This is a genomic window from Pseudoalteromonas sp. TB64, assembly GCF_000498095.1.
In the GTDB taxonomy this organism is placed as follows: domain Bacteria; phylum Pseudomonadota; class Gammaproteobacteria; order Enterobacterales; family Alteromonadaceae; genus Pseudoalteromonas.
The window spans coordinates 1-57671 of sequence record NZ_AUTQ01000140.1 but is presented as its reverse complement, the minus strand read 5'-3'; the positions used below and the strand labels follow the sequence as shown (position 1 = coordinate 57671).

Here is a 57671-nt window from a genome sequence, read left to right as displayed (position 1 = left end):
TGAGCTAACTAGTAAGCGTATTGGTTGGAAAGAGAGTTTCCCGAATGAAGGTGCAAGTATCTTAAAGTATAGTATTGAATATGCTTTTGAAGGTGACGGGTATCAAGTATTAAATTATTTAATAGAGTTAAAAGCGGAAAAACATCTAGTAGATACACCACAAATGAGCTTTTCGTTTAGAGGTCAGAAGGCAGGGAAGCTTGGTATTATTTCGGTATTCATCAGAAGAGATTACTATATGCAATTAAAGGATGAAACCAATGCTGAATAAAAACAAATTATTTATGCAGCTAAAACACCCTATGGTAATTATTAGTTTAGTTATAGCTACGACATGGTCAATACACGATGCCTCGGTGAGACTTTTGAAACCAGTACCTAATGCTGCAATTCATGCTATTTCTGATATTGAAAATGGAACACTTCGCCTTACTTTAAAAGAGGAGCAAATAGCAAATATTTTTTCGTTGTTTGAAGACTATAAACCTAATTTGGAAGTTGAAGAGAAAATATCAATAGGGTTAACCAAAGATGAGCAGTTACGTCAGTCAGGTTTATTAACGGAAGTATTCATAAATGACAATAGGCTAACACTTAAAGCAATTATACAGCCAAATAATTCGCAAAAAAAAGTGGCATTAATTGAAGTTTTAAATACAACAAGTAATGAGACAAAGTTGCAGCGATTTGATGATGAAACACAAGTATTTGGCTTTGATCTTCAAATTTTAAATAATACACAGGTTCAGCTTGTGGCAAATCAAAATCTGCAAACGCAAGAAATTATTTTATCCATGTTTAAGAACGTTGAACCAACAATTGAAAGTCAATAAAGGTCTATTATGAATAATGCTCATTTTCCCAGTTTATGCATAATCACAAGCTTATTTTTAGTTGCTTGTACAAGCACACCTGAAGAACAAGATACCGTGTTTAAGCCTGCCGGTTCATATCTTCTTGATAATGATAAAAATGTTACCGTTGAAAATGCTGAATTAATTGAGAGTGCAAAAAAAGAACAATCAGAAAGTCAAGCCGGTCGTTTTAATTACGTCAAAGCTTTTCAAGTGCAGCAACAACGAGCTCAGGTTACTGATGATGTTATTGATCAGTTTAGCGATACTCGAGAGTTAAAAATAGCTTCAGATGGATTAGGTCTAAGTGATTATTTGCACCAAGTACTTGGTGAGCAATTGAAAGTAAGCTATATACTTTCAGATGAAATAAAAAATGACACACAATCAGTTACCCTAAATATTCAACAATCATTAACCGAACGTAAGCTTTTCATACTTACAGAAAAGTTGCTTGATGAGCGTGGTTATACCGTTCGCTTTAACGATAATATTTTTTATATACATAAGAAAGATACCAACGAAGGTCAAAAAGACGTTACGTACGGTTATGGTAATCAATTATCAGATATACCAGAAACATCGGGTGAAATAGTACAAATGATCCCTTATGAGTTTGGTTTACAGTTATCTATGAGTAATACCTTGAGGCAAATGATAGGTGTTAAATCAACGACGGATACAGACAGAAATAGTATTAATGTATTTGGTAAGCGAAATGAAGTAATTAAAGCATTAGAGCTAATTCAATTGCTTGATAGACCAGCATTTGTTAATCGCCGTATTGGTGTTTATGAATCTACTTATGTTAATGGTAAAGACTTATTAGACAAGCTAACTGAGCTTTTAAAGCAAGAAGGTATAAAGTTTGGTAAGGGTCTTGATACATCAAATGCAATATCGGCTGTTAATATTGAAAAACAAGGAAAATTAGTTTTTTTTGCAAGTAGTGACGCTCTAATTGAGCGTGCTGTGTACTGGGCGAAACAAATAGATAAGCCAATTGATAGTGCTGAAAAGCAATACTTTATTTATCAGCCACAATATTCTCGTGCTATTGATATGGGTGAAAGTTTAGAGTCATTAATAGGGGGCGGAACTTCTCGTTTAGGGAACTCGACATCTGCAGCCGCTGAAAATGAAGATTCATCATCTCGTCGAGGTACTCTAAGTGCTAGTTCCGAAGACCTTAAAATGGTAATTGATGAACGCTCTAATGCAGTTATATTTTATACAACAAGCGAAAAGTACCAGCAGTTATTACCACTCGTTAAGCGGTTAGATGTTTTGCCTAAACAAGTAATGTTAGAGGTTGTAATTGCAGAGGTATCACTTACTGATGAGTTTAAACGCGGTGTTGAGTTTAGTTTTAGCGATGGTAGTTATAGAACCTCGACGACTGGTGCGTTTATGGATGGTGGCTTTGGCGGGTTATCGTACTTTTTAAATGGACCCAAAGGCAACTTAGCAATTAGTTTGTTTGAAAGTAATTCATTGGTAAATATTTTATCAAGACCTTCTTTAGTTGTACGTGATGGTGTAAATGCCACAATAACAGTGGGTACCGATATACCTATTATTAGCTCAACAACGATTGATCCACTTGATGTATCCGGGCGTCAAACTACAAATGTAGAGTATCGTAAAACAGGTGTCGAATTAGGTGTAACACCAACAGTTAATGCACAAGGTGTTGTATTAATGGAAATTAAACAAAAAATATCAAATGAAGTAAGAAACGGCTCAACACTTTCGGGTAACCCTAGTGTATTTGAACGTACTATTGATACCGAGGTTGTGGCACAAAATGGGCAAACAATTATTTTAGGTGGCTTAATTAGTGAAAATCGCACGGCACAAGCGTCATCTGTGCCATTTTTCTCGAGCTTACCTATTATAGGTAACTTGTTTAAAGCGGACACCAGAGATGGTGATAAAACCGAGTTAATTGTATTGGTAACGCCACGCGTGATAGAGAGCTCATCTGAATGGGATGACATAAAAGACAAGTTTGAAAACATGTTTGAAAATTTAAAAATACAAAAATAACGTATATAAAAAGAAAATTATATTGTCTTGCATAAAAAGCTGCAACAAATGGCTTTTATTTTCACACTAATATTACTGTAATATTACTGTAATATTAGTGTGGTGTATTTAAAGTGTAAATTTATTGGTAAGTTAACAAAACATGAAATTGATTTTATTTTTATGTTTTATTTACTTAACGCAAAGCTTGATAAGTTTTAAAAAGTTAAGTAATATCACTAGGCTTATATAAGCATATAGGCCTATTTTATTTTTTGTTGTTAAATATTTTAGTTGACCTAAAATTAACAGTTAATAATAAATTGACATTAAAGGGTTAATCTCTATACACTTTAATTGTTCGGTTGTTGCTTAGGTGACGGCCTAAGTATAATAATAATTTGAGGTGGTGATAAGGTTATCTCACCTCGGTTTCATGAAACTTGGAGAATGGAAACAATGTTTAAAAAAACTTTATTAGCACTTGCAATCGCTGGTGTATCTATCACTGCTAACGCAGCTGTAGTTAAAACAACATCAGCAATTGACGCTACTGCAAAAGCAGATGTTGAAACTTTATTAAAAACTCAGTTAGGCGCTGGTAAATCAGGCCTTGGCGCAGATGATTTTTTCTCTGATGGTGTTGATCCAGCTAATGATAACTGTGAAGACCTAGCTCTAGAACTAGGCGCTACTACTGAAGTTGCTACTTTCACTCCAGCAAACGCTGGTATTGATACTGCTACTTTCGGTACTGGTAACGATGGACTTGCTAAAAACTTAGTTCAGTACACTGCAGCCGACGCATGTACAGTATACCTTGCAGCTGAAACGGGTGTTGCAGTAGCTAAAGATGGCGTTGAGTACTCAACTGTTAAAGCTATCGAAATCAAACCAGTAGTTGTTGCTGGTATTGGTGGTTACAAAGACGAAGATACACTTACGTTCCAAATCTCTGGTGCTAAGCTTGATACTGCGTTAACTACAGCGCCTACTATCTCTGTTGGTGCTCTTGGTCAATCTGGTGCTGGTGTAACATTTGACGTACTAGACATCACTGAAAGTCAAGTTCGTTTCACTGTACAAGGTGCAACAAGCCAAACTGATTTTGTTAAAGGCAACGCTGCATTAAAACTTGAAGGTTTATTCCTTGATTCTACAGGTCTAGCTTCATCTACTTCTGTTAATGTTAACTCTTTTGCTACAAACACGTCAGGTACTAAATTTGACGAAGCATCTGCTGCAACAATCGTAACATTAGTACCACAGTACACTGCTGAAGTTACAAACGCGTTTGACGAAAGCATTGATGTTGGTAAAGACCGTCAAGAATTCGCTTTCGGTTCTACAGATACTCTTAACCTAAAAGTAGAAAACAACGTAAGTACAGCTCCAGTTGGTCTTGCGCTTGTTCCTGACGTAGCTACTTTTGTAATCACTGGTGATTTCTCTTGGATGCTTGATGACGACATCGACTTAAATGAAGATGGCGATTTAACAACAACTGAACTTGCAAAAGCGGTTACATATAACGGTTCTGCTTCAGTAACTAAACTTGCACTTAATGCTGACAAAACTCAACTTACAATCACTACTAAAGTAGCTGGTGCTGTTGATACTGCTCCTTCAATCACGTTCACAGTTGCTGGTTTCGACCAAGGTAAACTTGAAAACGTATTGATTCCAGTACAATCGTTTAGCGTTAAAGTTGACGTGTTAAGCGACAAGTCTATTGGTAACAAAACTGCTAACATGGAAGCTTTAGATACATCTGCTGCTGGCCAATGGGAACTTAACGGTTCTGTTGTAGTATTACCATACATCCCGTTTGGTGTTAATACACAACCAGTTATTCGTCATACAAATGCTGGTACTCGCGTAGGCGACGTAACTATGCGTTACATGATCGAAGGCGAAGACGTAACTTGGAAAGCATTACCAGGTGGCTTTATGGCTGACGTTAAACCAGGTGTACGTAACTTACTTACTACAGTAACAGATGCACTTAAAGCTGAAGGTTACAACACAGCTAACGGTAACTTTAAAGCTGCAATTGAAATTGTAACTAACGTACCTTCACGTGACGTTCACGTATTTGCTGGTGCTAAAGTAACAAGTTCAGATTCATCACGTATGACTCTTACTTCTTACAAAACTAATAACTAATATTTAATATTAGATAGTTTTATAAAAGCGGGCCTTGGCTCGCTTTTTTACGTTTAGCGTAAAGGTAATTATATGACCCTCGAATTAATAGAAAACCTAGTTAATAATAAAAAATACAAAAAAGCATTACTATTAATTAAAAAACAAATAAAAAAAGAAGGCGAATCATTAATTTTTTTAACACTAGAAGCTAGATGTTATTTTTACTCAAAGCAATTTAAACAAAGTGCACTTGTTTATAAAAAATTATTAAATTACAGCTTAAATAATGACATGAAGGTAGCTTTTTTAAATAATTTAGCAACAATTCATGGGGTGCTCAAAGAATATAGTTTGGCGCTAGAAAGTTATGGGCAATCTATTAGCTTATGTTCAAGTGCTAAAAATGCATTTGCTCGAGAACAATATTGCATTATTTCTCTACAAATAAACCTACCCAATGACACGCTTACTATGGTTGATCCTTTGCTTAGTATTACGCAATATGCAGACAAAGCTTTGGTATTAAAGCTTGATGCTGCTTTAGCATTGAGCAAAACGGTAATTATTAATAATCTATTGAAAAGTATAGAAATTAAGTTAAATCATTTTAATCAGAAAAATATTTTTCAATTAATTAAAGTTTTGCGTAAGCATACCTATGAAAATGAGTTGAAAGCTATTTTTATAGCGAATGCACAATATTTTAAAGCCGAATCCTGGTATAAAACAGTTGTAGCTGAGGTTGAGCCAATAGCAAAAGAAAATAAAACGGCTGTAACTTTTAATAAGTACGTTGTTGAGGGCACCAATGACCGATTAATTACGCTAATAGAAGAGTTGATTCATAGTAATGAGCTTCAAGGAGCCTTTTTTAGCCCAACAATTAAAATAGTGGCTAATGATTTTGGCTTATCAATAAAAACACGAGAAAATATTGGTATAAATACTCGTCTGATTGAAATTCCAATCGAATGCCTTCCATTACTATGTGATTATAATTTGACGATAAAAAACGAAACTTTGATATGCAAACCAAAAAAACAACAAGCTAATCCTAGTGCAAATAATAGCATGGCGTTAATGGTAGAAATTTATAATGAAACTAATAAATTAGCTGATTGGAAACAAAGCTCACCTTTTTTCAATTTATTAACACAGCCAGATCTTCTAAGTATGTTAATAGATGGCAAGAAATATAATCATAAAATAATGAACTTTTATAAGCTGGCGTTAAATGGAGATTTTGACGATTTACTGCTTAGCAGCTTTATAGGTTCTCGCATATTTTGTTATAAAAAAGAAGAATTAAAAAAGCAAGGTGTAAAAATAGCTGCCCAAACAGAAAATGGATTACTTTCGGTAATTGATTTTATTAACCATAAAGTTGATTCAACATTTTATAAATCAGAAGGTTCAGGTGTTAATATTAATTCACCTGCTGGACAGTCGTCAGACGCTGAGCTTTATGTTCAATACAACTATTTTGATCCCTTAACTACTTTACTCGTTTACGGTTTTGTAGATTTAACAGCACCTAATTTATTTAGTGTCCCCATAGAAATATCACTTATTAATGGTCAAAAAGTGGAGATCTCTGGTAATAATCCGCAAGGTAATAATACGGTTTCAGAGCAAGGGAAGCATTTTTCTAACTATTTGCCTAAGGTTATAGAATTAAACAGTGGTTTTAAGTTAGATAATTTATCAATCCCGGATCAAAATAGTATAGACTTATTAAGAAATATTTTGATTACGGTTGTAAAAAGTATTTTCTCGAAAAGTACTCTTAACGATGAGACTTTACTTGAGGAGGTCTATTCAATTGAGAGGCAAGTACTTCAACTCAATTTAGAGTATTGGAATAACTTAGAACGTGTATTTAAGCTGCAAAAAAACATGTCGGTACTGGCCTCTGAGCAGGTAGGTTCTTTAATTACTTTTTCTAAAATGCATATTAAAAACTATGCTAATCATTTCGGAATTGTACTTTTTTAATTTGTTAAAAGTACACTGCCTAGTGTTCTTTTGAATTTGGTTTATTGGTTTATTGGTTTTATGAAAGGTTTTATACAAAATGTTTTTAGGACGCTAAACACTAAGCGTTATATATCGAATCAAGCTGAAAGCCAGCTTGATATAGCACAACACTATATTACAGCGTTACACCGAGTTAATTTAACTAAGTCTTCGGTAGTCCCCATTATTAACTGCATCGTATCGCTAACTAGCTATGGCACACGTATAGCGTCACTACATATTACATTGCTTAGTTTATTAAACCAGAGCGTGAGACCACAAAAAATAATTGTTTGGCTAGCTCATGATGAGGCGTTAACGGAGGATTTAAATAATTTAAAAAAGTGGATTGAATTTAGGTTTTGTGATGATATAAAATCTTATAAGAAGTTAATACCAACCCTGAGGTTAAATTTGGGTTTGCCAATAATGACATTTGATGACGATGTTATTTACCCTTATAACCATGTAGAGCGTTTATACAAAGAGCATAAAAAAAGCCCCAAGGATGTTGTTTGTCATCGAGCGCACGCCATATTAGTTCACAATAATAGTGTTAAGCCATATCAACAGTGGTCGTTTGACGTGTCTAGATTAGACGCCGGAAGTTTAATATTTCCTGTGGGGATTGGAGGTATACTATATCCGGACGGTTGCTTTAATGATGTTGTGTGTAACGAGTCTTTATTTATGGCTTTATGCCCAACGGCTGATGATATATGGTTTAAATTTATGGCATTAAAAAATGGCTATAAAGCAAAGGTAGTAAACCAGCCTTTACCTTATGAACAATACTTACAAGTTGGGGGATCACAAAAAGTATCTCTATGGCAAAAAAATAAAACACAAAACGATAAACAATTAAACGCGCTGTTGACCCATGATAGTAGTTTGTTTGAGTTGTTACAGTAGAGTTTACCTTAAGCGTACATTATGAAATTTAACAGACTTTTAAAGCGCCTTCCTTTTTGTGTTTATCCTTATAAACCTTATATGCATAAATATAAGTGTATCTTTATACATATCCCTAAAAATGCGGGCTCGAGTATTATGAAAATGCTGGGTGATAGTAAAGGGCGATTTCATGTTGAATCAGGCTATTACAAGCAAGTAAATGATTTTTTTTATAGTAGGTATCACACCTTTGCTATTGTTCGTGAGCCATTAGATAGGTTGTTTTCAGCTTATCAGTACAGTTGTAATGGGGGGAATAAATCCGTAGAAGATTTGGTGTTAGCTAAATTGATCAAAAATAATAGTACCGATTTTTTAAGCTTTATAGATAACATACTCGATATGCACTTTATTATGGAACAGCCATTATTTAAACCTCAATATTTATACGTGTATGAACGAGGTGTAATGAATGTTGATACTATTTTATATTTTGAATCACTGGAAAAAAATTGGTCAAGTTTTGCCGAAATACATAACCTACCAACCCAGCTAATTCAAACTAATCGCTCTTTATTAGGAGAGAAGATACCGATTTTAAAAAATAGACACTATGAAAAAGTAAAGCAGCTTTATTTGCCTGATTACCAGTTATTTAAATATAAGTTTATCAATGACTGCTAAAACGCTTAGTAATTTTATAGTGGGAGCCTTTTTTATTAAGTTATTTACTGCAGCTTTAAGTTTAGCTGTGTATGGCTTATATGCACGTCTACTTGGCGCTGAAGGATTTGGGTTACTGGCATTAACACTAAGTTTAGGGCTATTAATGGGAGGCGTTGCTAAGTTAGGCTTAGAAAATGTAATGTTACGTTTTGGACCACAGTTTAACGCTGAAAACTTATCTAGGCTGTATGGCGTTGGGATAGCTATTGTAATAATAAGTAATTTTGTTATTATTTTATTTTTTGTGTTTTTTCTAGAAGCGCTGGTAAGTTGGTTTAATATTACTGGTTTAGAGGTAATGTTGCCTTTTATAGCTGTTAATGCACTTTTAAATAGCTTATTGGCAGTTAATGTTGCTGTACTTAATGCTTTACTTAAAGCGCGCTTGAGTTTGATTTTTTCAGGTTTAATGAGTAATACTTTAATTTTATTGAATTTACTGATATTTAAGCCAGGCAATCCAGTCGATGTGATATATATTGTTTTGTGGTGCTATGCTTTGACGTTACTTATAACGTATTGCGTATCTTTTTATTACTGCTTACCAAAGTTTAATGGCTTAAAAAAATTACCTATCACTACTTTGTTTAGAGCTAATCAACGGTTTTTTATCATTTCTATATCAGCTATTGTAACGCAACAGCTTGCTAGCGTATTAGTGGCTAAATATGCAGATTTAGCTGAAGTAGGTCTTTTGTCTATTGCGCTTAAAATAGCCATGCTGCTCAGCTATCCATTACTAGCCGTTAATGCAGTATGTGCTCCTCGTTATGCAAAGCTTAGTAGTCAGGCTAACATTTATAAAATAAAAGAGTTAGCAAATAAAACACGATGGGTTTTAACATTGCTTGCAAGTGTTGGCTTATTTTTAATATTTATTTTTATAGAGCCTGTCTTGTTATTGCTAGGGCAAGAGTATGTTGCTGCGGCAATGTACGTTAAAATACTCGCAATTGGTCAATGGATTAATTTGAGCACTGGGTCTGTGGTTGTTATTTTGTTGATGACAGGTCATGAACGCTTGCATAAATATCAAAATTTAGTCATTACTATACTTTTTTTAATACTACTTTGGTTAACAATTCCTATTTATGGTGCTGTAGCTGCTGCGGTATTAACAGCTATAAGTATATCTGCTAAAAATTTACTAAGTTCGTATTATGTAAATAAGCGTGTATTTAAGGTGAATATCAATGATTTCTAAATTTGATAATTGTTTGTTTGTCCATGTCCCTAAAGTAGCAGGGCAAAGTGTTGAAAGTGTATTTTTGAAGCGGGCGGGTTTAAGTTGGCATCAACGAGATGCTTTTTTATTAAAGCAAAATAAACAGTTAAAATTAGGTCCGCCTCGCTTAGCTCATTTAACAGCGAGTGAGTATATTAAGCTTGGTTATGTTACGCAGCATGAGTTTGATGGTCTATATAAGTTCAGCTTTGTACGTAACCCGTGGGAGCGTATTTTATCTGAATATCAATATCGAGCCTATCGTTGCTCATTTAAAGACTTTTTATTAAAACAATTTCCAACTGTAAAAGATGACAATTATTACACTGGGGATGATTTATATCGCCATGTAATTCCTCAAGCTGAATTTGTTTGTGACAAGCAGGGAAAGTTGATGGTTGATTTTATAGGGCGTTTTGAGAAACTAACGAAAGATTTTGCTAAGGTCAGTAATTTTATCGCTGACGAACCTCTTTTACTTCCCCATAAAAATAAAACGAGCTTGAGCTTTAAACGTTTTTTACAACCTAAATCTAAGCACTATAGCGATTACTATTGTGATAAAACAGAGCAATTTGTGGCACGTTATTATGCACAAGATATTGAATTATTTAATTACTCTTTTGACTCCTAATTTCTGTTGTAGGGGTTGTTCGATGAAGCGATAAGTTAAACTAGATATTACACATGTCAGTATTGCTATTCCTATATTTATAAATGGTGCTGCTGGAGTGTCAAATGGCGTTGATGAATGAGTTGGTAGTACGTACTGCCGTAAATTTGTAGCAACAATAATTATGAGGAAATGTGTAAGGTAAATAGAGTAAGAAATCTTTCCTAGGTACTGCATTACTTTAGTTTTTAGTAAATATGAAACGGAACCATTTGATAAAGAAAAGTAATAAACTGTGATTGCGAAGATAAAAAATATAACTAATTGCCCCAGCTTATTTGTTGCTAATAGAGTTATGGCGCTATAAACCGCTATTAATAATGCTAGTTCTATCGTGGTAACTACTCGCTTAGAGTTATCACTAAACGTTTTTTTTCCCCTTATGTGATATACGGTAACGCCAAGGAAGAATCCTCCAATAGCTCGAATAAAACCTAAATCAAATGTTCTTAATAGTGTTGTAGGTTTTAAAATATAGATTGTAGTATAAGCAACCAAAAAAAGAACAATTGCCCAATATAGCAGATGTTGCTTTTTCACACTTTTTGCCACTAAAAAAAATAGTAAATAACTATAAAACTCTGATCCTATGCTCCAAGATGGCGTGTTCCACGACAGGTGATCGTCAAGCCCATGCGCATTTAGAAGTAAAAAATTTAAAATAAATGAATAAAGATCATTATTTATAAATGGGCTAGTGTCACCTAAGTTGAAGTGAATAAAAAGTATATATTTTAAAAAAATAAATACTAACCACACTACAAGTAAAAAAATATGCAATGGATATATACGTGCAAAACGATTTTGCATAAAAGTGAAAGCGTTTACTGTTTTAATTTTATCTTTATAGGCGTGAGTAATGACGAATCCTGATAATATGAAAAAAAAATCTACCAAAACATCGCTGTTAGTTATAAAAGTCGTTTTATCTATGTAATAAAAGGGTGAATGAAAAAATAAAACTAAAAGTGCTGCGATTCCTCGGAATGCATCTAAGTTATAGTATCTTTGTTTTTGCACACTTATCCTTGATTCGTTAATTATTTAGCGTGAAGCATACTGTTATTTTTTCTCATTATTATTTCAATGGAAACTATTTTATCGTTGTGTTTTAGTTTTACTCAATAGGTAGTTCATCATGGTGTGTATTCTCATAATGCTACCTATAATTTGTTGAACTTAAAAGTAAATGTTTATATTAACTCATAAGGTTAAATACATGATTACTCAATAGTAAACGGTAAGATGTCACCAATTTATTTTGACCATTGAGTTGCAGCGGTTTCATTGGAGAATCAATTGGGTTACTTTACCTGACCCTGTGATTTTCTCATAGTATTACGCTTTAAATTTTATCGTTAGCACATATCCTATTAAAGAAAATAATGACTGATTATTAAAACAGTTTGTCCCTTATAGTGCTGTGTGCTCGATCGTATACATATTTTAAGATCAATCCTTTCCTCTGATCGGTTTTAAAGGCATTCATGGTTTCTGCAAGCGCATTATCATACGAATCGCCAGCACTTCTTACCGATGTTTTTATTTCAGACTCTGTCAAGTGTTCATATATCGAATTGATAAATATGCCCTAATGATTCATAAGGTGTTGCATATGCCCTTGCTACTGATATTTACGCTAATGCGTTCAATATTAAATTGGTTTGTGTCGTCATTAAAACCCGCGACCTACAAAGCTGTGAATACTCATGCTTCCGCGTAGCAATAAGTTAAATTGTACATTTAGAAATAACATTTTGATTTTCATAGCTTCAAACTTATAGAGTCTTTGGCAAATATGGAGTGATTTAGCATGCGTTTTAAAAAGAAAGTACGATTTTACTCTTAAATTAGATAAAGTTCGTACTCTTTTCATACACTGAACTGCTTTTGAAGTCACAAAAAAGGTTTGTTCAGGATTAGTTAAGTGGTAAATGAGATATTGGCATGGTTAATTGAAATCAATTGAATTACATCATTTTTCTATTTTGGAGGGGAGTCGTTTATAGATATATTGAAGTAAGCATATTTTTAGTTATTAATGTAAAAAAATATGATTTTAATTTTCAATTTTTATAAACAAAAGCTTTTAAAATTCGAATCGTAAACTTTTGGCTGTTACAAGCGACAATCTGAAGCATTTTAATAATTGTGAGCATGTTAAAGTTAGTCATTATTGTAATTAGGTGTTAAAATTTTTTATCTCCTATGCTTTTAAACTTTTGAAAGTTATTGATTTTATTTGTTTTTTCAATAGTTGTTTTGTACAGTTTTTATTTGTGGCGTAATCAACTATAATACTGTCGCTTATTTATTGGGTTTTATATAATGTGCAGATATTTAATGCTTCAAAAGGAAATAAATAGTGATAACAAATAACTTAGGACTGTTTATATGCTCTTTTTTGAGCCTTTTTGTCTTCAGAAAAGTAGCTATTTATATAAATTTAGTTGATGTGCCTAACTCTCGTAAACACCATGCAGGTTCAGTACCTCTTGTGGGTGGTTTAGCTGTATTTATAGTAGTTTTTTCTTACCTACTTGTATTTCCCGGTACTATTTCATCTTCTATGCTTTATTTAGGCTGTGCTAGCATTTTATTATTTGTTGGGTTGCTTGACGATCTTTACGATATTAGTTTCAGATTACGTTTGTTATTACAGATAGTGATTTCTGGGATAATGATGTTTTTTGGTGGTTTAGTCTTAAATAACATTGGCGCTATATTTGGCGGTAGCCTTGTTGACTTATCTTATTTTGGTTATGTCATGACTGTTATAGCTGTCGTTGGTGCGATAAATGCCTTTAATATGGTTGATGGTATTGATGGTTTGTTAGGAGCTCTCGCGACAATTACATTTAGTTCTTTAGGCATATTATTTTATCTAAATAATCAGCAAGAACTTACTGCTTTTTGTACTGCAATAGTGTTTGCTATAGTACCTTATATATTAATGAATTTAGGAATACCACTAGGTCAACGCTTTAAGGTGTTTATGGGCGATGCTGGGAGTACCGTTATTGGTTTTACGGTGGTTTGGCTATTACTCGAGGGCTCACAATCAGGCAAGCTTAGTGCTTTTAGTCCCGTAACCGCGTTATGGCTAGCTGCAATTCCTATCATGGATGCCGTATCAACAATTATTAGACGAATTAAAAAAGGTCAATCGCCTTTCCAGCCGGATCGAGAGCATCTTCACCATATATTACAAAGGTTAGGGCTAGGCTCTAAAATGACGTTAGCAGTAATTTGCTCTATAGCTAGTTTATTAGCAAGTTTTGGGATTATTGCTCAAATTTATGATGTACCAGATTACATTATGTTCTATGGTTTTATTTTGTGTTTAATAGTATACAACCAGATAATGATGAATATATGGAGGTTTACAGTTGTAATTAGGCGCTTTGTAAGAGTTTTAAAAAGACAATCTAAAAATAAAATAGAATAAATCCACACGCTGATAATAGTACCGCGTAAACCCATCACTTATTTTTGAGTTAACTGTGTTTTATAAATTAATTAAGCAGGCAAGTGTTTTACTTGGTGGTAATCTCTCTGCGTCAGTATTAAATTTCTTTTCTGTTGCAATATCTATAAAAGCGCTTGGTATAGAGTCTTTTGGGGTAGTGACTTTATTACAAGCATACATTTTAGTTTTGAGCCTCTGTTTTAATCCGCAAGCATGGCAAGGCTTAATTAAGTTTTTCAATACACAAAGTGATAAAAAAGAATTAGTGAAATTAACTCTTCGTTATGATCTACTTTGCGCTATAGCTGGCACCATTTTAGCTGTTTTATTTTCTGATTTTTATGTCCAAGCCTTTAATTTAGTCGAATACACTGAATTACTAAAGTGGTCTGCAATATATATATTAATTAATCAGACAAGTGTTTCTATTGGCGTCTTACGTTACCAAGAGCGTTATGGTGCACTTGCCTTGCAAAGTATAATTAGTGCATCGTTCTTTTTTGCTTTTGCATTTTTAGGTCAATGGTATAACTTTGGTATAGAATACTTTGTAATCACTTACCTCATATCTTTGGCTGCGGGGAATCTTTTTATACAATTGAGTTGCTGCCACTATTTGTTTGAGCTTTTTAATACAGACACACAAATAAATAATTTTGAAATTGAATTCAATAAAAAAGCTTACAATAAATTTAATTATGGGGTTCATTTAACTGCTCTAGCCGNATTCCCGTAAAGCAATTAGACAATATATTGGTTGGTGCTGTGGTTTCAGTTGAGGCTGCGGGCGCATACAGAGTAATTAAGCAAATAGCGACGATTTCTACAAAAGTCACAGGTCCTTTAAACCAAGTGCTTTACCCTGAAATTAATAGCCTTCTTGCGGTTAAGGCATTTGAAAAAGTAAAAGCTGCAATGCTAAAATTAATTGTGTTGCTAGCATTCCCTTCTCTTTTTGTGGTGTTACTCGCCTCTATTACAATCGATTATTGGGTTCCTGCTATTTTTACAAATGAGTTACTTAGTTACAAATGGCAAATTATTACATTTTTAATTATCCATGCAGTAGCTACGGTATTTACACCTATTCATCCTGTGTTTCTTGCATTGGGGTATATTAAGAAGTTGTTCTACATCACTTTAGTTTCAAATATTGTACTATGTGTAACAATTGTTCTTTTTGGTTCTAAAGTAGAGTTATGGGGGGTTTTGCTAGCAATTTTTTTGCAGTACCTTCTTACTGTTACATGGAAGCTCCCACTAATTTTGAAAAAGTTAAGACAGGAAGTAAATGAAAGTACTGCACTACATACCTAATTTTTCGGTTACGACAGAGACGTTTATTTACGATCAAGTTCTAGGTATACAAGACTGTGGAATTGAATCTGCAGTATTAACATCGAAAAGGTTGAACTTGGAATCGCGTCCTTTCTCAAAGGTATATTTATCGCCATTTAAGATGGTTTTGAATGAACGTATTACTCAAAGCTTAACATTAAGATTTCAGTTAATGCCTTTTTTAATAGACTATATGTATTGGCAAAAAATATTAAATGAATTCCAACCTGACGTAATTCATTGCCATACTGGTAATGCAGTGAAAACGTGGATGCACGTGAGTGAAAGGCTAGGAGTTACTATTCCTACCGTTGCTTCTATGCATGGATCTGACGTGAATAGTGAGCCGCTAATTAGAAAAAGATATAAAGAAATTTTGTCTAAAGCTGGTCGTAAGACGTTTGTACATTGGACTGTTCCTTCTGATTTTTTGAAAGAAAAAATGACCGTTAACTTATCTATTCCAGCTAATAAAATATCGATAGTTCACAACGCTATTAACCCTATATTTACTAAGCCTTCAGAGGATGTTTCATTTGATCAACTGAAAGTTATTAGTGTCGGTCGATTTATTTCTTGTAAAGGTCAGATTTTTTTAATTCGTGCATTTAAACAAGTACTCAGTGTATATCCTAGCGCAACACTTACGTTAGTTGGTAATGGACCACTTAGGCATAGTCTAATTGAGCTTACTCAGGAGCTAGGTATTTACGAGAGTATTAATTTCATCGAGAATATTCGTCATGAGGATTTACCTCAGTTTTTATCTGAGCACAATGTATATGTACAGCCTTCAATTCGTGATGAAGTGACTTGCCAGGAGGAATCATTTGGGGTTGCTGCACTTGAGGCAATGGCTACAGGATTGTCTGTTATTGTTACAAATTGTGGTGGGCTAAAAGAGTTAGCACATTTTTGCGACACAAAAAGTGTCTCCGTTATCAAGCAAAAAGATGAAGATGATATCGCGGAAGCAATCCAGAATCACTTTATACAAAAGTCGCCTGTATCTACTGAAAAAAGAGCAATAATTAGTGATATTTTTTCAAGTCGTAAAAATGTTAACAGTTTGATTGACATCTATAAGCATACAATAAACCAAAAAAAATAAAATACTACCTAATACCACTCACCTTTAAAGTAAGTGGTATTTCTAGCTAAATAAGTTTATAAGCTCTTTAGTCATAAAAAAGGGCTCTTTTGAGTATTTTTTTGCTTTAAAATTATTTACTTCTTTAATACTAGTACTAAGATGATGTAATTCGTGGCACACAATTGCTAACTCATTTTTTTCTATATAAGAAGTAAGATCAGACTGGTGTTTATCGATTCGTTCATAGTTAGGGACTATTATACATCTTTTTTCCTTTTCGAGTAACTCAAATACAGTACCTGCACCGGCATGAGATATTATAATATTTGCCTCATCAATATAGGTCGAAAAGGTCTCTGAAAACGAAAAGTATGTACCATTCTTTGGTTTGTAAATACCATTATTTATTTGAAAAATAAACTCGTAATGAGGTAGTATTTCAGCAGCAAAATCAGCTGCGCGAATAAGTGATTCAAATGGTGAAGAGCCTACAGTCACTAAAACTTTCATAGGCGCCCACAAAACTTTGCATTTTTATAAAGCTTTTTTTGCTCTTTATTTTGTACCCAAAACTCACAACCTAACTTTGACATAATACGACCAGTGAATGATCGAGTATAAAAACGACAAAATGTTTCTATAAACACCACTTTTTTCCCAAATAATTTTAATATTAAAGAGGGTATTATTGCGATTCCAGGACCCGTTGAGATTATGCCAACAATTTCGTATTTGTAGCATAGCTTAATTGTCAGAGTACAAGAATGAATTATACCGATAGAGGCCATGAAAAATGATTTTAAGCGATTTTTTTTATGTCGAACATCACCTAGTTCATAGTGTAAAATTGATGAGTTAATGGGAGTAGTACCTAAAGTAATAAATTCTAAAGAAGACTTTGAAAGTCGATTGTAAAGTAATTTCATCTCCTGCTTATGGCCTCCTTCGCCATAAATAAGCAAGGTAATCTTTTGTTTTGACATATTTTAATCTTTTATATTAAATTTTGATGTGACACTAAAATACCGTCTTACTTTAACCGTAATACGCCAAATATGTGTCATCTTGAAAAAGTAGATTATGTTTATTGTTACAAAGCTCCAAAATATTATATAGCTTGGTATATAAAGCAACTCTGATGCTATACCGGGAGATGTAAATACAATCGCAATGATACACATAGTAATCAAAGCTTGCCTCGCTGAGAAGTCAAAACGCATAAAAATATGACGTAAATACTCTTGGTCTGGTTTAAATGTTGATTGCTTCTTTCTAATTAGTCTAAAAATTGTAGATGAAGCATTTATAATCGGAACAGTTGCTAGCCATAGATTAGTTAAGGCTTGAAAAGAACGAGATTCCCTCTGATAACCTTCAGTTAAAAACCAAATAACGGTAAATCTAATCACAGTGCTACCAGTATTCCTAATAAAAACTTTAAATCGTTGTCCAAAGGTGTGCCTATATTCATCAAGGCATATAGAATTGTGGCTATAGCAATTGTAATTGAGAATGAAATTAGTCGAATATGATCTGACAACATAAATGAAATTGCCATAGACCTAAAATAATCGTTGCCATCCTACCTAGCAAACCATCGATGCCATCAATCATATTAAAGTATTGATTGCCCCAATAGCCTTAGTAAAGTGGGTAAATACTTAAAAATAAATATGGTAGATTCAAATGAAAAAATAAGTCGCTTAGTTTAACAGTACACCTGACTATTAAACATCATAGCTAATGATATCAAAGCCTGAATTGTTAGTCTTTCGGTAAATCCTATATCTTTCAAATCGTCTAACATACATAAGTATGGTCAATAAGCCTGCACAGCTTAAGTAAATGTACTAATTTTCTAGTATTCCTGGGAAAACATGCAAATAACAATTTTAAATATAGATGATCCCGACTAAAGGCACTGTGCCAATATGTTTTTTCATTCATCTGGGATACCAACTAGATTGATGTATTTTGCTATTATTCTAAAAAATAAGGGTCAATAAAAATAGCGAAAATACACTTAAGTTATTTATGATCATAGTAAACGATATCTAACTTGTGTTGGTTGTATAATTTAATAACTGTAGGTAAAAGGTTAATATTCATTATTATTTATCGTGTTTTCACATGATTTAACTACGCGAGCATAATATGTTAGCTGTTATCCATTAGGTCGTGACATCAATCTACTTATTTCAATAGATTACAATAATATGCGAATTATATTTGTTTCTTTTTGTTATTAAAATAAAATCAGAATTATTTAACGGCTGATTTTAATTTTGAGGTGTATAACGCATATGTAACGATAGCAGCGAGGTGGTCAGCCATCAATTTGGTTGGGTATTGTAACCTAATTCATTTATAGGTCTGTCATTAAGCTCCATTATTGCTTTTTGCAAGGTCAATTTTTATGTTATTTAAAGCCAGTTTATTTTGACCAACACTGTTTTAATAAACTATTTTTTATTCCTGTTTAATCCTCACGGTCATAAATAATACGGGCTTGTGGAATATACACTTTATTTAAAATGTGACACCACTATTTCGTGTGAGTGAGTGCCTACTTAGTACCAGATTAAATAGGCTAAAAGTTTATTAATTAATATTGAGTAGCTTAGCCATTTTGTTTTGACTCACGACTGTGTTTTTTTGGTAATAAAAATGGTGCCGTTATTCATAGACCCGTTGGTTATACTTTCATTGTTACATCTAATGCTGGAGGAAAGCGATAAGAGTATGTTCAGTTGAACTTTCCTTACCGATTCAAGTTGCGCACTTACAATCTGAATCGTATATGTATTAAAAAACGCTACAAAAAAAATAGCGTTTTGATATACTGCCTACCATTTTATTTGGTGTAGGTTGGTTTGGTAGTGTTATGGAAAGTAATGTTGGGGCCATCGAGCAAGATATAAATACCACTTATTTGGGCTTACTCAGGTATAAGTGGCTGATTATAATAGGGACCGTACTGTCTGCATGTTTATCGGTAGTTGTAGCTCTTAACCAGCCTAATACATTTACTGCTCAAGTTTTTTTGTCCCCAGTCGAAAAATCTCAAAGCGGCGGCATATCTAAACTTGCGGGGCAATTCGGTGGTCTAGCTAGTATGGCTGGAATATCTTTGGGTGGTTCTGAGGGCTCTGATGTTGAAGCGGCTTTAGAATTTATGCAGAGCAGGGGATTTCTGCAAACATTTATTACTCAACGAAAGTTAATGCCTGACCTATTGGCTTTGAAGTCGTGGGATCAGGATACTAAAAAGCCAATTTATAATCGAGAAACTTATGACCCTTCAATAAATTCGTGGACTAGGGAGCCTCTTCCAGGTAAAAACGTTATACCTTCTGCTTGGGAGGGATATAATAAGTTGTTGAGTCAAATTAATACTACATATCTAAAAAAGAAAAATCTAATTGAGCTCAAAGTGACGACAGTTTCTCCCGAATTATCAGTTAACGTGACAAATTGGTTAATTGAAGATGTTAATCGATTTTGGAGAGAAAAAGATAAAAAAGAATCCGAAGAAGCTATTGAATATCTGAAAAACCAGGCATTAGAAACTAATGTCAGCGAATTGCGCACAGTATTTTATGAGCTGATTGCAGATCAAACTAGAACTAAGTTACTCTCTTCTGTTGGTGATTATCATTTGTTAAAACCACTATCTCCAGTGGTATATCCAGAGGAGAAGTCGGGACCGTCTAGAGCACTTATATGTATAGGTATTACTTTTTTTGGTGGACTACTTTTTTTGATACTCGCACTATTATTAACGCTTCGCTCTCGAGAAAAGGAAGTATGATAATAGAATCAATTAAGCCATGTGTGTTGCTTACTAGCAACCAATATAAACCAAACATAGGTGGTATTGAAAATTCAATATATCACCTAGGTCAAGAGTACAAGAAATTAGGTTATGATGTAGTTATTGTCGTGAGTGATTTGAACTCAGTTAACGCATCTCTCCCTGAGTACGAGCTGGAAGAAGGTATTATTATCTATAGGTACAAAGCCGAGAAAACATCTGGCTTTGGTCGTGGGGTTAAGCATGTTACTAATGCTATTAAGCTCTATAAAAAAGTATTTAAGAGACATAATCCATGTTTAACAGTCTGCAGGTTTCACTTTAATTTAGTCATTCTAAAAATGGCAGGTTATAAAAATATTGTTTACCTTGTGCCTGGAGTTGTCGAAAATGAAACTAAAGCAAGTTTCCGTCAACAAAATAGACTACTCGACTTAGTTAAAAGTAAAGTTTCTTTATTGCTGCATAAGGTAATGCAATACTTTGCATTTAAATACTGCGATAGACTGTTTGTGTTTAGTGAAAATATGCGTAGACAAATAGCCCGCGTAAATAAAACCAAACCTATATTAATTTGTAAGCCAGGTGTGAGTTTAACTCGATTTACCTTAGCATCCCCTAGCGAAAAACGTAAACTAAGAGAAGCAATCGGCTTGCCATTTCAAGGTCGAGTCTTTTTGTGTATTGGACGCTTCGTAAAGGCAAAAGGATTTGATATCGCGATTAAGGCTCTTAAAGAACTAGATGATAAAAATGTACAACTGTGGTTCTTAGGAGAAGGGGCTGAAGAAATTGAATTACGAGAACTATGCATCAGTCTTGATTTGAACACACAAGTTCAATTTTTAGGAAGACAAAGCTCTCCTGAAATATATTATAGAGCTTCTGATTTTTTTATTATGTCTTCAACTTATGAGCCATTGGGACAAACTATACTTGAAGCTCTTTGTTGTGGTCTACCAATTGTTGGGGCTAAGTCGAGTAGCAGTGTTGTTACAGCAACAAGTGAAATTCTAGATTCCACTAATAATATGTTGATTAATGAACATTCGTCAATATCATTCTCACTTGGGATGAAGGAATGTTTAAATTTGAATGGGGATAGTTATTTAACTTTACAAGCTGAAAATCGTAAATTGGCTGAGTTAAATTATAGTTGGCAAAAATTAGCAGAGGATTTGATATCTAATGACTAAGCTTATGTATCTTTTTTTTTCTGTGATTAATCGATTTGTACACTCTCAAATACTTCAACGTAAAGTAGATACGCTGGCCTATAATATTGTGATAAATAACTATAAATTACAAGGTGCTATAATTGGTAAAAATACTATTATAATCGACACCAAATTTTCTTCCTCAAGCAAGGGGGATCGTTTTTTTATTGGCGAAAATTGTACAATTACAGGTTCTACTTTACTCGGACATGATGCTTCACCAACCCTGCATATTGAAGAGTTGGTTATTCATAAGGAAAGTTTTCGTAAAGGTTCACGTCGCTCTTATCGCTCCCCAATTACTATAGGAAATAATGTATTTATTGGGTGGGGTAGTATCATTCTCCCAGGTGTGGAAATTGGAAATAATTGCGTTATTGGTGCGGGTAGTGTAGTTAGTAAAAGTATCCCCGCAGATATGGTTGCAGCTGGAAATCCCGCTCGCGTGATTAAATCAACTGATGATTATATAAAATCGTATCGTAGGCGGTTAGAAGAAGAACCGGATAATTTTTGATGATTAATCGTTTATTCGTTAGTGGGGAGCAGCCCGCATTTGCACATAAGCTATGCCTTTTTATGATGAGTATATACCTTTTGGCAGATATAGTCTCAGGGTTCACAGTACTACAGTTGGGGGTCGACTTAAAAATATCTTTACTGTACAAGCTGCCATTAACGATGCTTATTTTTGTACTTGTGTTTATTTTGGAACCGAAATACTTTTTAGCACTTTGCTTGATGTTGGCGATTCTTCTCACAGGGCCAATCATACAACTTGCCTCAAAAGCTGATGTATCCTTTTTTATAGCTGATTTCTCTTATGTTTATAAGATGCTAATGCCAATTTCAATTTTTATTTATTTTGGTTTATTGGCTGTCAAGTGGAAAAAGTTTACAGCTATTTGGCTTGAAAGAATTTTACTTAGTAATTTTGTTCTTTTATGTTTAAACCTTTTTCTAGGAGCAATGGGGTTTGGTCGAGCAAGTTATTCATTAAGGGACGGTGAAACCGCAGGGTCAAATGGCTTTATTTATGCGGCTAATGAATTAGGGGGAACGATGATAGTTTTATTTTCGTTTACCTTACATTTGTGTTGGAATTACAAGCCACGATGGTATCTTTTTTTCTCGTTATTTACGGTTTTATGTGGTCTTTTGGTTGCAACAAAAACTGCGATGCTAGCTACACTTATTCTTATTTTTTTAATACCGATTGCAAATGAAAGAGAGCGGTTTTTTAACTTTACGAAACTGAAGTGTATTACTTTTATACCAATGCTAGTATCTATTTCAGTGGTAATATTTCTTATTACTGATTTACTACAAGCACTCGGCTTATATGATAGGTTTTTATGGATATTAACAGATAAGGGCGTTTTGGGCGTTATTTGGTCAGGGCGAGAAGTTTATGTGCGCGACTTATTAGTTGTGTATATAGAAAATCTTGATTTTTGGCAACAGTTTTTCGGAGTAGGGACTGCAGGCGTTGCACAATACTTACCCGTTAAATACTCCGCTGAAGTTGACTTTATAGATACTATCGTATGGTTTGGTTTTCCTGGTTTAGCAATTAGCTTAGGCTTCTATATTTTTACATTATTAAAAGCAGCAAAGCAATTTACCTATTCAGACTCTAAATATAGCCCTTGTGTTTTTGTTGGTGGGATTATCTTATTGTTTTTATCTCAATTAAGTGGTCATATTTGGATGTCTGGGACTTTAGGTATTTCACTAGGTTGTTTTCTATCTTTGCTTTGGGTTGATAAAAGACAAAGGAGGTGAGTTTGAATAATGAAGTTCCTTTGGTTTCTGTGTGGATACCTACTTATAATAGACTCGAATTATTGAAAAGAGCAGTTAAGTCAGTGCAGAATCAGACTTATCCAAATATTGAAATATTTATTGTTGATAACGGCTCTACTGATGGTACTAAAGAGTATTTAAAAAGATTAAAAAAATCGTTCAACAATATACAATATTATTGCTTTGATAAAAATGAAGGGGCCTGTCAGGCAAGAAACTATGCAATTAAACATGCGACAGGACTTTTTGCGACAGGACTTGATGATGACGATGAATTTTTATTAACTCGAATAGAAGAACTTGTTTCTGCATTTGATGAAAAGTATGCTTTTGTATGTAGTAGTTATATTTGGGATTATGGGAAGATCAGAAAGCCATTACTAAATACTGAACTCATTATTGATTTAGATAAACAATTAAACTTTAATCAAGCATCGAATCAAGTGCTTACATATAGACAGCGATTAATCGATGTAGGTATGTTTGATATTTCAGTTGTTTCGTCACAAGACTGGGAACTTTGGACAAGGATGATTATTAAGTTTGGTTCAGCTAAGCGCATAAAAAGACCTTCTTATATTGTACATACTGCCCATGATAAACCAAGAATTACAGATAGCTTAAATAATCGTTCCGTTGGTTTTAATCAGTATTATGAGCGCTATGGACATCTTATGTCTAAAAGTAATAAAAAATGCTATGATTTTTTAGTTCATTATAATGAAGGAAGTAAAACAACCCTATATACAGTGTTGAGCTTTTTTACTCCTGCGATCGCTAATAAGTTACTAAAATCTTGGTTAGCATCTATTTTCCCCGAACTCGCTAAGAAGCGTCTTGAATTGTTTAAAAAGGGTGAACGTGAGTAAAATCTGTTTTATTAGTAATTTATTTCCGTCTAAACGCGATCCTTCTTTTGGTATTTTTGTAGGTAAAAATTACGATCAGCTTATAGAACAAGGCTACCAGATAGTAAGTAAAGTAGTTATTGATTACCGTACGTCTGGTTTTAAAAAATTATTAAATTATATCCGGTTTATATACCAAGGTATTGTAGCTATAGGTAAGTATAATTATGATTTTATATACTTTCATTACCTAACATATTCAACTATATGCATATTGCCTTATTTACTTGTGTGTAAACCAAAGTATGTAGTAAATATACATGGGGATGATCTGGTTGGAGCTACCATCATGCATAAAGTCATGGGGGTGGGATCATCCTTAATACTGAAACATAGCACTGCTGTAATTGTTCCTTCTGAATTTTTTAAAACTACTTTTCTTACTTTATATCCTTGGTATTGTGAACAAAAAATTATTGTATCTCCTTCCGGAGGTGTCAACTTTAGTACATTTAAATCATTAAAAGAGCGAAGTGAAGATCACTTTACTTTAGGTTATGTCTCTCGTGTTGATGAAGGAAAAGGTTGGCCTGAACTATTAGATGCAATAGCCTTAATTAAAAGTAAACAGCCCGAACTTCTAAATAATTTTCAATTAAAAATGTATGGTACTGGTGCTGAAGTTGAGCAGCTAAAAAGTACAATATTGACGTTGAATCTTTGCACTGTAGTTACTTACTTTGGGGCATTAGATCATAAGCAACTAGTTACTAAATACACTGAAATGAATGCATTTATTTTTCCTACACATCGTGAGAGCTTCGGCTTAGTTGCGGTTGAAGCGTTGGCGTGTAGTACGCCTGTATTGGCTTCTAATATTAATCCGGTAAACGAAATTGTTATTGAGGGTGTTAACGGGTTACTCTTTGAAAAACAAAACGCACACTCTATGGCTGAAAAAATAATCGAACTTTTAAAGATGCATAAAGTTGATTATGAGCGTTTGGTTAGTAATGCCCGTAACTCTGTTCAGGGTTATAATTCCAACCATGTTGCAAAAAAGTTAGATGATGATCTATGTAAAGTAATAAAAAAAAAGGTTTAGCTTAAGGTTATTGCAGAACAGTTAAGAAATATTTAACGATCCATTGACCAGATCTTCTGGTTAGTTTATAGAGGCTTCTGAATTCCTTCAGGAGCCTTTTATTTTGCAACTCACTACCGCACTTTCTCTGGTTAATGGCTACGCACCCAATTCAGTAGGCTTCCTGTTGAAATAGCTGTTTGGACCGTCATTTTTATGTCGTTTTATCGTGAAGACCTACTGTGAGTATTGTCAGTAAATTAGGGCTCGCTTTATCTGGTAGAAAAGAACTCGTTGCACTCAGTACTGTTGTAAAGGTTAGGCAGCTACTTGGAGCTGATGCCATTAAACAGGTTTTTGAGCAAAGTCAGCAAATGTGGAAGCTGATGCGAACCATCCTACATGGTGCGGGTTATCACTACTGGAGGTTGATGGTGTCATTTGGCGCACAGCAGATACCGCTGAAAATCAACACGCATTCCCCACGTGGAAAATCAGTATGGTGACACGGCTTTCCCTCAGGTTCGCATGGTGTGTTTGATGGAGTTAACTAGCCATTTATTAATGGGGAGCGCCTTTGATAGTTGCCGTACTAGTGAAATGGTGTTGGCTGAATACTTAATCGAGGCTACACCCGATAACTCACAGACGTTATTTGATAGAGGCTTCTATTCTCTAGGCTTTCCTCGATTTTTATAAGCTAGGAAAGTGCTTTTAGTGTTAGTTGACAGTGCCCAACCACCTTACGCGCAAATAAATCAATAGCTGCTGCTAAATAAGCTCAGCGATTAACTGTCCGAACATACGTAACATTACTGCACCATATTATATTAGGTTTATTATCTATCCAATAAATTTTCTAGCGCAAAGTATCTTGCAACTTTCTAGCTTTCACTTAATTATTAGCTTATTGGCGTGATAACGAATTAATTCATAGTTATTAATAGTTACGACCTTAGCGATTACCTTCGTATCTGTTTAGTCTTTGTCCATTGTATGTATTCTTTGATTTTTCAGTCTTAACCTTACTTTCTTAAGTGCTGGTATTTTATAACTTATAGCTGTTGTAATACACATTGAATAATTTGAAGAATACGTCAATAGGATAACGCTCTCGCTGATTAAGCTTTCAATTAACGAAAATTGTTCCGGGGATCTGAACATCAAAAGAGCGATTTTGATGTGAAATGGTCAGCGTATCAGAGCCTTTAATCATATTATTAAAAGTTAAATAGTTTAATATTCCCCCCAATTCAATGCGTTGGATTTTTTTAAGTTCACGAGTTTGAATTTTATCAGAGATGATTGGAGGAGCTAAAGATAATTGATTATCGCCTTTAGCTTCTTATGTATAACCCTAACCAAGAATAAGTTGTGCGGTTTCTAGTTTTATTGCCAAAGAAGATTTTGTCCGTTTCAATTCAGTTACTTTTTTACCCAAAATGTTATGTTTATTAGCATAACATTTCTTTCTTAATGGATAATTAAAATAATGTATCGCACGCAATACGTGTTTAGTGCTGGTTAGTAATGTGAAAATCAACAGAGCCTAGTTAAATTACAAACTTTTAAAAGCACTTCTATTATCCATTGATGATCTAATAGTAAATAATAATTTTATAGCTAATAAAAACTACGTACCAAAGTTCAGCTAAATTAACAGTTGAATTTTGGGTTTCAACCTAATTCAATAATATTGAAACCACACGGATTTCTGAATTCTTCCTATAAATAAATTAAACTTTAAATGCATCTACAGACAAGCGAAGTTCTTCCGCTAGCTTTGCGACCTCAGAGCTAGATATATTTGTTTGGCTTGCACCTTCAGCTGTTTGTTCGGCAATAGCTACAATTGACTCAAGACGTTCACTTATTTCTTGTGCTACTTGTTGCTGCTCTTGTGCTGCTGTTGAGATTTGTTCGCTTACATCGTGCGCTTGCGATACAGCAAACGTAATAGAGTCAAGCGCAGTGCTCGCTAAGTCAGTTTGCTCCACACATGAGACTGCGCGTTGCTTTCCTTTACTCATTGCCGTTACAGCCGCTTCTGCGCCTGTTTGTAGTGACTCAATCATTGATTGTATCTCTTGAGTAGACTCTTGCGTTTTACTTGCTAGAGATCGTACTTCGTCGGCTACAACAGCAAAGCCTCGACCATACTCACCAGCACGCGCTGCTTCAATTGCTGCATTAAGTGCTAGTAAGTTAGTTTGGTCAGCGATACCGCGTATTACATCTAATATGCTGCCAATAGATGCACTATCTTGATGTAATTTATTAATTACTTGTGATGCGTCATCTACTTCTCGGGCGAGTTGTTCAATAGTCGATTTATTGTTATTAGAAATACCTTTTACACGTTCAGCTTCTTTGTCCGCATTTTTGATTTCGCTTAACGCTTGTTGCGCACTATTACTTACTGTTTGTGAGGTACTGCTCATTTCAGTTGTTGCTGTGGCAGCTTGTTCTACTTGTGCTTGTTGGTTTCTTATTGCTTGGCTTGATTCAGCTGTAATTGCTGATGTTTCTTCTGATGCAGCAGCAAGTTGAATTGAACGAGAAATAATACCTTTAATTAAGCTACGTAAGCTGTCTATTAATGTATTGCAACTTTTAGATAACTCACCAAACTCATCTTTGGCGGTGTCATCTAATCTCTGAGTCATATCACCGCTGGCAACAATATCCAAAATTCGGTTAACTTCTGCAAGTGGTTTTGTAATACGGCTAACCGTAATAATAGCGATTGCTATAGCTAAAAGTGTTGCAATAACCATCCCAACCCATGTCCATAAGTTGGCTGAATCTACATCACTTCGTACACCTTGCTGAAGTTTAAATGCTTCATTGCTGGCTTGCTTAACTAGTTCATCTATTTGATTCAAAGCCATTTTTGTAGCTTGCTCAGATTGCGCTAATTCTTTTTCGGTAAGCTCTATAGCGTCAATTAAACGTTTTTTATTTGCAGATAAGCCATTATTACCTTTTATATTGTTCTCTAGTGTATCCACATACTCTTTTAAACTGTTGTATAAATCACTATGTGTTTGCTCTATCGCTGGCTTTATTAACGCGACCGTACGAGTTACTTCTTCTAGGTAGTACGTTTGCTCGTTCTTTACAATATCCAGTGTGTTGATAGTTTTAACCGTGAGCATGTCAGTGCTGTTACTTACCACTGACATAAAGTTATTTTCTAGATTGTTAGCAGCTTGGAATGCGCGCGGATGGTTTTGCTCAAAGCCATCTATATCAATAATATCGAGGACAATAGAGTTTGCGTCTTCTGCGCTTAGCTCTATATTTTCTAGTTGTGTTTTTAAAGACTTGCTAAGTGCTAATTGTTTGTTTTTGTCGGCTATTAAGCTCTCAACAACTTTTAAAAAGCTTAAATAGGTTTTTTCTACATTTTGACTACTTTGATTTAATATAGGATCGTTTTTTACAACAGCTTGTAGTTCGCTATGCAAGGTACTGAATAGTTGTTTTTGTTCGCTAACTTGTTTTTTTATTGGAGTTAGCTCACTTACAGATGATGTATAAAAACTTGCTTGGGCTGCTTTACTCATTAAAATAAATTCAGCTTGTAACTTAGCGCTTTTATTTAATGCGGGAAGTGATAGTTGATTCACTTTTTGAGTAGAACGATCGATATTTGCTATTTTTATTAGAGAATTACCACCAATTATTAAAAGTAATAGCGTGATGAATATAAAACCACCCCAAATACGTTGGCTTACTGTTAGATTCATATGGATTCCACTCAAAGGTACTTAATTAAAACTTATCGGCTTGTATTCAGATAAGTTAAGTAATTAAAATCAATTACTTTAATTAATTTTAACTATTAATTCATAAATCTAACAGATGTATTAGTTTTTTTCAGTTTATTTAGACAAAAGGTGGGATTTTTCTGTAATTACTTTTTTATTAGTTAGTTCCATTAATGACATAGTATTACCCCACACACAGCCTGTATCTAAAGCGTGTACATGTTTAAAGCCAGTACTTCCTTCAAGAGCAGCCCAATGACCAAAAATAATGTCGTGTGTAGAAGTGCGTATATTTGGATGACAGAACCAAGGTGTTAGCTCATTATTTTTATTTATTGCACCTTTAGCAATAAGTTCGAGTTTATTGTTTTGGGTTAAAAAGCGCATACGGGTAAAGTAATTAACGATATACCTAAATTTTTCAAAACAATCGAGTTCGTTTGACCACATTGCTGGATGAGGTTGGTACATGCGTTCAAAAAATGTTTTTGCATTATTTGACTGATAACACTCTTGAGCAAATTGTGCGTGTTTTAACGCTTGTTCAATTGACCAGTTAGGGTTCAACCCCGCATGAGCAATAAAGCTATCATGTTGTTTTAAATATAATGCAATAGGTTGGGTTTGTAGGTAAGAGATGTAGTGTTGTAATTTATTACTATTAAATATTGGGGCTAGTTTATCTTTAGGATTAGTCGGTTTATTTAGGTAATAGCAGGCAATCATGTGTAAATCATGATTGCCCAGTGTAATTGTCATGCTATTTTGGTGTTGGTAAATATAATCTAAGCAGGCAAGAGAATCAGGTCCACGTGCAACTATATCGCCAACCAAATAAAGATGATCTTTACTTGGGTTAAAATCAACCCTTTGTAACAAAGTGCTAAATTCGCTAAAGCAGCCTTGTAAATCACCTATCGCATAATCAGCCATCGGGTGCTGCCATTATTTAATGTAAAATATTAGGACAAGCCAAACGAAACACATTAATAGGTGCTTGAAACTCAGAACCAAACTCATTACGCAGAGTATAGTGGCCTTGCATTGTGCCTACAGGTGTATCAAGGATGGCTCCGCTGGTGTATTTATAACTTTCACCAGGAGCGATAGTTGGCATTTCGCCCACAACACCTTCGCCTTCAACTTCAATTTCTTTGCCATTTGCATCGGTTATTAACCAATAACGACTAAGTAATTTTGCGCTACATAGGCTGTGATTTCGAATAGTTACCGAATAAGCAAATACGTATTTTTCGATCTCTGGTTGAGATTGACCTTCTACGTAAAATGTTTCTACCGATACCTTAACAGGCGATCCAATATTACTGCTTGTTGTCATAAATCCAATTAGCTATGTCAATAAATTGTTGTAAAGATAAGCGCTCAGCACGAAGTGTTATATCAATGCCGATGCTAGTAAGCTCTTCTGCAGTTAGTAAGTTGGCTAAGCTATTTCGTAGTGTTTTACGACGTTGATTAAAAGCTTCTAAACAAACTGTATTTAAAATTTTAACGCTTTTTGCAGTGCGTTGTTCTGGTTTTTTAGGGATAAGGCGTATAACAGCCGAATCAACCTTAGGCGCTGGCTTAAAGCACTCTGGTGGTACTTCTATTACTGGCATTGCATTACAGTAATACTGCGTCATTACGCTCAAGCGACCAAATGTTTTGCTACCAGGACCTGCAACCATACGCTTTACTACTTCTTTTTGTAGCATAAAGTGCATGTGTTCAATATTGTCAGCAAATTCAAAAAGATGAAACAATAATGGTGTAGAAATATTGTAAGGTAAGTTACCAAACACTTTTAATTTTTTATCGTCTCTAACTAAGCTAGCAAAATCAAACGTCATTGCATCGCCCTGATTAACCGTTAGCTTAGGGCCTAAAAATGGATGCTCAATTAAACGTTGTGCTAAATCTTTATCTAATTCAACAACAGTTAAGTGGCCGCTCAGTTCTGCAACAGGTTCTGTGATTGCACCTAAGCCTGGACCAATTTCTACTAGATTGTCCTCTGGCTTAGGATCAATAGCAGAGACTATTTTATCGATGATCATTTCATCAAATAAAAAGTTTTGTCCAAAACGTTTTCGGGCGCGGTGTCCTAAATGTACTTTATCGGTCATTGATTTTGTGCTTTTTCATGGGCGAGCTTAATTGCTTCGCGGATCGCTAATTCAAAACTGCCAACATCAGCTTTTCCGGTACCGGCTAAATCTAGCGCTGTACCGTGGTCAACTGAGGTGCGGATAAATGGTAAGCCAAGGGTAATATTTACCGATTTACCAAATCCCTTGTATTTTAGCACAGGTAATCCCTGATCGTGATACATAGCAAGTACAGCATCGGCTTCTGATAAGTATTTATCTTGAAATAGAGTATCGGCTGGAAGTGGTCCGATTAAATTCATACCCTGACTTCTAAGTACATCTAGAGTTGGTGTGATTGTTTCTATTTCTTCACGTCCAAGATGACCGTCTTCACCAGCATGAGGGTTTAACCCGCATACCAAAATGCGTGGGTGTTCAATACCAAACTTAGTGCGTAGGTCGTGATTTAATATGCCTGCAACTTTAGTTAAACGCTCAGGCGTAATAGCACGTGATACATAAGCAAGTGGAATATGAGTAGTCACAAGTGCAACTCTCAAACCTTCAGTTGCTAATAGCATTACTACATCTGCTGTGTTTGACTGCTGAGCAAAGTACTCAGTGTGTCCACTAAATGAAATACCAGCTTTATTAATAATACCTTTGTGCACAGGACCGGTAACAACAGCATCGAACGTACCGTCCATGTTTTTTTCACTTGCGATTCGCAAAGTGTCTAAAACATATTGTCCGTTACTATCGTTTAATACACCAAGCTCTACTTCTGCACCTAAATCAACCTGATCAAGATAAACACTGCCAGCAGGAGCGGGCAGTGCAGGTTTATTTGGATCAAATTTTATTAAGTTAATAGTTAAACCAAGATGTTTTGCACGTTCTTTAAGTAGTTTGCCATCAGCAATAATTACAAGTTGTACATCCCACGCTTGCTGAGCAAGCGTGAGTAGTAAGTCGGGACCTATGCCAGCAGGCTCGCCTGGCGTAATAGCAATTCTTAAAGTCATATTTATTGGTCTGCTGGGAAAATATCAACATGGGCTTGTTCGCGCATTTCTTGCTGCCAGTTAAAACTTTCTTCTTTGAATTTACGGTTAAATAACATGCCATGAGCACGGTTACGTTTAGCTTGTTCTGTTTTATCAGCTACGCGCTTACCTAGTAACTGAACTATATGCCAACCGAACTGCGTTCTAAATGGTTCACTAATTTCATCTTGTTTAAGTGAAAGTAGCGTATCTTTAAATGCAGGAACATAGGTAGTTGGGTCTGTCCAATCGTACTCACCACCTTTAAGTGCTGAACCAGGGTCTTCAGAGTATTCTTTAGCTAGCTCACCAAAATCAGCAGTACCATCGCGTAATCTTTTTGCAAACGAGGCAAGCATAGAGCGAGCTTTTTCTTCGCTTAAAATAATTGAAGGTTTAATTAGTATGTGACGAGAGCGCACTTCAGTTGTTTCTACAACTTGGCGACCACGAATTTCCTGTACTTTAATAATATGAAAACCAGCACCAGAACGAAGAGGACCAATAATAGCACCGCTTTTTTTACCTTTAACAGCTTCAGCGAATAATGATGGCATTTCGTTAATGCCCATCCAGCCTAGTTGTCCACCTTCAAGTGCTTTTGAACCACTTGATGAAGAAATTGCAATACGCTTAAATTCTTGACCATCTTGTAGTAGTTCAATTACTTTATCTGCACGTGTTTTTGCATCGTTAATTTCATCAGGAGTCGCATCGTTAGGAATGTCGATTAAAATGTGCCCAATATCATATTCTTCAGAATTTTGACCTTGAGTTTCCATAATCTTTAAAAGGTTATCAACTTCTTGTTCGCTAATATAAATACGACGGTCTACGTTTGCACGTGTTACTTGTTGCGTCGTAATTTCTTTACGAATTTCTTCACGATATGCTTGAAAACTTTCGCCAGCACCTTCAATTGTACGACGTAAATCGGCAATTGTACCGCCTTGTTCTTTCGCCATATTTGCAAGTGTTTGGTCAAGTTGGCTATCAGATATTTCTAAACCCATACGTTCAGCCATCTGCATCATTAGTGTTTGACTAACTAAGCGTTCTATTGCTTGTACACGTAATGTTTCGTCTTTAGGCAGTTGCTGACTTTGTTCTTCAGCTTGCTTTTTAACACGGTTAATAATGGTGTCTACTTCACTTTTTAATATAACGCCTTCGTTTACTACACCAATAACTTTATCTATTTCTACTGGGGCTGCAAATGCACTTTGGCAAAGGCTAATACTTAATACTGCTGATGTTAATAATTTTTTTAAATTCATATTCTTTTTACTACTCTTGCTAATAGTACTGTTGTGATACTAGTTATTGAGAAAATACGGTCTACGATAGCCAAAAATACCTTGTTGTAATAATTTTTTTGCATCATAACGGCTTTTACTACCAAGTCCTTTTAATACAAAGTTAAAACTAATACCCGAATCAAAGGTTGCTTGCTCTTGCCCGATTGACTGATTTAAGTCAGTTTCAATCTGGCGATGACCAGTAATTTGGAATGCCCAACAACATGACTCATACTGTAACCCGCTCAATATTTCGACGCTTCGGTTATTGTTAAGGTCACGATGGTAGCTTGCAATAAACTGCCATTCGTCACTAATTGGAATGCTTGTAAAGACACCTGCTTGTTCAATTGTATTTCCTGAGACATCATTTGCATAGCGATGGTTCAATTGTACTAGCTGATTTTCATCACCTTTATAATCTAAGGTAACATTCGATTGGATCATTTGTTTACTATCAGTGTCGTATTGTACACCACCAGAGAGGTACCAACGACGATGCCAATGTAACATGGTTTGCGCTGCAAATAATGCATTGTAGTTAGTATCAGAGTTTAAACCTTGCTCTGTAGGTTTAGCCGAGTCACTTAAATAAAAGATTTGACCAGCACTAAAGTTAAATATTTCTTCTTGTTTTTTATCGAATAAACGCGTTGTTGCACCCAAAGTAAATTGGTTTGCAGCAGCAATACGGTCAACGCCCGAAAAACGCGTATCTCTAAATAAACCATAGTAATCGTCTTGCAACTTGGTTGTATCAAATAGACCTATATCAGATTGATCTTTATTTGGTGTATATAAATACTGAATTTGCGGCTCAAGGGTTTGAATACCATCGTCAACAAAATATGACGTATCGCGTTCAAAATTAAGCTGTGAGTACAAACGTACCTTAGGAATAGTACGAGACACACTTTCACGGTAATCAGTACCACTTAAGTCACCATGCTGCTTGTAATTGGTTTGTAATAAACTAACTTCTGATAGAAACGACCAAGCATGCTTTTTATAGTCAAAGCGTGCTTTTGGTTCAATATGAACACGTGTTGCCTCGTCAATAATTGCTGAGTCGTTAGTAAAGTGGCTTATTTCACCCGCTACGCTAAAGTCAAAATGATCAATTCGCCAAGGTGCTGTTTGCGTAAAATTAATTTGTGGTATTGCAGTATATGATTCTAAGTGATCGCCTAGTACTTCAAAGTTTTGAACTTTAATATCGGTACGCCATGTATCACCTAAATGCGTAAGTGCACCTGTACGGTATAGTTGAGTATCGGTTTTGTTAGCGTAGTTAGAATCTAAATCGGTTATGTAGTTATCGTCGCTTACGTTTGTTATATCTACGTTTGCACGCCAGTTTTCACTTAAATAACTTCTTTGTTGCCAATGAAACATATAACGCTCATCTAATTCTGGCTCAGAGTCGTCTTCATTTAAGTATTCTATACCTACTAAGCCTTCATGTTGCTCAGTTAAATACCTGACTTCTGTTTGTAGTTGCAGTCCTATACGTGACATATAACGCGGCGTAATAGTTGCGTCAAAATTGGGTGCAATATTTAAATAATACGGTGTTATTGTTTCAAGCCCATATTTATCAGAACTTGAAATGTTTGGTGTAAGCAAACCAGATTTACGTCGCTCATCAAGAGGAAAGGTAAAGTAAGGTAAGTATAAAACCGGTGTATCAAGAATGCGTAATATAGCGTTGTGCGTTTCGCCCCAACCTTCTTCTCTTGATAGGTTAATTTCGTCGGCTTCAATTTCCCAAACAGGCGTTTCGCCAGGGCAAGCAGTAAAGCTTGCATTCATTAGCACTAAGCCAGACTCATTAACAGTGAGTTTTTCGGCTCCGCCTTTACCTTGCTGCTCAGTTAAGCTGTAATCAGCACCAAGCAAGCTAATCTCTGAATTATTTAAATCAGCGTTTAAACCAGTGCTGTTTACTTGGCTAATATAGTCACGATAAGTAATTGGACCGGTTGCATTTAATAAGCCGCGTTGCTTGTCTATTAACGCAGTTTGTGCGGACAAACTCATATTAACGGTGTTAATATCAACGTTGCCAGTAAATTCAGCGCTTTGAGCGCCAAGGAGCTCTACATCATCGGCTTTAATGTCAACAGTACCAAGCCCAAGGCCTGGAAGCGGTTGCCAAGCACTGGTTTGCATTGAAGTGCCACAAAGCTTGTGTGTCAGTTCAGTTTCGGCAAGCGATGGTGCGCTAATTACGCCTAGCATCAATATGCCCCAGGTTTTGCTCATTTATTGCCCTTAATGCTCTTTAACTAAATATAATATAGACATAATAAAGGAAAATAATGGCAAATACAGTAATTGACCTAATTAACTTAGCTAAAAATAGATATCTTATAAAATGACACGTATTGATAATTTGCAACAATTTATAAACACGCACTTTGATGCTCAGGCAACTACATTAACCGCCATTACGGGGGATGCGAGTTTTCGACGTTATTACCGGTTAAGTTACGCTAATAAGCACTTTATTGTTATGGACTCCGATCCAAAAAAAGTGAATAACACTCCTTATATTTTGCTTAATAAAGTATTTACTGACCAAGGCTTTTTATTGCCTCATATTATAGCGAGCGATGAGCAACAAGGTTTTTTTATATTAAGCGATTTAGGGAGTACGCATTTAGCCGATATGCTAAATGATGTAAATCGAACAAAGCATTATGAAGCGTTAATAGACTTAAGTGCTCAATGGGCAAAAACGCCTGCATCTGTTGCTATGCAAGCTTATAATAAGGATTTTATAGCGCTCGAGCTTGATATATTTAGCCAGTGGTTAGTTAATGATTTTATAGGTATTGATCTCAGTACAGAATCCAATATTCAATATCAAGCAATGTGGCAAGCAAGCAGTAAACAGTTAACTAATATTATGCTAGCTCAACCCATAGTTACAGTACATCGCGACTACCATAGCCGTAATATAATGCACAGTAATGGCAAGTGGGCGATTATAGATTATCAAGACGCCGTGCGCGGTCCGCTTTGCTACGATTTAGTATCGCTACTACGCGATTGCTACTTTAAACTGCCTCAACAAGAGTTAACAAGCTTGCTTGATTTTGCTTATCAAGAATTTACGGCTCAAAATTTACTGGCTAACACTTCATTCGATGAATTTAAATATTGGTTTGATTTAACTGGTCTGCAGCGTCATTTAAAAGCGGCGGGTATATTTTGTCGTTTATATTTACGTGATGGTAAAACCGGTTACTTAGACAATATTTTACCAACCCTTGATTATATTGTTGAAGTAGCTGCCAATTATCCAGATCTTAAAGCATTAAGTGATTGGACTAAAAATATAATCATCCCAAAAGTAACAAAACAGTTGGCAAAGGAGCGTAAATGAAAGCGATGATTTTAGCCGCTGGACGCGGACAACGTATGATGCCACTGACGCAAAATATGCCCAAACCTATGTTAAAAGTGGTAGGTAAACCGCTTATTGAGCACCACATAAATAATCTAAAAGCTGCTGGCATCACAAATATTGTAATAAACCTTGCGTGGCAGGGTGATAAAATTAAAAATTACTTTAATGATGGTAGTCAGTTTGGTGTAAACATACAGTACAGCCAAGAAGTTGAAGGTGGTCTTGAAACCGCTGGCGGTATTATCGAGGCGTTACCATTACTAGGCGATACATTTATTGTTATAAATGGAGATGTATTTACTGATTACGATGTTAGTGCGCTAACGCAGTTGCATTTGCAAAGTGGTGAAGCGCATATAGTGCTCATAGAAAACCCACCACATAACAAAGATGGCGATTTTGCCTTAAGTCATTTATCGCCTGATAGTCAAAAGTATACATTTTCGGGTATTGGTCGTTATCAAGCTGATTTTTTTCAAGGCTTTGAGCTAGGCATTCGTCCACTTGGACCAATATTACGGAAAAAGCTTGCTGAACATTTAGTTTCTACTGAACTTTATATAGGGCAGTGGGATGATATCGGTACACCAGAGCGACTAGCTGCGCTTAACGAACGCTTAGCGTTAGCAAACATATAAATTTAATAGAGGTAGTTGCTTAGATGTGGGGAAAAATACTCGGTTTTTGCTTTGGTTTTATGTTTGGCAAAATATTTGGTGCAATTTTAGGGTTATACCTTGGTCATTTATTTGATAAAAGCTTAAAAAATAATTTTGATAAAGCAGGCGGTTTTTCTAGTTTGTTTAAAGGTGATGATGTAAACGAGCGGCAAGCTTTGTTTTTTTCGAGTTGCTTTGCCGTAATGGGTCATATTGCTAAGTCCAACGGACGAGTTAGCGAAATACATATAAAAGCTGCTAACTTATTTATGGACGAAATGGGCTTAAAAGGCGAAGAACGCCGTGAAGCGCAGCATGCTTTTCAGTCCGGTAAAGAAAGTGATTTTTCATTAAAAGAAACGGTATACGACTTTAAAGAGCGATTTGCAAAGCGTCATGATTTATTGCAATTATTTTTAGAAATTCAAATTCAAATGGCATTTTCTGATGGTGTATTAGCTGAGCAAGAAAAAAAGCTATTGAATGAAGTCAGCAAACAATTAGGTATTTCTAAAGCACATTTTATATTTGTATTAAAACGCTACCAAGCTGAATTTAATTTTAGACAACAGCAAGAACGCTTTAAGCAACAGCAAAATAAAAGTAGTAGTTATCGTGAAGGCTCTGGTCATCACGTACCGCCAAATAATAATATGAATCGTGCACAAGCATTGGCACTATTAGGGCTTAATGATGGTGTGACTGAGCGAGAGATAAAAGTAGCTTATCGTAAGTTAATGGCTCAGCACCACCCAGATAAGTTGGTATCACAAGGTTTACCAAAACACATGATGGAACTTGCTGTTAAAAAAAGCCAAGATATACAGGCCGCTTACGAGTATTTAAAAAAGTCGGCGTAAAAAACCGTCTATTTCTTTTGTTAGGCGTGCATGTTGGTCGGGTTGATCACGAAGCCCAAAAAATAGCCGTTGGCGGTAATCAAACTTTGCATTGCGGTTAACCCAACGCTGACGGTTTTTAAGATTCATTAAAATGTCAGTGTTGTCGTTAGCATAATAAACATCAAGTAGGGCAGGTGTAACAAGTGACGTTGTTTGGCTCAATTCTTCATTGCGCTTGGTGTTAGGCAAATAACTACTTAAACTTATAAATGCATCAACTCGTTCTTCAGGAAAGTCGGCATAATATTCTATCAATACACCGGCACTGGTCCCTTGTGCAATAACAACTATATTATTTGGCTCTTCCATCGCAGTTTGATACAACGCATTAAAACGAGCGATTAAATTTATTTTATAGTTATCGAGTATTTCATCGGTTACTTTTTCGATTGCGTTAACGTGATGAGGCTCTACCTTTTTTTTCATTTCTGTAGTCTGTGATTCTACGGTGGTTTCTTCTTTAGGTACTGTCGGTGTTGCTATTTCAGTTTGCGCGTCCGTTGCTTTGGCTGGTGTTAGCTCCGGTGTTAATTCTGGTGTTTTACCGGCTTGCCAATCTATGTCGGGTACTGTCATCGCATACGTTGTATAGCCTAAGTTATTAAGTTCTTTTCGTAAAAAACTCATGCCTGTATTGTTCGTAGGAGTAGATTGCCAATCAGGTATAAGCAATACAACACCTCTAAAGTCGGCGCTCATATATTCACTGTATAAACTTAAAAATTCGGTGTCGCCTGCAAGTATTTTCTTTATTTCGTTATTTGGTAGTAAACGTTCAATATCGCTATTTTCAATACTTGATGGGGTTGGTGGGGTAATATGCTCTGCAGCAGTTACTTGTGTGCTTAAAAATAATGTATAGCTTAGTAATAGATTAAAAAGCGTATTTTTAAATAACGGTGAAAATACCATAACAACCCCAAATAATGTGAACTAATTAGGTATCGGCTTTGCACGGTAAAAGTTTAGCGCTATAGCTTAATAGTCAATATTAATAAGGCGACTAAAACTCAGTCTCAGCTTCAAAAGTAAGTACTTGCTCAGTTACTGGGTGCTTCAGTTGTAGCATTTGTGCATGAAGCTGTAAACGAGGTGCTGCAGCTAGTGCATCTTTATGAGCATAGAGTCTATCACCTAAAATAGGATGCCCTAAACTTAGCATATGCACACGTAACTGATGTGAGCGTCCTGTTATAGGTGTTAGCTCAACGCGGGTTGCGTTTGCTTCACGCTCAAGGATTTTAAAGTGTGTAAGTGATGGTTTACCGTTTTCGTGATCAACCATTTGCTTAGGGCGATTAGGCCAATCGCAAGTAAGTGGTAAATCTACTGAGCCCGTATCGACCTCAAGCTTTCCATATATGCGTGCAATATAACGTTTAGCGGTTTCACGTGCTTGAAACTGCATACTTAAATGCCTGTGCGCTGCTTTATTCATAGCAAGGCAAAGTATACCTGATGTTGCCATATCTAAGCGGTGTACTATTTTTGCTGTTGGAAAAACGCGATTAACACGGCTTATTAAACAATCGGCATGTTTAGGGTCTTTACCTGGGACTGTTAATAATTCACTTGGCTTATTAACGATGAGCAAATCGTCATCCTGATAAAGTATCGTTAAATACGGATTCATTGGGGGATTGTAGTTAACTAACACGGCCGACCTTAATGATTTTTAAGGGCGCTATTTTAGTGCAGGAAATGCTAAGGCTCAAGGTAAAGGTTTAAGTTGGTGTGTAATTAATATCGAAGTTCGAAGTTTCTAAAGTTTTTATCAGTGTCAACATAGCCTTGTTGTATATGATAAACCTGTAGGCGGAGAATTAATTTTGTGTAACTGCTTATCACTGATTACTCTAAATAGAGTTTAAAGGTTCGGTAATGAACATGGATAAAGAGGCGGCTAAGAACATTAAAACACTTGATGATTTAAATTAATTTAGCCAAGTGTATTTAATAAGATAACTGTCGAAGTGGCACTTAATCTAGAAATAGATGAGCATTTAGGGTATCAAAAATACAGTAAATCAAAGAATAGTAATAAAAACTTATGCATATCAAAACTAAATATGGTGAATTTGAGCTCGATATCCCCCTGTTATTTGAACAGCCAATTTGTCAGAATATGTCAAGATAAACGAATTATCAGAGTGTTTATTTACCTCGTTATAGGCATTTATATCTATAGTTATAAATGGTTGAGCGGCATGTGAATTTCAGGGAGTAAAGATGTGAATTTCTGGTTAGATGTGCACACAGACCAAAGTCAATGAGATATTGAAATATCTTAATCACTGCGTATATTATATATGAAGTCTGTTTTATGGAACTACTTATAAACGTAGTCACTGTCTATTTTAAGCAAATTTCAACTTATTGATGGACAACAAGGCATTACTTTAGCTTGAACGATTTGTAGATAAATAGAATAACCAATAGAATCGCTAAATAGTATTATTTGTAGGGTCATTGAAAAAACGAAAGGTATTTCTTATGGGAGATTCTGCAATGAAAGTTATTTACTTGATAATAAAAGATAAAAGATAAAAGATAAAAGATAAAAGATAAAAGATAAAAGATAAAAGATAAAAGATAAAATGGACTATAGCAATACAAAGCTGGTGTACGCTATGGGTCATTTCACCATGAAATCTGTTACAGACTCTACCTAAATCACCTGAAAATACCACTCTATGTTTGTTTTTATCATTCGTAATATTAATTTCAACATAAGCCGAATCATAAAATATGACCCGCTCTTTGAAAGCAAGTTTGCACCTTTTACTCTCCTTCGCATAGTAAGTAAACCCATGTTTTAAATCAATAGGTTCAATTCGTTTTTTGAGTGAGTTTAAGCATACATCTAGTTTTAGGGTTGTGAGTTATGTCTACTTTAAGTGCACCTTCAATTACGAGGGATAATAAACCTGTCGATGCTCTACTTGTAAAAATAGGCTTTTAAAACTATCAGCTAATAGATAAGGGGGGCGACTAATATGACAATGAGTAACTTAAGTGTACTTGCGTTTGTTATATTAAATTTAATGGTGTAACGCAAATTATTGCCTTAGGCATGATGATTGATTTAAATGCGTTAAAATAGGTTTTAAAAATGAATTTTTATTTATCGATGTGGGTTAGCATAAATGGTACTGGCATACTCGTAGTATGACTATGTGGATAGCGCATGCTAAAAAGTTGAGATGATTCATCGTTTAGGTAACTCAATAAGTAAATTTATATGTGTAACTTATAAAGTAGAGCACCTATTAGATTGTACTATCAGTTTAGAAATATTTTATTACTGAGTAGCTGCGGGTATATGCCACTTTATTAAAAAGTACCTTACTTATTTTATGCTATCCGATTTTTCTTAAGCTCTGTAATGCAAACAAATAAAAGGCAACGTTTAGGTTTTATACCTAGAAATATCAACGCCGGTGTTTTAGGACGCACTGGTGCTTATAAAAACCATTGGTATTAAAAGTAATTAGACATAACTAAAAGTTAATGTCACTGGTTCAACTAATTCGCTATCCTTACCTTCAATAGCATAAATATTACCTTGTATTTTTCACCGTTATAGAAATTTACATTGGCTGTAAAGTTTAATTAATTTAGATAAGTAAACTTGAATGAATTTATTTTTATTTAATAACTTAGCTAAAACTTTAATGAATCTAGGATATAAATAAACATTATGAATGAAGATAAGTTGACCCATTTAAAGGCGCTTGAAGCCGAATCGATTCATATAATGCGTGAAGTGGCTGCTGAGTTTGGTAACCCAGTAATGCTGTATTCTGTAGGTAAAGATTCTTCGGTGTTATTACACCTTGCAAGAAAAGCATTTTACCCAGGAAAAATCCCATTTCCATTAATGCATGTAGACACTACATGGAAATTTAAAGAAATGATTGCATTTCGCGATCAAGTAGCTAAAAAATATAACTTTGATTTAATTGTCCATAAAAACCCACGCGGTGTTGAAATGGGTATTAGCCCATTTGTTCATGGTAGTGCAAAGCATACCGATATAATGAAAACTGAAGGTTTAAAGCAAGCACTTGATATGCATGGCTTTGATGCTGCATTTGGTGGTGCTCGCCGTGACGAAGAAAAATCGCGTGCTAAAGAGCGTGTTTATTCGTTCCGTGATTCTAAGCATCGTTGGGATCCTAAAAATCAACGCCCTGAATTATGGAATATTTATAATAGTAAGGTTGATAAAGGCGAGAGCATCCGTGTTTTCCCTCTTAGTAACTGGACTGAGCTAGATATTTGGCAATACATTTATTTAGAAGGTATTGAGATCCCATCTTTATACTTTGCTAAAGAACGCCCAGTTGTTGAGCGTGATGGTACGTTGATCATGGTTGATGACGAACGTATGGAAATTCAAGAAGGCGAAGAAGTTCAGCAAAAAATGGTGCGCTTTAGAACACTTGGTTGTTACCCATTAACGGGTGCAGTTGAGTCGGTGGCAACAACATTACCTGAAATTATTCAAGAAATGCTGTTATGTACTACATCTGAACGCCAAGGTCGTGTAATTGATAATGATTCTGCAGGCTCTATGGAAAAGAAAAAAATGGAAGGTTACTTCTAAGCTATTGCAGATGACAGTTAGCTATTAGCTAACTGAGTTAAATTTTTTACCAGTCATTTATTGCTGGATGTAGAAAGATTAAGGATTTTAAGATGTCTACAAATACGTCTCTAATTGCTTCTGATATTGAAGCTTATTTAAAAGTTCATGAAAACAAAGATATGCTACGCATTTTAACGTGCGGTAGTGTTGATGATGGTAAATCTACATTAATTGGTCGTTTACTTTATGATAGCAAAATGATTTTTGAAGATCAGATGGCTGCTATCGAAAAAGATTCAAAACGTTTTAATACTACCGATAACGACTTCGATTTAGCATTATTAGTTGATGGTTTACAGTCTGAGCGTGAGCAAGGTATTACCATTGACGTGGCTTACCGTTACTTTGCTACAGAGCAACGTAAATTTATTATTGCCGACACTCCAGGGCATGAGCAGTACACTCGTAACATGGCAACAGGTGCCTCTACTTGTGACTTAGCTATTATTTTGATTGATGCTCGCCACGGTGTGCAAGTTCAAACGCGTCGTCATAGCTATATTTGTTCTCTGCTGGGAATTAAAAATGTAGTTATTGCTATTAATAAAATGGATGCAGTTGGCTACGAGCAATCGGTATACCAAAATATTAAGAAAGACTACCGTGAATTTGCCGAAAAACTATCGTTTGATGATATTCGTTTTGTGCCAATTTCGGCGCTACGTGGCGATAACGTTGTTAACGAAAGTGAAGCGATGACTTGGTACCCAGGCTCTACATTAATGAAGCTGCTTAATACGGTTTCGGTAAATCGTGCTACTAACGACGCATTTAGACTACAAGTTCAATATGTAAACCGTCCTAATTTAGATTTTCGTGGCTTTAGCGGCACAGTAGCTGCTGGCGATATTCGTGTTGGCGATACTGTTGCTTCATTGCCTTCTGGTAAAGAAAGTAAAGTTAAGTCTATTGTAACGTTTGACGGCAACCTTGAAAAAGCAAGTGCTGGTATGGCTATTACATTAACGCTTGAAGATGAAATTGATGTAAGTCGCGGCGATATGCTAGTTCGTCCTCATCAAAAGCCTCATTCTGCTAGTGGTTTTGAAGCTGATGTTGTATGGATGACCGAAGAAGCGTTAAAAGTTGACCGCGAGTACGAAATTAAAGTTGGAACTAAATCTGTATACGGACATGTAGAGCAAGTTAATTATAAAGTAGATGTAAATACTTTAGATAAGCAAGATGCTACGCAGCTAAACTTAAATGAAATTGGTAATTGTCAGTTTGCATTAACTGCACCAGTGCAGTTTGACGCTTACGATGTAAACCGAAATACAGGTTCATTTATTATTATTGACCGCTTTACTAACGTAACTGTTGGCGCTGGTATGATACGTAAACCATTAGAATCTAAAGCTAATAGCGCAAAAGGTGAATACTCTGCATTTGAAGTTGAGTTTAATGCATTAGTACGTAAGCATTACCCTCATTGGGATGCAAAAGTAGTTCGCTAAACAACCTATGTTAAGCATGGCGGGCTTTTTAGCCCGCTTTTTTTTCCCTTACTAAGGATGGCTACTTTAATCATGCCATTAGATGCTTATTTAACGCTTTTTATTTTTGCACTAACAGTTTTAGGTTTAGTTGTTTTGCAAAGCCGACCTGTTGCTGTTTTTGGTGGGACGCTAATTGCCTTAATTGGCTGTGGTTTAGTTACTAAAGCACAGTTTTTGACGAGTATTGCAAACCCTGGGCTTGTGACTTTAATTTTACTTGTTTTATGCTCTTTAGCACTGGAAAAAACCCGACTATTAAGAGTTATTGCCTCTAAAATAATTGTAAGTAATTACCACTCTACATGGCTTAGGCTTTTTGGTGTTACTACACTGTTTTCGTCAATTTTAAATAATACAGCCGTTGTGGCTACTTTATTATCTCCTATACGTAATAACCCCCATCATTTTTCGAGTAAATTATTATTACCTTTATCGTATGCATCTATTTTGGGTGGCACTTTAACGCTAATAGGTACATCAACTAATTTAATTGTAAACTCAATGTATATTGAGGCTTCTGGGCGCTCATTATCGTTTTTCTCCTTTACTGCTATCGGTTCTATTTTGGTTATTACTTGCGGTATTGTTATGTACTTTTGTAGTGGAATGCTGCCAAGTATTGAGCAAAAAAAGGCGACGTCAGAAGGGTATTTTATTGACGCTAAAGTAAAAAATGACTCGGAATTAGTGGGTAACTCTGTAGAGGCGAATGGTTTACGTCATTTGGAGTCGTTGTTCTTAGTTGAAATAGTCAGAAAAGGTGGGTTAATTAGCCCAGTATCGCCATCTGAGGTTATTCAACCTGCTGATAGATTGATATTTTGTGGTGAAATAACAAAACTACTTCAACTGGGGCAGTTTTCTGGCTTAGAAATTTTTGCAGAAAAAAACGGTAGGCTAAATAGTAACTTAACAGAAGTTGTTGTTAGGCAAGAAAGTATTATTGTTGGCAAAACATTAAAATCCACTGGCTTTAGAGCATTATTTGATGCTGCGGTTGTTGCTATTAAGCGTGATGGCGATCAGGTTTCGGGAAAGCTTGGAGACGTGGTAATTCGCTCTGGTGACTTTTTAGTACTCGCTGTTGGTAGCGATTATAAAAGCAGAACCAATATTACTAAAAACTTTTTGATTCTTTCGGGGGTTGAACCCGAGTCGAGAATTAACGGCTGGCGTGCTTGGTTATCGATTGGTGGATTTATTTCTACAATAATACTAGCGGCTGTGGGTGTGTTAGATTTACTCGAAGGGTTAGTGCTATTACTAGGTGGCTTGTTGTTTACACGTAGTTTAACCGCAAGTGAGTTAGTTAGGCGTTTTCCGGTTGATATTTGGCTGGTGGTATCGTCGGTTATTTTACTTTCTAATGCGTTAGTAAACTCTGGTGTGGTAGACACTTTGGGTGTATTTATTGGTCAGTACAACGACCCAAGCTACGTATATACAGCATTAATATTGCTTTATATAGCCACGTGGTTAATGACGGAGTTTGTAACTAATAATGCCGCTGCTGCGTTAATGTTTCCTATAGGGTACACAATAGCGCTTGGTTTTGGTGTTGATGTATTGCCGTTTGTTATGACGGTGGCTTTTGCCGCGAGTGGCAGCTTTATTAGCCCTTATGGTTATCAAACCAATTTAATGGTGTTTAATGCGGGTAATTACTGTTTAAAAGACTTTGTAAAAGTTGGTTTACCTGTAAGTGTTGTATATGCGTTAGTTGTTTTAATATGTGTACCAATATTTTTTCCATTTTAAATATAAAATAACTAAGTACGTTGCAAAAGTAATAAGCAATAGCTTGGTATTTAGAGTTGACGAGAATTATGAAACAAGATGAAAACATTGTATGGCACACACAAACTGTGTCACGAGATCAAAAACAAGCACATAAAGGTCATAAGCCGGTATTACTTTGGTACACAGGACTAAGTGGTTCTGGTAAATCAACAATTGCGAATGCAGTTGAAGCAAAGTTATTTGAACTAGGCTGCCATACTTATTTGCTTGATGGCGATAATGTTAGAATGGGCTTAAACAAAGGGCTTACTTTTAGCGATGAAGACCGCGTTGAAAATATTCGCCGTATAAGCGAAGTGGCTAAACTATTTGTTGAAGCTGGTTTAATTGTATCGACTGCTTTTATTTCGCCATTTGCCGCAGACCGAGCTCAAGCTCGAAGCATAATGACTGACGGTGAATTTTTGGAGGTATTTATAGATACTCCAATAGAAGTGTGCGAAAGCCGCGATCCAAAAGGGTTATACAAAAAAGCGCGCGCAGGTGAAATACCTAATTTTACAGGTATTAGCTCCGCATTTGACGTACCACAAAATCCTGAAATACACGTTAAAACAGCTGAACAAACAATAGAACAAAGCGTAGAAAAAATAGTGAGCTACTTAAAACTCAACGGTATTATAAAGTAACCTCACGTTTAAATTGTTTTGTAGGTGAGGTTTTATACCTCGCTTTGTTTGCATTAAAGCCATGTTACACGAACGCGAAGTAAATTCGTACCTACGGGTTTAGCGTATGTTGTTGGGTTTGATGTTTACTGTAGGTGAGATTTTACACCTCGCTTTAAATATTAAAGGCATGTTACATGAGCGCGAAGTAAATTCGCACCTACAGGTTTGGCGTATGTTGTTTGGTTTGATGTTTATTGTAGGTGAGGTTTACACCTCGCTCTAAACATTAAAGCCACGTTACATGATTGATGTAAATTCGCACCTACAGGTTTGGCGTATGTTGCTAAGTTTGATTTTTATTGTAGGTGAGGTTTTATACCTCGCTTTAAGCATTAAAGCCACGTTACATGATTGATGTAAATTCGCACCTACAGGTTTAGCGTATGTTGTTGGGTTTGATGTTTTTTGTAGGTGAGGTTTTATACATCGCTTAAATTAAAAAATAAGAGACTTATGAATTACGATATTTTTAATGGTGATGCTGATGGCATTATCGCACTATTACTATTACAATTACAACTGGCTAATCCTACCGATAGTGTAAAAGTTACTGGCGTTAAGCGCGACATTCAGTTATTGAAAAAAATAACTCCGCAAGCTGGTGATTGTATTCGTGTGCTTGATATTTCGATGGAAAAAAATATGTCGGAATTGCATGATGCACTTACTGTAGGTGCGTGTGTAATGTATGTAGATCATCATAAAGCAGGCGATATTCCAAATCATACAAACTTATTTGCACATATCGATTTAGACGCAAATATGTGCACGAGTTTAATTGTAAGTAACTTGGTCGATAAGCAGTTTCATTTATGGGCGATAACGGCGGCTTACGGCGATAATTTATTCGCTAAAGCGGATGCTGAAGCTGATAAACTTAACTTATCTGAGTTGCAAAAATCTCAGTTAAAAGCATTTGGCATATACATAAATTATAACGGTTATGGCAGTGAAGTGAGCGATTTACACTTTGCACCAGAAGATTTATATCAAAAACTTTTACAATATAAATCACCATTTGATGCATTAGATGATAAAAGCTCAGTTTTTTATACGTTAGAAAAAGCATATAAGGCTGACATGCAAAAAGCAGCTGATGCAAAAGTGCTACACGATTGTGATATAGCAAAAGTTATTTTACTTGACGACGCTCCTTGGGCTCGTCGTGTAAGCGGTGTATTAGGTAACGATTTAGCTAATCAATCACCAAATAAAGCGCATGGAGTTGTAACAACTAACAATAAAGGCAGTTACACCGTAAGTGTAAGATCGCCACTTACCAATAAGCAAGGCGCCGTTGATATATGCAGTAAATTTGCTACCGGCGGNGTGGGCGAGCAGCAGCAGCGGGTATAAATGAATTGCCAGAGTCGCAATTACAAGAGTTTATTAATACGCTTGTTGAGTTTTATCAGCCTTAGTATTACAACAATAGTTTAAGCGTTATTTACGGTTAAACTAAAAAATAACCAAATTTAAATTAGGATGTTTAATGAAAATTGCAGTGGTAGGTACGGGTTACGTTGGTCTTTCTAACGCCATGTTATTAGCGCAACATAATGAAGTTGTAGCACTTGATATAGATAAACAAAAAATAGCGCTTTTAAATAATAAACAGTCTCCTATTGTTGATACTGAAATTAGTGCATTTTTGACGCGCGACGATTTAAATTTTACCGCGACTACAAACAAATTAGTTGCATACGAAAGTGCAGATTTTATAATTATTGCGACTCCTACTGATTACGATGTAGAAAATAATTACTTTAATACTAAGTCAGTAGAGGCTGTCATTAAAGAAGCTACACTGCATAATCCTAATGCTGTAATGATAATTAAATCGACTGTACCGGTAGGGTTTACTCAAAGCATTAAAGAGCAGTTAGGTATTAGTAACTTAATTTTTTCCCCTGAATTTTTACGTGAAGGTAAAGCACTTTACGATAACTTGCACCCGTCACGTATTGTTGTTGGCGAGCAAAGCGAGCGTGCTACTGTGTTTGCTGATTTACTTAGGCAAGGCGCTATAAAAGTAGACATTGAAGTTTTGTTTACTGACTCTACTGAAGCTGAAGCAATTAAGTTGTTCTCGAATACTTACCTAGCAATGCGCGTAGCGTACTTTAACGAGCTAGATAGCTACGCTGAAGCTCATGGTCTTAATAGCAAGCAAATCATCCAAGGTGTTAGCTTAGACCCACGAATTGGTAATCATTATAACAATCCATCTTTTGGTTACGGTGGTTACTGTTTACCTAAAGATACCAAACAGTTACGTGCAAATTATGCTGATGTGCCTAATAATATTATTGGTGCAATTGTGGATGCTAATACCACTCGCAAAGACTTTATAGCTGATTCTATTATCAAGCGTAATCCAAAAGTGGTTGGTGTATATCGTTTAGTAATGAAAACAGGTTCAGACAATTTTAGAGCCTCAGCTATTCAAGGTATTATGAAGCGCATTAAAGCAAAAGGCATTGAGGTTGTTGTTTTTGAGCCAGTGCTTGAAGAAAATGAGTTTTACCACTCGCGTGTAATTAAAAACTTAGACGAATTTAAGAAAATATCTGATGTGGTTATATCAAACCGTATGGTTGATGAGTTAAGTGATATTGCAGATAAAGTATATACACGTGATTTGTTTGGCAGTGATTAATTGTAGGTGAGGTTTACACCTCGCTTTGTTTACCACATTACAAGAGCGCGAAATAAATTCGCACCTACATGTTTAGCGTTTGTTGTTGGGTTTGGTGTTTATTGTAGGAGAGGTTTTACACCTCGCTTTATTTTCTTTCGTTTAAATAAATACAATCCCAATAAGGATACAGGGCTACACTTTTTACTATATTTTCTCTAAGGGGGTTCGCAATGATATACCTTGCATTATTTATTAAATCCTCTTCATCTCGGATTAAATGATCGTAGTAATTTCGCTGCCATAGTTGCTTAATATTTGTATTATCGCGAATACTCTTAGAACACCTACCTTTAAAGCTTTTCACCACTTCTGAAAGAGTCTGTTTATCACCTAACTGTATTAGCCAATGTATATGATTTGGCATAATTACAAATGCTATTGTTTTTGCCGCTCCTTGTATTTCTATATATTTCATCTCTTTAGTAATTAAACGATTTACAGTAAGTGAAGTGAATTTATTATCTCTTTTATAAGCAACAAGCGTGATTGAATAAAAGTGATTTTTTAAAGAAATGCGACCTTTTCTTAATAAACCTGAGTGTTTCATTTTGTATTTTTATAAGCGTTTATTTAAATGTAGCAGAAATAATCATGAGCAGGAGCGCGAAGTAAATTCGCACCTACGAGTTCGGGGTATATTTTTTGTAGGTGAGGTTTTACACCTCGCTTTGAGCATTGTAACCACATTACACAAGCGCGAAATAAATTCGCACCTACAAGTTTGGCGTATGTGTCGGGTTCGATGTTTATTGTAGGTGAGGTTTTATACCTCGCTTTTTGCTTTTAAAATTTTAGCTGTAATTCGTTCAGCTTATATCTATCTTATTACTGATAACTTAAACCTATAGCAAATTAATTATAAGCATTAAGGACAAACATGAAAGCTGTAATACCAGTAGCGGGGCTAGGAACAAGAATGCTCCCAATGACTAAAGCAATTCCTAAAGAGATGTTGCCAATAGTTGATAAACCTTTAATTCAATATATTGTAAATGAGTGTGTTGCAGCCGGTGTTAAAGATATTGTGCTAGTAACGCATAGTTCTAAAAATGCTATTGAGAACCATTTTGATACAAGTTTTGAACTTGAAGCGACCCTCGAAAAACGTGTTAAGCGCGTATTACTTGAAGAAGTTCGTTCAATCTGTCCTCCAGACGTAACAATAATGAGCGTTCGCCAAGGTGAAGCTAAAGGTTTAGGGCATGCAATTTTATGTGCAAAACCAATTGTTGGTGACGACGATTTTGTTGTTTTATTACCAGATGTAATTCTTGATGCGTATACGGCTGATCAAAAAACAGAAAACTTAGCCGCGATGATTAAGCGTTTTAAAGAAACACAAGCAAGTCAAATCATGCTTGAGCCTGTAGCCCAAGAAGATGTAAGTAAATACGGTATTGCCGATATTAACGGCGTACAACTTAACGAGGGTGAAAGTGCAGCTATTAAAGCTATGGTTGAAAAGCCAGCTACTGAGCTAGCTCCATCTAACTTAGCTGTTGTTGGTCGTTATGTATTAAGTAAAAATATTTGGCCACTGCTGGCTAAAACCCCAGTGGGTGCAGGCGACGAAATTCAGCTAACAGATGCTATTGATGCGCTAATGGCAAAAGAAACAGTAGAAGCGTTTCATATGAGCGGACGTTCGCACGACTGTGGTGACAAGCTTGGTTATTTAAAAGCAATTGTTGAATACAGTATGCGCGATGAAAAGTTAGGAAAAGATTTTTCTAGCTTTATGAGCCAGCTTACTAAGTAAAAAAATATAGTGAGTTAAAAGTGCATAGTTAACTATGCTCATTTTATAAAAGCGCGGCTTATACCGCGCTTTTTTTGTATTTAAGCCCATTAAAGCCAAGCTACACAAGCGCGAAGTAAATTCGCACATACGGGGTTAGCATATATTGTTGGGTTTGATGTTTTTTGTAGGTGAGGTTTTACACCTCGCTTTTATTAAAGCTCATTAAAACCAAGCTACACGAGCGCGAAATAAATTCGCACCTACGGGTTTGGTGTATGTTGTTGGGTTTTGATGTTTATTGTAGGTGAGGTTTTACACCTCGCTTCGTTTACATTAAAGCCACGTTACATGATTGATGTAAATTCGCACCTACGGGTTTGGCGTATATTGTTGGGTTCGATGTTTTTGTAGGTGAGGTTTTACACCTCGCTTTATCTTTGCTCGTAACCATACAGTGGAAGTTGTATGCTATAGCTTCACTTTTTATTATTCAATGCTATTAAGGATTTATCATGATTGAACAAGGTCAAACACTACCCGCTGTAACGCTTTCGCAATTAACAGATGACGGTATGCAAACACTGACTAATAATGAGTTGTTTGCAGGTAAAAAAGTTGTGTTATTCGCAGTGCCAGGCGCGTTTACGCCAACCTGTTCAAATGCGCATTTACCTGAATTTATTACACTTGCTGATAAAATTAAAGCAAAAGGTGTTGATGCAATTTACTGTGTATCGGTAAACGATGCGTTTGTAATGAAGGCATGGGGTGACTCTCAAAATGCGCAAGAAATTTCAATGCTTGCCGATGGCGACGCTAGTTTTGCTAAAGCATTAGGGCTTGATAAAGATACTGCTGGTTTTGGTGGCATTCGCTCTGCTCGTTACGCAATGATTATCGAAAACGATGTAGTAACGGGTTTATTTGTAGAGCAAGACAAAGAGTTTGTCGTTAGCCGAGCAGAAGCAGTTTTAGAAAAGCTATAAAGTTAAAATTTAAAGCTAAAATGTAGAACACTAGCTATTTAAGTTTAAAAAAGCCGATATTGTAAAACAATATCGGCTTTTTGTTTTTAGTAACGTTTTATTCTTTAACGAATGCTTTGCCTTCTGTCATCCATTTTGCAGCGGGCTTACCTTTTAGGTAATGATCAAAGTACTGCATCATACGGATTGAAAAATCGACCTGATTAGGGAATTTTTTCAAGTGATGTGGTTCACCTGCATATTGTAAAAACGTGGCGTCTTTTCCTGCACGGCGTAGTGCTAAGTAATACTGCACACTTTCATGCCAAGGCACTGCGTCATCTTTATCGCCAGACATTATTAAAATAGGTGTATTAACTTTATCTGCAAAAAATACCGGTGAGTTTTCTATATAAAGCTCTGGGGCTTCAAATAAGTTTTTACCAATACGGCTTTGCCCCATTTCGTACTGAAATTGACGCGCAAGCCCCGATTTTAATCGAATGCCGCTATAAGCACTGGTCATGTTAGATACCGGCGCACCCGATACAACGGCTTTAAACATATCTGTTTGCGTGATCATAAACGCACTTTGATAACCCGCCCATGAGTGACCTTGCAAGCCAATTTTATTTTTATCAGCTATGCCTAAATCAATTAACTTTTGAGTGGCGTTAATCATTGTTTGCGTTGACGATTTACCAGGATGACCTATCTCAAAACGAATATCAGGTAAAAATACCGCATAACCATTTGAGGTAAACATAGGAAAGTTAGGGCGATGGTTTAATTCCATTTTTGGAAAGTCATACATGCGCTGGCTCATATAACGATAAAAATACACAACAACAGGTACTTTATCGCCTTTTTTATAGCCTGCTGGTTTTATTAGTACGCCTTGTAAGTCTTCGCCATCAAAGCCTTTATAGCTTATTAGCTCTGGCTTTTCGCCCCATGCAAAATTACTAATTTGTGGGTTTAGCGTCGTCACTTGTTTTGGTGAACTAAAACTAAAATCTGTTTGGTAGTAATCAGGAAATTGGCTATAAGTTTGTGAGGTAAACACGTACTTATCAGCTGTTTTTGCTTTTTTAACTACATCAAAGCGCTTATTACCGCTAAGTACTTTAGTCACTGTGCTAGTTGTTAAGTCGAGCTTTGCAACTTCACTTTGTTTGGTTTGTAAGTTAATAGCAGAGACAAGTAACGTGTCGTCTTTTTTAAAGCCCACTTGGGCCTTATCAAGTTTAATAACACGGTACTGCGTATTACTTTGTTTGCCATTAGTTAAGCGCTTAGCTTGCTGCGTTTTTACATCAAACGCCCAAATATCGTATTTACTGTAGGCTAGTACTTGGCTGCTATCGGTTATCCAACCTGCAAAACCATAGCCTGGTTGGGTAGACGGGTAGTCGTGCTTATCATCAGCAAAGGTTGCTTTAATCGCTTTGGTAAGCGGTGTTACTTTGTTATTTTTTAAATCTTTTAGTTGTATTTGGCTGTCGCTAAAATAAGCTGCAAATTCACCATTAGGTGCAAGGCTCGGTCTAAACGGATAGTCATTAATAATAGGTGTTTGTTTACCGGTATTTATATTTACTGCAAAGTAATCAGCAAAAAAACCGCCATACATTATTTTTTCTAAGTAAGGGATATTTGATGAGCCAAGTAAAGACACATTTCGCTCAGAATTTAGTGCAACCTCTGGCATGTTTGGTGTACTAAGTTGCGCAACTTTTTTCGAGTTAACATGATACACCGCGCTGTAATGGCGGTTTTTATTAACTTCGTTCCATTGTTGTTCTTCACGTGGCTTTATTTGTGCATCGTTGTTGTGCCATACATCTAAACCTTTATGTTCGCGTATGGTGTCAAAGTCATATAGTGAGGCTTCGTCGGTATATTTTTTTGCTTTTACTTTTGCGGCAAGTTTTGGATGGTTTTCAAAATATAAACGCTCGCCATCTTCAGACCATTCAAGAGATGCCGATTTACCTATTACCCAGTCTTTATTTGGCGACTCTATGGTAGATAGTTGCTCGTTTTCCCAAAGTTGCAACGAGTAGTTACGGCGTCGCATGTCGTCATTAACATAGTTCCCCAGCGTAAATACGACACTTTCGTTTGTCGGATGCCATGCAATTTTGCTTACTACAACGCCTGGCTCATCGATAAGTACACTATTTTTAAAGTCATTTAAGCTCACAAGTACAATTTGATTATTATTGCCATCAGTATAAGTTTGACTAACGAGTAATTGGTCGTTGCTTGCACTTATGCCGTAGCTAAATACATTTTCTATTGTATGGCTGCGTTTATCGGCTAAATTTACGATAATGAGCGAGTAGGCTTTGTCTTTTTTATCAGGTGTTATGGCGTTATCATTTTTACTATTATTTTTAGTATCGCCTTTATCTTCTGTTTCTGTATCGCTATCTTCGTCGGCTTTTTTATTTAGGCGATAGGCAAGCCATGTTCCGTCATCTGATAATTTATAGTCTTTTACATCAACAAAACTTTGTTGTTCACCTGATTGGGTATTAACGAGCACTAAGTTATTTTTGAGTGTGTCTTTTTTTTTGGTTGTTTCTTTTTCGAGTAAGGTAGGTACTTGCGTAAAGGCAACCCAGTTTGCTGCTTTATTAATATGCGGCTTGGTGCCGCGATCAACTTCGCTAATGAGGGAGTTACTATTTAATGAATAAACTTGCCCAGTTGCGTTACCACGATAAGGCGTTGCACTGAGCGATAAAATTTTTCCATCATCAGATAGCTCTGTATTTTTAGCCGACTTAAAACTAAACACATCTTTAAATTGTAGTGCTTCTTTTGCATAGGCTGTTGTGCTAGCTAAGCTAACAATAAGCGCGGAGCTTAATAGGGTGAGCTTTGTTTTCATTATTGGTTCTCGTTTTTTAACATTAATTTATTGTAACGAGTTTTGTTTATATTTCGACTAGATCAGATAAGTAGCAGGCAGGGGCGATAAGTAACGTGCAGAGACAACAAAACGACCATAAGGTCGTTTTGTTAATATGGTTAACTCATAAACTTGGTCAGCTATTTACAAAAGCTATAGCCAGATTTTTTGCAATTCTGGCCATTGCTTTTCAAACTGTACACTTGGCTTTGCTTTAAAGTCACTGCGTACAAATTGATTCATTTTACCCTCAACATAGGCGAGTAAAAAGTTGGCAAGGGTAAGCTCGTCACTTTGAAAGTTTTTACCTTCACGTAGTTTTCGTTCACGAAGTACTTGTTTAAATTGGGTTTCTAACTTTTCAAATAAACCTTGTACACGCTCACGTAAACGACCTTGCTCACCTTGTAATGCATCGCCTGTTAAAATGCGTGTAATGCCTGGGTTTTTTTCAGCAAACGTTAAAAGGAGTAATAAAATATTATAAACTCGTGTTTGGCTTTCTTTTTCGTTTTCTAAAATAAGATTAATGCGTGATAAAAGGGTATCTTCAATAAACTCAATTAAGCCTTCAAACATACGTGCTTTACTAGGAAAGTGACGGTATAGCGCTGCCTCAGATACACCTACTTCAGCAGCTAATTTAGCTGTAGTAATACGCTGTCCAGGGCTTGTTTCTAACATTTGTGCGAGTGCTTGCAGTATTTGCTCTTTGCGATTACTTTTTTTTGTCGCAGGCATGAACGTTCCTTTCTATTAGTTTTTTTATTAGTTATTTCTTAGTGGCACAGTTAAGAGCTCTAGTCATTTTTTGTTCAAATGAATGGCGTATGTTAATGTTTTATTCAGTTTGTTTCCAGCCTTTTATAGATGTTTAGCCAGTTGTTGGATCACCTTTAGGGCAATTTCTGTTTTACTGCTTACTGTTAATTCTAGCTGCTCATTATGCCAATAAAGCGTTAAAGCATTTTGATCTGAATTAAATCCTAACCCGCTTTGCGATACATCGTTAGCGCAAATCATATCGAGGTTTTTGTTTTTAAGTTTACCTTTAGCGTAGCTTTCTACATTTTGTGTTTCGGCTGCAAACCCAACTGTATAAGGGCGGTTTTTCTCAAGATTAGCAATTGCTGCAATTACATCAGGGTTTTTAGTTAAGGTAAGTGTTAGTTCGTCGCCTTGTTTTTTCATTTTTTGAGTTGCAATAGTTGCAGCGCGGTAATCGGCAACGGCGGCGCAACCAATAAATGCATCTGATTGTGGTGCATAAGTTAGTGATTCATTTAATAGCTGCTCAGCGCTTTCAATATTTATTAAATTTACGCCAGTAGGGGCTTTAATAGTAACCGGACCCGAAATTAAATTAACCTTTGCACCTAATAGTAAAGCGGCCTCTGCAAGGGCATAACCCATTTTTCCTGAACTGTGGTTTGATATAAAACGAACCGGGTCTAGTGGTTCACGTGTTGGGCCTGCTGTTATTGTAATTGTTTTACCTAAAAGTAATTGTGGTTGCTCTTTTGCAATGCATAACTCAACCAGTTCATTAGGCTCTAACATGCGTCCTGCGCCTATATCTCCACATGCTTGCTCGCCTTTACCAGGTCCCCAAATAAGTACGTTACGTGCTTTTAGAGTTGCTAAGTTAGCTTGCGTAGCAGGGTGTGCATACATTTGTTGGTTCATTGCTGGTGCTACAGCTACTTTTGCAGGCGTAGCGAGTAATAGCGTTGTTAGTAAATCATCAGCAATACCAGCAGACATTTTAGCAATAATATTACAAGTAGCTGGCGCAACTAAAATTAAGTCAGCCCATTTAGCAAATTCAATATGCCCCATAGAAGCTTCAGCTGAAGGGTCTAATAATGAGTCAGAGACTGTTTCGCCACTCACGGCTTGCATGGTTAAAGGCGTTATAAAATGTTTTGCTGACTCAGTCATTACTACTTTAACTTCACAACCATGGTCTTTTAATCGTCTAACGAGTTCTGCGCACTTATAAGCTGCAATTCCACCGCTAATGCCAAGTACTATTTTTTTATTGGTTAAATCAATCATGGTTGTTTGTAAGCCTTATTTTATATTGTGTTTAAAATAACAAATCTTTACGTTTACAGCTAAGTTTTTTAATTCGAAATAACTAAGTTAACTCTAGGGTCTGTTGATCTTTGCGGATTAAAATTTGTTCAAACTAGGGGCTATTTAATCGCGGCGCGAGATTTGTAACCTAGTGGGCTAAGTCAAAACCGAGCAACAAAGAGTAAATAGCCCCTAGGAAGAACCCTTTGGGCAGCGCCTGTTTGG

45 protein-coding genes and 2 pseudogenes (1 of these 47 running past the window's edge) are annotated in these 57671 nt (G+C 35.7%); 30 read left to right on the top strand and 17 right to left on the bottom strand.

What is annotated here, in order from left to right; translation table 11 throughout:
- From L647_RS0111195 to L647_RS0111155, 9 genes are all read left to right on the top strand, one after another.
- A protein-coding gene (locus tag L647_RS0111195; RefSeq protein WP_024611183.1) for a hypothetical protein crosses the window boundary here: on the top strand, window positions 1–271 show its end. Its footprint begins 299 nt before the window's first position; 271 of the gene's 570 nt are visible here — the last part of the coding sequence; the start codon falls outside the window, past its left edge; its stop codon occupies window positions 269–271.
- Window positions 261–833, top strand: coding sequence for a hypothetical protein (locus L647_RS0111190; RefSeq protein ID WP_024611182.1), 573 nt, complete (start codon window positions 261–263; stop codon window positions 831–833). Before L647_RS0111195 ends, L647_RS0111190 begins: the two co-directional genes overlap by 11 nt.
- Before the next feature lie 9 nt (window positions 834–842).
- Window positions 843–2903, top strand: a complete 2061-nt coding sequence (locus L647_RS0111185; protein ID WP_024611181.1) for a secretin N-terminal domain-containing protein — start codon at window positions 843–845, stop codon at window positions 2901–2903.
- A 438-nt stretch (window positions 2904–3341) separates the two neighbouring features.
- Window positions 3342–5048 carry a hypothetical protein gene (locus L647_RS0111180; RefSeq protein WP_253948866.1) on the top strand — a complete coding sequence of 569 codons (1707 nt, stop codon included), beginning with the start codon at window positions 3342–3344 and terminating at the stop codon, window positions 5046–5048.
- Window positions 5049–5120: 72 nt separating this feature from the next.
- On the top strand, window positions 5121–7025 hold the full coding sequence (locus L647_RS0111175; protein WP_024611179.1) for a hypothetical protein: 1905 nt from the start codon (window positions 5121–5123) through the stop codon (window positions 7023–7025).
- Between the two features lie 450 nt (window positions 7026–7475).
- A complete protein-coding gene (locus L647_RS1000000125835; RefSeq protein ID WP_139015437.1) occupies window positions 7476–7958 on the top strand; it encodes a hypothetical protein in 483 nt (160 codons plus the stop codon).
- 21 nt (window positions 7959–7979) lie between these two features.
- Window positions 7980–8624 carry a sulfotransferase family 2 domain-containing protein gene (locus L647_RS0111165; protein WP_024611177.1) on the top strand — a complete coding sequence of 215 codons (645 nt, stop codon included), beginning with the start codon at window positions 7980–7982 and terminating at the stop codon, window positions 8622–8624.
- A complete protein-coding gene (locus L647_RS0111160) occupies window positions 8614–9870 on the top strand; it encodes an oligosaccharide flippase family protein (RefSeq protein WP_024611176.1) in 1257 nt (418 codons plus the stop codon). Before L647_RS0111165 ends, L647_RS0111160 begins: the two co-directional genes overlap by 11 nt.
- Complete coding sequence (locus tag L647_RS0111155; RefSeq protein WP_024611175.1) at window positions 9860–10525, top strand: sulfotransferase family 2 domain-containing protein; 666 nt, start codon at window positions 9860–9862, stop codon at window positions 10523–10525. The genes L647_RS0111160 and L647_RS0111155 overlap by 11 nt, the downstream gene beginning before the upstream one ends.
- Here the strand turns inward: L647_RS0111155 and L647_RS0111150 are convergent.
- A complete protein-coding gene (locus tag L647_RS0111150; RefSeq protein ID WP_024611174.1) occupies window positions 10499–11584 on the bottom strand; it encodes an acyltransferase in 1086 nt (361 codons plus the stop codon). The two genes, L647_RS0111155 and L647_RS0111150, sit on opposite strands and share 27 nt — an antisense overlap.
- Before the next feature lie 1345 nt (window positions 11585–12929).
- On the opposite strand from L647_RS0111150, the gene wecA reads away from it, so the two are divergent.
- The 3 genes from wecA to L647_RS0111125 all read left to right on the top strand — a co-directional run bounded on the left by wecA (window position 12930) and on the right by L647_RS0111125 (window position 16482).
- A complete protein-coding gene (wecA, locus tag L647_RS0111140) occupies window positions 12930–14012 on the top strand; it encodes a UDP-N-acetylglucosamine--undecaprenyl-phosphate N-acetylglucosaminephosphotransferase (RefSeq protein ID WP_343223044.1) in 1083 nt (360 codons plus the stop codon).
- Window positions 14013–14798: 786 nt separating this feature from the next.
- Window positions 14799–15350: a hypothetical protein gene (locus L647_RS0111130; protein ID WP_139015436.1), complete on the top strand. Its 552-nt coding sequence runs from the start codon at window positions 14799–14801 to the stop codon at window positions 15348–15350.
- On the top strand, window positions 15325–16482 hold the full coding sequence (locus L647_RS0111125; RefSeq protein WP_024611170.1) for a glycosyltransferase family 4 protein: 1158 nt from the start codon (window positions 15325–15327) through the stop codon (window positions 16480–16482). The genes L647_RS0111130 and L647_RS0111125 overlap by 26 nt, the downstream gene beginning before the upstream one ends.
- A 42-nt stretch (window positions 16483–16524) precedes the next feature.
- On the opposite strand, the gene pssE is transcribed toward L647_RS0111125, so the two are convergent.
- The 3 genes from pssE to L647_RS01000000124070 are packed head-to-tail and all read right to left on the bottom strand — an operon-like array spanning window position 16525 to window position 17873.
- Complete coding sequence (pssE, locus tag L647_RS0111120) at window positions 16525–16974, bottom strand: PssE/Cps14G family polysaccharide biosynthesis glycosyltransferase (protein WP_024611169.1); 450 nt, start codon at window positions 16972–16974, stop codon at window positions 16525–16527.
- Window positions 16971–17447, bottom strand: a complete 477-nt coding sequence (pssD, locus tag L647_RS0111115; protein WP_024611168.1) for a PssD/Cps14F family polysaccharide biosynthesis glycosyltransferase — start codon at window positions 17445–17447, stop codon at window positions 16971–16973. Before pssD ends, pssE begins: the two co-directional genes overlap by 4 nt.
- Before the next feature lie 3 nt (window positions 17448–17450).
- Complete coding sequence (locus tag L647_RS01000000124070; RefSeq protein WP_024611167.1) at window positions 17451–17873, bottom strand: hypothetical protein; 423 nt, start codon at window positions 17871–17873, stop codon at window positions 17451–17453.
- Window positions 17874–19348: 1475 nt separating this feature from the next.
- On the opposite strand from L647_RS01000000124070, the gene L647_RS0111105 reads away from it, so the two are divergent.
- The 7 genes and pseudogenes from L647_RS0111105 to L647_RS1000000126405 all read left to right on the top strand — a co-directional run.
- Entirely contained in the window at window positions 19349–20275 is a 927-nt protein-coding gene (locus tag L647_RS0111105; RefSeq protein ID WP_024611166.1) for a Wzz/FepE/Etk N-terminal domain-containing protein, read from the top strand.
- Window positions 20272–21474 carry a glycosyltransferase family 4 protein gene (locus L647_RS0111100; RefSeq protein ID WP_024611165.1) on the top strand — a complete coding sequence of 401 codons (1203 nt, stop codon included), beginning with the start codon at window positions 20272–20274 and terminating at the stop codon, window positions 21472–21474. The genes L647_RS0111105 and L647_RS0111100 overlap by 4 nt, the downstream gene beginning before the upstream one ends.
- Window positions 21467–22012 (top strand): DapH/DapD/GlmU-related protein, encoded by a 546-nt coding sequence (locus L647_RS1000000124990; protein WP_050581981.1) that lies wholly within the window; start codon window positions 21467–21469, stop codon window positions 22010–22012. The genes L647_RS0111100 and L647_RS1000000124990 overlap by 8 nt, the downstream gene beginning before the upstream one ends.
- Entirely contained in the window at window positions 22012–23280 is a 1269-nt protein-coding gene (locus L647_RS0111090) for an O-antigen ligase family protein (protein ID WP_029880447.1), read from the top strand. Before L647_RS1000000124990 ends, L647_RS0111090 begins: the two co-directional genes overlap by 1 nt.
- 2 nt (window positions 23281–23282) lie before the next feature.
- Window positions 23283–24170 (top strand): glycosyltransferase, encoded by an 888-nt coding sequence (locus L647_RS0111085; RefSeq protein WP_024611163.1) that lies wholly within the window; start codon window positions 23283–23285, stop codon window positions 24168–24170.
- Window positions 24163–25254 carry a glycosyltransferase family 4 protein gene (locus tag L647_RS0111080; RefSeq protein WP_024611162.1) on the top strand — a complete coding sequence of 364 codons (1092 nt, stop codon included), beginning with the start codon at window positions 24163–24165 and terminating at the stop codon, window positions 25252–25254. The genes L647_RS0111085 and L647_RS0111080 overlap by 8 nt, the downstream gene beginning before the upstream one ends.
- Window positions 25255–25357: 103 nt before the next feature.
- Window positions 25358–25911 (top strand): annotated as a pseudogene (locus L647_RS1000000126405) (transposase domain-containing protein); the annotation flags it as partial.
- A gap of 1058 nt (window positions 25912–26969) precedes the next feature.
- Here L647_RS1000000126405 and L647_RS0111070 read toward each other — a convergent pair.
- From L647_RS0111070 to lptD, 7 genes are all read right to left on the bottom strand, one after another.
- Window positions 26970–28985 (bottom strand): methyl-accepting chemotaxis protein, encoded by a 2016-nt coding sequence (locus tag L647_RS0111070; protein WP_024611160.1) that lies wholly within the window; start codon window positions 28983–28985, stop codon window positions 26970–26972.
- 135 nt (window positions 28986–29120) lie between these two features.
- Complete coding sequence (locus tag L647_RS0111065; RefSeq protein ID WP_024611159.1) at window positions 29121–29939, bottom strand: symmetrical bis(5'-nucleosyl)-tetraphosphatase; 819 nt, start codon at window positions 29937–29939, stop codon at window positions 29121–29123.
- A 16-nt stretch (window positions 29940–29955) separates the two neighbouring features.
- Window positions 29956–30345, bottom strand: a complete 390-nt coding sequence (gene apaG / locus L647_RS0111060) for a Co2+/Mg2+ efflux protein ApaG (RefSeq protein ID WP_024611158.1) — start codon at window positions 30343–30345, stop codon at window positions 29956–29958.
- The gene (rsmA, locus tag L647_RS0111055; RefSeq protein ID WP_024611157.1) at window positions 30329–31135 is read right to left on the bottom strand and encodes a 16S rRNA (adenine(1518)-N(6)/adenine(1519)-N(6))-dimethyltransferase RsmA; all 807 of its coding nucleotides are present in this window, start codon (window positions 31133–31135) and stop codon (window positions 30329–30331) included. Before rsmA ends, apaG begins: the two co-directional genes overlap by 17 nt.
- Complete coding sequence (gene pdxA, locus L647_RS0111050; RefSeq protein ID WP_024611156.1) at window positions 31132–32124, bottom strand: 4-hydroxythreonine-4-phosphate dehydrogenase PdxA; 993 nt, start codon at window positions 32122–32124, stop codon at window positions 31132–31134. The genes rsmA and pdxA overlap by 4 nt, the downstream gene beginning before the upstream one ends.
- A 2-nt stretch (window positions 32125–32126) precedes the next feature.
- Window positions 32127–33422, bottom strand: coding sequence for a peptidylprolyl isomerase SurA (surA, locus tag L647_RS0111045; RefSeq protein ID WP_024611155.1), 1296 nt, complete (start codon window positions 33420–33422; stop codon window positions 32127–32129).
- A 39-nt stretch (window positions 33423–33461) separates the two neighbouring features.
- Window positions 33462–35708 (bottom strand): LPS assembly protein LptD, encoded by a 2247-nt coding sequence (lptD, locus tag L647_RS0111040; RefSeq protein WP_024611154.1) that lies wholly within the window; start codon window positions 35706–35708, stop codon window positions 33462–33464.
- A gap of 112 nt (window positions 35709–35820) precedes the next feature.
- Here lptD and L647_RS0111035 point away from each other — a divergent pair, with 112 nt between their 5' ends.
- The 3 genes from L647_RS0111035 to djlA are packed head-to-tail and all read left to right on the top strand — an operon-like array spanning window position 35821 to window position 38377.
- Window positions 35821–36834: a phosphotransferase gene (locus L647_RS0111035; RefSeq protein ID WP_024611153.1), complete on the top strand. Its 1014-nt coding sequence runs from the start codon at window positions 35821–35823 to the stop codon at window positions 36832–36834.
- Window positions 36831–37496 (top strand): N-acetylmuramate alpha-1-phosphate uridylyltransferase MurU, encoded by a 666-nt coding sequence (murU, locus tag L647_RS0111030; protein WP_024611152.1) that lies wholly within the window; start codon window positions 36831–36833, stop codon window positions 37494–37496. The genes L647_RS0111035 and murU overlap by 4 nt, the downstream gene beginning before the upstream one ends.
- A 23-nt stretch (window positions 37497–37519) precedes the next feature.
- A complete protein-coding gene (djlA, locus tag L647_RS0111025) occupies window positions 37520–38377 on the top strand; it encodes a co-chaperone DjlA (RefSeq protein ID WP_024611151.1) in 858 nt (285 codons plus the stop codon).
- Here the strand turns inward: djlA and L647_RS0111020 are convergent.
- Together L647_RS0111020 and rluA are read right to left on the bottom strand one after the other, a co-directional pair.
- Window positions 38360–39331 (bottom strand): DUF3530 family protein, encoded by a 972-nt coding sequence (locus L647_RS0111020; RefSeq protein WP_024611150.1) that lies wholly within the window; start codon window positions 39329–39331, stop codon window positions 38360–38362. The genes djlA and L647_RS0111020 overlap by 18 nt on opposite strands.
- Window positions 39332–39422: 91 nt before the next feature.
- Entirely contained in the window at window positions 39423–40076 is a 654-nt protein-coding gene (rluA, locus tag L647_RS0111015; RefSeq protein ID WP_024611149.1) for a bifunctional tRNA pseudouridine(32) synthase/23S rRNA pseudouridine(746) synthase RluA, read from the bottom strand.
- A 2043-nt stretch (window positions 40077–42119) separates the two neighbouring features.
- On the opposite strand from rluA, the gene cysD reads away from it, so the two are divergent.
- The 6 genes and pseudogenes from cysD to L647_RS0110975 all read left to right on the top strand — a co-directional run bounded on the left by cysD (window position 42120) and on the right by L647_RS0110975 (window position 49699).
- On the top strand, window positions 42120–43028 hold the full coding sequence (gene cysD, locus L647_RS0111010) for a sulfate adenylyltransferase subunit CysD (protein ID WP_024611148.1): 909 nt from the start codon (window positions 42120–42122) through the stop codon (window positions 43026–43028).
- Window positions 43029–43120: 92 nt separating this feature from the next.
- A complete protein-coding gene (gene cysN, locus L647_RS0111005; RefSeq protein WP_024611147.1) occupies window positions 43121–44527 on the top strand; it encodes a sulfate adenylyltransferase subunit CysN in 1407 nt (468 codons plus the stop codon).
- Window positions 44528–44599: 72 nt separating this feature from the next.
- The gene (locus L647_RS0111000) at window positions 44600–46327 is read left to right on the top strand and encodes an SLC13 family permease (RefSeq protein ID WP_024611146.1); all 1728 of its coding nucleotides are present in this window, start codon (window positions 44600–44602) and stop codon (window positions 46325–46327) included.
- Window positions 46328–46395: 68 nt separating this feature from the next.
- Window positions 46396–46998 carry an adenylyl-sulfate kinase gene (cysC, locus tag L647_RS0110995; RefSeq protein ID WP_024611145.1) on the top strand — a complete coding sequence of 201 codons (603 nt, stop codon included), beginning with the start codon at window positions 46396–46398 and terminating at the stop codon, window positions 46996–46998.
- A gap of 495 nt (window positions 46999–47493) precedes the next feature.
- Window positions 47494–48461 (top strand): annotated as a pseudogene (locus tag L647_RS01000000124060) (DHHA1 domain-containing protein).
- Between the two features lie 71 nt (window positions 48462–48532).
- Window positions 48533–49699, top strand: coding sequence for a nucleotide sugar dehydrogenase (locus tag L647_RS0110975; RefSeq protein WP_024611144.1), 1167 nt, complete (start codon window positions 48533–48535; stop codon window positions 49697–49699).
- A 127-nt stretch (window positions 49700–49826) separates the two neighbouring features.
- Here the strand turns inward: L647_RS0110975 and L647_RS0110970 are convergent, their stop codons facing one another.
- Window positions 49827–50288, bottom strand: a complete 462-nt coding sequence (locus tag L647_RS0110970) for a transposase (protein WP_024611143.1) — start codon at window positions 50286–50288, stop codon at window positions 49827–49829.
- Between the two features lie 330 nt (window positions 50289–50618).
- On the opposite strand from L647_RS0110970, the gene galU reads away from it, so the two are divergent.
- Window positions 50619–51500, top strand: a complete 882-nt coding sequence (galU, locus tag L647_RS0110965) for a UTP--glucose-1-phosphate uridylyltransferase GalU (RefSeq protein ID WP_029880444.1) — start codon at window positions 50619–50621, stop codon at window positions 51498–51500.
- Window positions 51501–51994: 494 nt separating this feature from the next.
- Window positions 51995–52468: a peroxiredoxin gene (locus L647_RS0110960; protein ID WP_024611142.1), complete on the top strand. Its 474-nt coding sequence runs from the start codon at window positions 51995–51997 to the stop codon at window positions 52466–52468.
- A 97-nt stretch (window positions 52469–52565) separates the two neighbouring features.
- On the opposite strand, the gene L647_RS0110955 is transcribed toward L647_RS0110960, so the two are convergent.
- The 3 genes from L647_RS0110955 to coaBC all read right to left on the bottom strand — a co-directional run bounded on the left by L647_RS0110955 (window position 52566) and on the right by coaBC (window position 57425).
- Window positions 52566–55346: a prolyl oligopeptidase family serine peptidase gene (locus tag L647_RS0110955; protein WP_024611141.1), complete on the bottom strand. Its 2781-nt coding sequence runs from the start codon at window positions 55344–55346 to the stop codon at window positions 52566–52568.
- A 174-nt stretch (window positions 55347–55520) separates the two neighbouring features.
- Window positions 55521–56108: a nucleoid occlusion factor SlmA gene (gene slmA, locus L647_RS0110950; RefSeq protein ID WP_024611140.1), complete on the bottom strand. Its 588-nt coding sequence runs from the start codon at window positions 56106–56108 to the stop codon at window positions 55521–55523.
- 123 nt (window positions 56109–56231) lie between these two features.
- A complete protein-coding gene (gene coaBC, locus L647_RS0110945) occupies window positions 56232–57425 on the bottom strand; it encodes a bifunctional phosphopantothenoylcysteine decarboxylase/phosphopantothenate--cysteine ligase CoaBC (protein ID WP_024611139.1) in 1194 nt (397 codons plus the stop codon).
- Between the last annotated feature and the right edge of the window lie 246 nt (window positions 57426–57671).

Excerpts from the sequence above, each read along its gene's own strand:
- L647_RS0111190 (WP_024611182.1), top strand. The coding sequence starts at position 261 with ATGCTGAATAAAAACAAATTATTTATGCAGCTAAAACACCCTATGGTA.
- L647_RS0111185 (WP_024611181.1), top strand. The coding sequence starts at position 843 with ATGAATAATGCTCATTTTCCCAGTTTATGCATAATCACAAGCTTATTT.
- L647_RS0111180 (WP_253948866.1), top strand. The coding sequence starts at position 3,342 with ATGTTTAAAAAAACTTTATTAGCACTTGCAATCGCTGGTGTATCTATC.
- L647_RS0111175 (WP_024611179.1), top strand. The coding sequence starts at position 5,121 with ATGACCCTCGAATTAATAGAAAACCTAGTTAATAATAAAAAATACAAA.
- L647_RS1000000125835 (WP_139015437.1), top strand. The coding sequence starts at position 7,476 with ATGACATTTGATGACGATGTTATTTACCCTTATAACCATGTAGAGCGT.
- L647_RS0111165 (WP_024611177.1), top strand. The coding sequence starts at position 7,980 with ATGAAATTTAACAGACTTTTAAAGCGCCTTCCTTTTTGTGTTTATCCT.
- L647_RS0111160 (WP_024611176.1), top strand. The coding sequence starts at position 8,614 with ATGACTGCTAAAACGCTTAGTAATTTTATAGTGGGAGCCTTTTTTATT.
- L647_RS0111155 (WP_024611175.1), top strand. The coding sequence starts at position 9,860 with ATGATTTCTAAATTTGATAATTGTTTGTTTGTCCATGTCCCTAAAGTA.
- L647_RS0111125 (WP_024611170.1), top strand. The coding sequence starts at position 15,325 with ATGAAAGTACTGCACTACATACCTAATTTTTCGGTTACGACAGAGACG.
- pssE (WP_024611169.1), bottom strand. The coding sequence starts at position 16,974 with ATGAAAGTTTTAGTGACTGTAGGCTCTTCACCATTTGAATCACTTATT.
- pssD (WP_024611168.1), bottom strand. The coding sequence starts at position 17,447 with ATGTCAAAACAAAAGATTACCTTGCTTATTTATGGCGAAGGAGGCCAT.
- L647_RS0111105 (WP_024611166.1), top strand. The coding sequence starts at position 19,349 with ATGGAAAGTAATGTTGGGGCCATCGAGCAAGATATAAATACCACTTAT.
- L647_RS0111100 (WP_024611165.1), top strand. The coding sequence starts at position 20,272 with ATGATAATAGAATCAATTAAGCCATGTGTGTTGCTTACTAGCAACCAA.
- L647_RS1000000124990 (WP_050581981.1), top strand. The coding sequence starts at position 21,467 with ATGACTAAGCTTATGTATCTTTTTTTTTCTGTGATTAATCGATTTGTA.
- L647_RS0111090 (WP_029880447.1), top strand. The coding sequence starts at position 22,012 with ATGATTAATCGTTTATTCGTTAGTGGGGAGCAGCCCGCATTTGCACAT.
- L647_RS0111070 (WP_024611160.1), bottom strand. The coding sequence starts at position 28,985 with ATGAATCTAACAGTAAGCCAACGTATTTGGGGTGGTTTTATATTCATC.
- L647_RS0111065 (WP_024611159.1), bottom strand. The coding sequence starts at position 29,939 with ATGGCTGATTATGCGATAGGTGATTTACAAGGCTGCTTTAGCGAATTT.
- apaG (WP_024611158.1), bottom strand. The coding sequence starts at position 30,345 with ATGACAACAAGCAGTAATATTGGATCGCCTGTTAAGGTATCGGTAGAA.
- rsmA (WP_024611157.1), bottom strand. The coding sequence starts at position 31,135 with ATGACCGATAAAGTACATTTAGGACACCGCGCCCGAAAACGTTTTGGA.
- pdxA (WP_024611156.1), bottom strand. The coding sequence starts at position 32,124 with ATGACTTTAAGAATTGCTATTACGCCAGGCGAGCCTGCTGGCATAGGT.
- surA (WP_024611155.1), bottom strand. The coding sequence starts at position 33,422 with ATGAATTTAAAAAAATTATTAACATCAGCAGTATTAAGTATTAGCCTT.
- lptD (WP_024611154.1), bottom strand. The coding sequence starts at position 35,708 with ATGAGCAAAACCTGGGGCATATTGATGCTAGGCGTAATTAGCGCACCA.
- L647_RS0111035 (WP_024611153.1), top strand. The coding sequence starts at position 35,821 with ATGACACGTATTGATAATTTGCAACAATTTATAAACACGCACTTTGAT.
- murU (WP_024611152.1), top strand. The coding sequence starts at position 36,831 with ATGAAAGCGATGATTTTAGCCGCTGGACGCGGACAACGTATGATGCCA.
- djlA (WP_024611151.1), top strand. The coding sequence starts at position 37,520 with ATGTGGGGAAAAATACTCGGTTTTTGCTTTGGTTTTATGTTTGGCAAA.
- L647_RS0111020 (WP_024611150.1), bottom strand. The coding sequence starts at position 39,331 with ATGGTATTTTCACCGTTATTTAAAAATACGCTTTTTAATCTATTACTA.
- cysD (WP_024611148.1), top strand. The coding sequence starts at position 42,120 with ATGAATGAAGATAAGTTGACCCATTTAAAGGCGCTTGAAGCCGAATCG.
- cysN (WP_024611147.1), top strand. The coding sequence starts at position 43,121 with ATGTCTACAAATACGTCTCTAATTGCTTCTGATATTGAAGCTTATTTA.
- L647_RS0111000 (WP_024611146.1), top strand. The coding sequence starts at position 44,600 with ATGCCATTAGATGCTTATTTAACGCTTTTTATTTTTGCACTAACAGTT.
- cysC (WP_024611145.1), top strand. The coding sequence starts at position 46,396 with ATGAAACAAGATGAAAACATTGTATGGCACACACAAACTGTGTCACGA.
- L647_RS0110975 (WP_024611144.1), top strand. The coding sequence starts at position 48,533 with ATGAAAATTGCAGTGGTAGGTACGGGTTACGTTGGTCTTTCTAACGCC.
- L647_RS0110970 (WP_024611143.1), bottom strand. The coding sequence starts at position 50,288 with ATGAAACACTCAGGTTTATTAAGAAAAGGTCGCATTTCTTTAAAAAAT.
- galU (WP_029880444.1), top strand. The coding sequence starts at position 50,619 with ATGAAAGCTGTAATACCAGTAGCGGGGCTAGGAACAAGAATGCTCCCA.
- L647_RS0110960 (WP_024611142.1), top strand. The coding sequence starts at position 51,995 with ATGATTGAACAAGGTCAAACACTACCCGCTGTAACGCTTTCGCAATTA.
- L647_RS0110955 (WP_024611141.1), bottom strand. The coding sequence starts at position 55,346 with ATGAAAACAAAGCTCACCCTATTAAGCTCCGCGCTTATTGTTAGCTTA.
- slmA (WP_024611140.1), bottom strand. The coding sequence starts at position 56,108 with ATGCCTGCGACAAAAAAAAGTAATCGCAAAGAGCAAATACTGCAAGCA.
- coaBC (WP_024611139.1), bottom strand. The coding sequence starts at position 57,425 with ATGATTGATTTAACCAATAAAAAAATAGTACTTGGCATTAGCGGTGGA.